Consider the following 57,171-nt stretch of genomic DNA (forward strand, 5'->3'; position numbering starts at 1 on the left):
GGTAAGGCACCCAGGCGCTAGGTTTATAAAAAATGGGATGATTTATTTTTACGCGATCGCCTGTGAAGAGAATGCTAAGAAAATAAAACAGTCCCTTTTGAGCGTATACGCTCAACCGCGATGAACATCATCAAAGTCATCAGCCTTCGGCGTCGCCTGTATGCCTTTAGCTTCTTGAGCGCGGTAGTAAGTTTCGATGCTCAGCGACGGATCAATGCGAGCCTTGATGATGCAGGGCTGTTTTTGCCAAGAGTATTGCTCCAACTGTTGCGTCAGCTGCTTGAGGCCTGTTGCCAGCCAACCCTTTTCCAACTGGTCGCGCCAGCGTCGTGGGTTACGGCCTGTTTTGACGTCGTGGGCGACAGTGACCGGGTCGAGGTGACGACTTTGTTCCAGTACTGGCAGGTCCGGCAACGGTTGCGTGACATCCATATAACGTTGCAGGCAATCCCAGAAGGCCAGTGCATTCACCTGGTCGAGGCCCAAGGCGTGGACCTTGGTGGCCAGACAAATCTTGTTGTCGGTGTAGCGGTGGTGCAGCCACAGGGCATAGTCATGGGAACCATAACCGCTGGGCAGCAGTTGCAACACTGGGTCGAACTCTTCAAAAGGCGCAACGAAGAGACGACGGAAACGGCGTTTGAAGCGAAGCATGCCGTCTATGCGGTTGAATTCGCTGCCGTCGTGGGTGGTGATTTTGCTGTGGAGCCAGAGTAGGGCGTCGAAACCTATGGCTCCCATGAAGTAGAGGAAAGAGCCGGCCCAGAAGGCAGTCTGAATTTCATCGCTACCCCACAGTGAGCCTTTCTGAGAGTAGACAATGACGGCGAAAATACATAAACCAAAAATTTGGATGTGATGAACAATTCTTTTTCCGTTCATGTAAAGGGCAAGCGAAGTAATCATCAGAGCGACGACCAGTGCTGAAGAAAGTAAAACCAGGAATGCATTAACATCTTTGCGTCCAGTTTCAGGAACGAAATTAATTATAATTCCCGCTCCCCATGGAACCCATATGAAGAAGAAACACATGAGTTTGCAAATTAAAAATAAGTGGGGGAATTTGCTCGAGTTTTGAAAGCGCCAGCGTCTGGCATCGCAATATACGTCTTTCTTTTCCCCTAGCTCCTGCTGTCGTTGATAAACCGATTGCTCTTCACCTTGAAGCTGGGTGGTAACCTCCATCGCTGGTTCCAGATTGGCGTAGTGACCAAAGGCGAGATGGGTGTCAAAGCTCCCTGAACGATTGGCATCTTCCGCCCATTTCGGCGGTGGCAAAGGTTGATGACTGTTGCTGCGATAAGCACTGGCAGCGTATGGGGTATCCATTTGTACGGTCATATGGAGAACTCAGTGGTTTCGACTTACAATGGGGTGGGGCGATATCCCGCTGCAGGTTTTTCGATGGCAAACGATGGCTGGCCAAGATAGCGGCGGAACAGCTTTTGGGTCTTGGATGCAAAAGGGGTCGGATTTATTTTTTTGCGCGATCTCTTGCTAGGCGAGTGCTAAGAAAAAAATCTGTCCCTGTTGTGCTCAAAATAAACAGGTCTTCTTAATACTCACGATGACTCCGGCTCTTGCGTTTTTTTGTCGTTTAAATTTACGCTGAAGTACTCCATGAAATCTTTCCCTTGAGAAAAGAATTTTTCGATTTTATCACTCTGATCTTTCAATTCTCTACTCGGTTTTGCCCATTGTTCGGGTGATAAAGGTTTAGACCACTCAGTAATAGATTTAGGTAGAGATTTCATGCTGTAACGATGGTCCCATTCCGCGACCCAATATGGAAGTCTCCACCAAGTGATTATATGAGATAGATACCACAGCCCAACACTTAGCACGGAGCGTTCGTTGTGTCTGTATTCCTCAAGCATGTTTGCTTGCTCTTTATCAAATGTATGACGGCCTTCGTAAGGTGCTTTGCCAGGGCAGTATAACGGCCCCTTCTCCATGTAAAGACGGATTGCTTCCCACTTACCCAAACCATGAGCTGGTGTCGGTACTCCCTGGGTTACCATATGTACTGTATCGGCTTTTTGGTTGTCGAATGCCATGCCAAAGGTGTAAGTGCTAATTATTCCTACGCCATTTACGCCAGTGCTTATAGAGAGCCAGGATACCAACTCTTCCCAAGGTTGGATTACGGGCTCATCAGATCCATCTGCAAAAAAGCAGACCTCGCGGCGTTGCCGATGGAAGCGGATCGGGCGAGAGCGTGTTTTAGTGCGCGTGGTACTGATAACAACATAGAGCCCCAATAGGCCTGTTCCTGCCGCCGCCCAAGCGCCGATGGTTGCACCAGGGAAAAAAAACTCCATGAATACTTGTGAAAATGTTCTGCCGTAGGGATCACCGAAACTCATCAGTCCGGCAATAAAGGGGCCCACTAACAAACTTACAATTAGTATAAGCATACCACTGGCGATCATAACTCTGGTTTGGAAAGCCTTGTTGAAATTACTGCTACCTACATCGAGATACGTTTCATTGACATCCAGAAAACTTCCCCCCAAGTCCATGGGGGTTTGGCCGGTAGGAACAGGCAACGGCGAAAAGAAAACTGCTTCACCAGTGAGAAAACGTCGTAATTCACCAGCGGTAGGGCGCTGATGTTTTAGATTAAACTCATCGTGTTGTGTTGATTTGGATTGCATGAAGTTTAACCTTAAGTGGTGAGCTAGGCTGCTACAGGAAGTCGCTGTTAACCAGCAGCCATGGGGCATCGGTGTTACGCGATTTTAAAACAGAAACCGCTGGAAGCAGCTTGCCATTCTGCGGGTGGTTGTTTATCGACTGCAGGGCTACCACAGGCATCGCTGGCCACTACTTTTCGTGCGTGTCTTGGGTGGCTCCGCCAACGTGGGGTAATGCCTTTTTTGGGAACAAAGAATACTTCGCGACGCTGCCGATTGAAGTGTATAGGAGGTTGATTGCTTACCTGGCGAATTGCAAAGAAAAACACGCATAGGTAGAGAGCAGCAAGCGCCTCCATAAACCCGCAGACGGCAATGCTTCGTCTTATCCATGATCCGAAACCCCTTGTGAAAAATATAAAAATCAGCAGGAACATCACCGCCCCGATTCCGGCTCGAGTCATAAACTCAAAGTTTCCTCGAGATATGGAAAAGTCTAAGATCACGTCATCGGCGTAGTGGTGCAACTGGCGAGCACTGAAAGGTTGCACTCCAGTTGGTACTGGCTTTGGTGATAAATAGATTGTCTCAGTGCCTGATTCTGTCTCGATATCACCTGCGCGGGGAAGCCAGTCGTATCTATTTTCCAAGGGTATTACTCGTCAAGTGGCGGATTCAGACTTTTGAGTCGGTTCGGCAAACTTCACCTTGAAGTAATCCAGCAGGTTTTGGCCTTTGGCAAAGGCCTTCCGTATTTCGGTGCTTTGCCTGATCAGTTCTTCACTAGGCATAGCATGTTGTTCAGAGGGAAGAGATTGTGACCATTTTTGAACTTCTTTGGGGAAGCCCGCCTTGGTGCGCTTATTGACCCAGCTTGAAATGTAGCATGGCAATGTCCAGCCGCTAAGAAACTGTATAGTTAAAAATCCCCAAACGTAACGTACAAAGGAATATTCTGCGCGATAGCTCCGGCGACACAGATGAAAGAACTCCACTGTGCCTTCTTCAAGTTCGTCCGATTCATCGGTTGGAAGGGCAGATATGCCATCCTCCATATAAGCGCGAATTGCCTCCCACTCAGAAATGGCAAGACTTAAATTTCCGCTCGGAATAACAGACCACAATACGCTGCCGGAGTTAGCATCACGTAATCCAATCATCAGCTTGTATTCTGTCGTCGCCGCATATTGGGTAATAAGTGTTCCAGCTGACACGCAGGCAACAACATCTTCCCACTTCGCGTAGAGGGGAGTATCACCTTTTTTTGGTATAAATACGACCTCTCGGCGTTGCCTGTTGAAACGAATGGGAGGATGTATGGATACCTGTCGGGCGGCTTGTGTAAAATAATAAAGATATGTCGTCGCGATGGCAGCAATGATTAACCAGATCACTGGGTTGAAGAAAAAATTTGACCATCCACTTAGGAAGGGCTCAGCGTTACGTCTTAGATAGGAGGCAAATCCAGAAAAAAAGAATAACAAAGTAATAATAAACGTTATTGATCCGATTCCTGTTCTTGCAAGAAATTCAAAATTTCCTTGCCCGATAGAGAAGTCTAAGAATGCTTCATTGGAATGGCGGTGTAACTGGCGAGCACTAATGGGTGGCATGCCTGTAGGTACTGGCTTGGGTGATAAGTATACTATCTCAACACCAGACTCCTTTTCGAAATCTCCAGCGTGCGGTAATCTCTCATATGTATTCTTAGACATGCAGGTTCTCCGGCTTGATGTCGATCCATTTAGGCCTGCCCGAGGATTTACCTTTGATAGGGTTGTTGCATTCCGAAAGGCGTGATGAAATAGTACCAAAAGAGGACGGATTTGTTTTTTGCGATCCCATGCCAAGAGAATGCCAGCGGGGTAGACTAAGTTCTTTATATGCTATAAACGGTTTGGTCTGTCCTCGTTTGCCCTTAGTGTTACGGCGCAGGTGATGAACACTAATAGGGGGTGTTTGTAAGTGCTGGCTTGGAGAAAAGTGCGAAACTTGAAATCCGACTCTCTCTCGGAGTCTCCGGTATGTGGTGATCGTTAGTATCATATCTTGCGACTCATACTTCGCCAAACTTAATTTTGAAGTAGTCTAAAAAATTCTGCCCTTTTGAAAATCCATCTCGGATCTTGATACTTTCCTTAATCAACTCATCACTAGGTAGTGCCTGTTCTTTAATTAGAAGTGGCAGCGACCAGTCCAGCACTTCCCGTGAAAAGCCTGCCTTAGGACGATTATTGATCCATGCGGCGAGATGACAAGGTATCGTCCAGCCACTAAAAAACTGAATTATCACAAATCCCCAGACATACCGAAGAAGTGAGTGATGAGCGCGATACCCGTTTCTACACATGTGAAAGTAGGCGACTGAGCCTGCTTCACATTCATCTGATTGCGCTATAGGCAGGGCTTGCGGTCCATCTTCCATATAGACACGTATTGCCTCCCATTCAGCGATAGCCTGGTTGAAATTTCCACTTGGAACACTGACCCAGAGTATATCTCCATTTTTTGTCTCACGTAGCCCAATCATTAACTTGAATTCAGGGATTACAGCATATTGGGTTATAAGTTTGCTAGTCGATACACTCGCGATTACTTCTTCCCACCTTACGTAACGTGGAGGCATACCTTTTTTTGGAACAAAGACCACTTCGCGACGCTGCCGATTGAAGCGTATAGGAGGTTGATTGCTTACCTGGCGAATTGCAAAGAAAAACACGCATAGGTAGAGAGCGGCAAGCGCCCCCACAAATCCCCATACGGCAATGCTTGTAAAGAAATCAAGCCAACTGCTCCAAAATGGCTCTATATCTCGTCTTATCCATGATCCGAAACCCGTTGTGAAAAATAGAAAAATCAGTAGGAACATTACCGCCCCGATTCCTGCTCGCGCCATAAACTCAAAGCTTCCTCGAGATATGGCGAAGTCTAAGATCACGTCATCGGCGTAGCGGTGCAACTGGCGAGCACTGAAAGGTTGCACTCCAGTTGGTACTGGCTTTGGTGATAAATAGATTGTCTCAGTGCCTGATTCTCTCTCGATATCACCTGCGCGGGGCAGTCGGTCGTATCTATTTTCCAAAAGTATTACTCGTCAAGTGGCGGATTCAGACTTTTGAGTCGGTTCGGCAAACTTCACCTTGAAGTAATCCAGCAGGTTTTGGCCTTTGGCAAAAGCCTCCCGTATTTCGGTGCTTTCCCGGAGCAGTTCTTCACTAGGCATAGCGTGTTGTTCAGTGGGAAGAGATTGTGACCATTTTTGAACTTCTTTGGGGAAACCCGCCTTGGTGCGGTTATTGACCCAGCCGGAAATGTAGCATGGCAATGTCCAACCGCTAAGAAACTGAATCATCAAGAAGCCAGCAACGTAACGGAAAAACGAGTGATCCGAATGATACCCCTTACGACGCATGTGGAAGTAAGCGACCGTACCCTCTTCAAACTCCTCTGGTTGAGGTGGTGGCAGAGCTGAGGGGCCTTCTTCCATATAGCTGCGGATGGCCTCCCATTCGGAGACAGCCTCATCGAGATTTCCACTAGGCACGGAGACCCAAAGTACATCCCCATTGTTGGCATCGCGCAGTCCCATCATAAGCTTGAACTCGGGCATGACTGCGTATTGGGTGATGAGCCTGCCTACGGAGATGCATGCGATGACACTTTCCCAAGCGACATAGCGAGTTTCCGCACCTCTATAAGGTACGTATACAACTTCCCGACGCTGACGATTAAAACGAATTGGAGGATTATTGCTGACCTGCCGGACTGCGTAGAAAAATATGCAAAGGTACATGACGGTTAGAAATCCGAGAAATCCCCAAACCACCGAGCTCATGAAAAGATTACTGAAACCGCTTAAAAAAGGCTGGTGATGTGTGCGTAGCCACGCGCCAAAAACGGAAGCCCAGAAAAAGAAGACCAACATACAAATTACCGAGCCAATGGCTCCCCTTGCCATAAACGCGAAGGCTCCACGAGTTAGGGCAAAGTCGAGATAAACCTCATTCGCGTCACGATGCAATTGTCGACTGCTGAAAGCAGGAAGTCCTGTCGGTAACGGTTTAGGTGATATATAGATAATCTCAGTGCCGGACTTTTTTCAAAGTCTCCAGCATGAGGAAGGCGGTCATGTTTGTCTTTAAGCATCTAAATGGTCCGGCTTAATTTCAGTCCAATTAAAGACAAAAAAGGGGGCGCCAAAAAAAGGCAGATTTTATTTTCGAGTGTAGAAAATAAATTTGCCCCACTTCTTGTATAGTTTGACATAAAATAATATTTCAAACAAATCCACATTTTCCTGTTTTTCTGTGGCTTCTATTCATGTTTCGTTGACGTTTGCTTTGAAATACGACAAGAAATCTTGCCCGTTGGAAAAAGCTTCTTGTATTTTCGAGCTTTGCTCTTTTAGCTCTGTGCTAGGTTTTGACCAGAGTTTTTCGGGCAGTGGCATAGACCATTCGATTATACTTTGCGGAAAAACCTTCATGCTATATTTAAGATCCCACTCTGCTATCCAGTATGGAATTTTCCACCAAGAAACAACATGTGTGAGTAACCACCAGTGTTTTCCAACTAAACCTCGTGTTCCCGCGTCAATTTCGTCCTGTATTTTTTTGCGTTCTTGTTCGAACGTATGCCGGCCTTCATGAACTGTTTTTTCTGGGCAATGCTCAATGCCATTTTCCATGTAGCTCCGTATAGCCTCCCATTGTCCTAATCCATGGAACGGAGACGGAACAGTATCGTTAATGTAATAGGCTACACCATTGGCTTTATCTTCTATAGCTATTCCGAGGGTGTAGGTTTTAATGACTCCGACTCCAGTTGTGCCTGTTCCTGCCGATAGCCAGGCTATCGTCTCTTCCCAAGGACGAATTATTGGTATGTCTGAGTTTTCTGGGAAGTAGCAAACTTCGCGTCGTTGACGATTAAACCGGACAGGCCTCGTTCTGGATTTTTTAAGAGTAGTGCCGGCAACCACGTAGATAGCAATTAAAATGGTTGCTCCTGTTAGGCCAAGTGCAAGATAAAAAACATAATCAAATATGAGTTCTGCTCTAGACCAGAAGGTCACTCCATATGGGTTTCCCCACGCTGTTGTACCTGCTATAAATGGAGCAAATATGAAAAAGAAAAATGAAATAAACATTGTGTTTGCGATCATTATCCGAGCTTGAAACGCTTTTCCGGAATTACTTGTTCCGATGTCGAGATAAGTGTCATTGATTTCTATGAATTTTCCGCCTAAATCCACCGGCAATTGGCCTGTGGGGACTGGTAATGGTGAAAGAAATAATGCCTCTCCCGTGGGCATTATCCTTGTGTCTCCAGCTTTTGGGCGCTGGCTACTTATGTCGATATCAGCATGTTTGTTCTTGAAAAACATAAAATTTTACCAATGGTGGCAGGAGTTCCGTAAAACTTAAAACCCGGGTTAGTTTTTGTCGCGACCCTCCTCAAAGTCCGTAGAAGGCGGAGCAAATTTTTTTGCAATTACCAAGAATTCGTCAATGCTAGCTCTAGGTAAGTGTATCGGTATGTACAGGTAGTTGTCTTCAATACGCATCTCGGGATTGTAACGGCGCTGAACGGCAACTAAGTTGCGTTTTCTGTCTGTAAGCACCAGGTTTGGGCGGTCCCAAGTAAATCTCAAATTTTTTGTAGGGTTTTTCCAATTTAAAAAATGTATTGCACTAACGATTGAAATTCCTGCTGGCCCAGCTAGCAACCATGCTGCTGATGGGTTGTAGGCAATAAAAATAAAAACCGAAACAATAAATGTTCCGGATAGCCATTTAAATATAGTTACGGCAAGTTGGGGGAGATGAGTCTTATACTCGACATCAATTTCTATGTCGGTGATGACATAGTGGTAGATGTTTTTTTGTCGTATGACTAATGTCCAAAAATACAAAGTCATGCACAGGCATATAATTCCGAAGTGGGCACTTAGAAATGTTGAGCGTTGTTGCATGGGGAGATCTAAGTAAAATATTTCATATATGCCATTTGAGAGCGCAGCCAGTCCAACTAAAGTCAGTGCAATCATGCCTATATCCATGATTGAAGTGTTATGAGGTAACGCTTTTATTGTCCAAGACATCTGGACTTCTCCTGCAATAGGCGCTTCTTCGATGGCGTGTTCATTTGGTGTTGAATTGTTCATTTTGTTTCCTTAAAGCGGCAAAGGCTGACTAACATACATATACCGCTGTAATGTATCCCTGAACGCCAACCATTTCTCACGACTCATTCCCAGCGATTGAATCTGGCCTCCAAGAAATATCTCAAAGTCGCTATAGCGATGGTGTAACCAGACGGTCATGCCGCTATTTCCGTGAGGACCTGGTCGCATTTCCATGGTCGCATCGAACTCATAAAACGGTGCCGTGAAGGCAGGGCGAAAGCGGCGAGCTATGTTGACCATACCTGTTTGCCGATTGAATTCGCTTTCGTCATGTTGGAATACTCGTAGGTAGAGACCAAATAAATAGTCCCAGCCGATCAGCCCCATGAAAAAGGTGAGTGCCATGGCCACGCTTCCTATCAAAAGATTTTCACCATACACAGGATTGCCATAGCCAACGACAGAGGCAGTAGCGAATATTCCAATACCCAAAAACATCTGAGCTAAATATTTTCTATATTTCGGAGTGTCAGACCACATGAGCCATGAATTAATCCCGTTATCACAAGGGTAAAGACGGTCTTTTGTCGCGTGATTGTGAGAAACAAAAAAAACATACAATAAGCGATGCAACAAATAGCTATCCATGACTCTAGATTGTCATTGATGCCACCCCACATTCGCCAGGTTACGCCTAGACAAATTAACGTCGGTGTCAGCATCATAATGATGGGGCCAAGGATGATCTCCCGCAAAGGTTGGTTTAAGGAGCGGATAGTCCATTGCATTAGCACGTCATCATCCTGATTGTTGCTATTCACGTCGTCTTCCAGCTAAAGAAAATAAATCTGTCTGCTTTGCGCTCAACCGCGATGAACTTCATCAAAGTCATCGGCCTTAGGCGTCGCCTGGATGCCTTTGGTTTCCTGCGCGCGGTAGTAAGCTTCGATGCTCAGAGAAGGATCAATGCGAGCCTTGATGATGCAGGGCTGTTTTTGCCAAGGGTATTGCTCCAACTGTTGCGTCAGCTGCTTCAGACCTGTAGCCAACCAACTCTTTTCCGACTGGTCGCGCCAGCGTCGCGGGTTACGGCCTGTTTTGGCGTCGTAGGCGACAGTGACCGGGTCGAGGTGACGACTTTGTTCCAGTACTGGCAGGTCCGGCAACGGTTGCGTGACATCCATATAACGTTGCAGGCAATCCCAGAAGGCCAGTGCATTCACCTGGTCGAGGCCCAAGGCGTGGACCTTGGTGGCCAGACAAATCTTGTTCTCGGTATAGCGGTGGTGCAGCCACAGGGCATAGTCATGGGAACCATAACCGCTGGGCAGTAATTGCAGCACGGGGTCGAACTCTTCAAAAGGCGCAACGAAGAGTCGGCGGAAACGACGCTTGAAGCGAAGCATGCCGTCTATACGGTTGAACTCGCTGCCGTCATAGGTGCTGATTTTGCTGTGGAGCCAGAGTAGAGCGTCTGAACCTATTGTCGCCATGAAGTACAGGAAAGTACCGGCCCATAAAGCAATTTGCATACTGTTATTGCCAAACAGAGAACCTTTAAGCCAAAACACAGTACCGGCACTGACAATGAATCCAGAAATTTGTAAATGGTGGACTTTTTTTCTTCCTGTCATATATAAAGTTAAGGAGGTTAGTATGAAAAAAACAGCGGTAAACGCAATTAATAGTGCGAGTCCGGTATCGGGAGCTCCGTATCCAAGTTCAGGCTTTATTGATCCGTATATCCAGACGGTCCAGGGTACCCATATGAAAGAAATGCATACTATCTTAAGTATGAATAGTAGGTGTGGGATTTTACTTGAGTTTTGAAAGCACCAGCGTCTTGCATCGCAGTACACCACCTCCTTTTTTCCTTGCTCCTGCTGTCGTTGACAAACCGACTGCTCTTCACCTTGTAACTGGTTTGTAATCTCCATCGCCGGTTCCAGATTGGCGAAATGACCAAAGGCGAGATGGGTGTCAAAAGGCCCTGAACGATTGGCATCTTCCGCCCATTTCGGAGGTGGCAACGGTGCATTACTGTTACTGCGATAAGCACTGTCAGCGTACGTGGGATCCGTTAGTACGGTCATACCGAGAACTCAGTGGTTTTGGTTTGCGATAGGCTGGGCTGATATCCCGCTGCAAGCTCTCCGAAGGCCAACGGCAGTGGGCTGAGAAAACCGCGGGACGGATTTTTGAGCTTGCGCAAAAGGGGCGGATTTATTCTTGCGCGATTTCCCGCTAGGAGACTTCTTAGGAAATAAAACTGTCCCTTTTGAGTTTTTACGCTCAACCGCGATGAACATCATCAAAGTCATCGGCCTTCGGTGTCGCCTGGATGCCTTTGGTTTCCTGCGCGCGGTAGTAAGCTTCGATGCTCAGAGAAGGATCAATGCGAGCCTTGATGATGCAGGGCTGTTTTTGCCAAGGGTATTGCTCCAACTGTTGCGTCAGCTGCTTCAGACCTGTAGCCAACCAACCCTTTTCCGACTGGTCGCGCCAGCGTCGCGGGTTACGGCCTGTTTTGGCGTCGTAGGCGACAGTGACCGGGTCGAGGTGACGACTTTGTTCCAGTACTGGCAGGTCCGGCAACGGTTGCGTGACATCCATATAACGTTGCAGGCAATCCCAGAAGGCCAGTGCATTCACCTGGTCGAGGCCCAAGGCGTGGACCTTGGTGGCCAGACAAATCTTGTTCTCGGTATAGCGGTGGTGCAGCCACAGGGCATAGTCATGGGAACCATAACCGCTGGGCAGTAATTGCAGCACGGGGTCGAACTCTTCAAAAGGCGCAACGAAGAGTCGGCGGAAACGCCGCTTGAAGCGAAGCATGCCGTCTATGCGGTTGAACTCGCTGCCGTCGTGGGTGGTGATTTTGCTGTGGAGCCAGAGTAGGGCGTCGAAACCTATGGCTCCCATGAAGTAGAGGAAAGAGCCGATCCATAGGGTGATTTGTATTCCATCATTCCCCCAAAGAGAACTTTTCTGCCAATACACGATACCTGCGCAAATGAAAAAACCTACGATATGCATGTGATGGACCATTTTTCTTCCCGTCATGTAAAGCGTTAGTGAGCCAACTATGAGGGCGGCGGAAATCACAAGAAAGAATAGTAATGATAAGTCTTGTAAGTATTTAGCTGCGTCATGGCCTGGAATAAACGATGCCAAAATCCCTGCCCACGCGATCCAGCCAAAAGGAAAGCTAATCAATTTTAGAATGAAAAGTAAGTGCGGGATTTTGCTTGAGTTTTGAAAGCACCAGCGTCTGGCATCGCAGTACATCTCCTCCTTTTTTCCTTGCTCCTGCTGTCGTTGATAAGCCGACTGCTCTTCATCTTGAAGCTGGGTGGTAACCTCCATCGCTGGTTCTAAGTTGCTGTAGTGACCAAAGGCGAGATGGGTGTCAAAGTTCCCTGAGCGGTTGGCATCTTCCGCCCATTTCGGCGATGGCAAGGGGGCATTACTGTTGTTGCGATAAGCATTGATGGCGTACGAGGTATCCATTTGTACGGTCATACAGAGAATTCAGTGGTTTCGATTAGTAAAAGGCTGCGGCGATATCCCACCGCAAACTCTCCGATGGTAAACGACGGTTGACTGAGGTAACGGCTCAACGGATTTTTGGACTTGCGCAAAAGGGGGGATTTATTCTTGCGCGATTTCCTGCTAGAAGCTCAGAAAATAAATCTGTCCCTAATACGCTAGTGCTCTTACTTCGTATGTTTAATTTAACCACGATGAATATTGTCGTAATCGTCTGCCTTCGGCGTTGAGTGAATGCCTTTCGCCTCTTGAGCGCGATAGTAAGCCTCGACGCTAAGTGTGGGATCGATTCTGGCAATTAAAATGCACGCTTGGCTTTGCCAAGGGTACTGCAAGTTTTTCTGCATCATGGCCGGCCGCTCAGTGCGATCCCAAACTTTATATTTAGTGTCACGCCAACGGCGCAGAGGACGTTTGGACAGCTTATCTTGAGCGTCAGTGGTCGGATCAAGATGACGGAATTGTTCAAGGATTGGTAATTCTGGCAATGGCTGACTTACATCCATATACCGCTGTAATGTATCCCAGAACGCCAAGCATTCTTCACGACTCATTCCCAGCGATTGAATCTTGCCTCCAAGAAATACCTCAAAGTCGCTATAGCGATGGTGCAACCAGACGGTCATGCTGCTATTACCGTGAGGACCTGGCCGCATTTCCATGGTCGCATCGAACTCATAAAACGGTGCCGTGAAAGCAGGGCGAAAGCGGCGAGCTACTTTGACCATACCTGTTTGCCGATTGAATTCGCTTCCATCATGTTGGAATACTCGTAGGTAGAGACCAAACAAATAATCCCAGCCGATCAGTCCCATGAAAACGGTGAGCGCCATGGCCACGCTTCCTATCAAAAGATTTTCACCATAAACAGGATTGCCATAGTCAACGACAGAGGCTGTAGCGCATATTCCAATACCCAAAAACATCTGAGCTAAATATTTTTTATATTTCGGGCTGTCAGACCACATGAACCATGAACTAAATCCCATCATCACAAGGGCCAGTAAAGGGATGGTCGAAGCGATCGCCATAGAAAGATAGGTGCTCTGGTTTTTCATTATGCTATCTAGAGGGGCTGAAATTGCCCCTGACATAACCAAAGTCCAGATGATCCAAGGTATAAAGGCAATGCAACTCCACTTTAGAAACGGAATTAGTATTTGAATTTTGTTTGTGGTGTCAAAGCGCCAGCCTTGATTGCTTATGTAAAGGTCTGTGTTGCAATTGGTTGTTGGATCATTATCAACACCCGCTTGTAGTTGTGCACCTATGTCCTGCCAAGGCTCACGATTAGCGTAGTTCCCCCAATGAAGTGCTGTCCGAAATAATCCAGAGCGCCTCGAGTCGTTAGGCCATTTGTGAGAAGGCAAGGTGGGAATAGCGCGACTATTGAAAGCCGCAATACCGTATTGCACTGTTTCAGATGCTAAAGTGTTCATATTTTTGAAAAATCCCTCTGCTCTATCAACCAATAGGGTACTTCATTGGGCCCATCGCTGTCTGTTGGCTGAGGACCTGGGTATGGCACCCATGTGTTGGGCTTCGGTTGCGGCAGAGCGATATTGCGGTATTCAGGAAATGGATCTCCTACGAGGCATTGACGTTGTCCAAGTTCAAATTGGCCATAGACTTTTAGGCTGTACTCACAAGCAGTAAGGAGTCGTCTTGAATCGTTTGCGTCTATTACTAGGTGCTGATTGGCCAGTATGTAAAGTGCGCGTGAACCATCCAGAACCACAGCTCCCAATTTTTCTCGGGTGATTTCCACTGGAGGTTGATAGTGCCATCCGGTGAGGTTTTGTCGCGTTTTTACAATTTCTTTGGCCTTGATATTAAATGTTAGTCCATTTTCGAAATGGCCAAGTAGAGGGGTTTGTAGTTCAACAGCCCAGTCGTATGGGCTAAGTTTTACATTGCTTTCATTAGCTGCGCAGATAACTTTTTCATTATTTTCTTTGGATGCTGTCTGTTGCCAATCATACAGCCGGGTGATCTTAAATCGCGGCGCCCCCAAAATCCCCAACAACTGCTGGTAGGCAATTAATGGGTTATCTAAGTGGGTAAGTCGATTGCTGTCGCCAAACGGCCCCTGTTTCACGACTTGCTCAACTGGGCTATTGGCGAGCAAGGCGCTGCCTATTAACCCCGCCACAAAAAGGACCACGCCTATTCCTAATATCCATGGGCTGGCTAGCAATCCAATTGAATAAAGTGTCCATATGCCAGACCCGAGTGCCGCTAATCCGTAGGCCATGGCTACTTCATTTTCACCTTGCTGGATTGAACGACCCGCATCCCATATAAATAGCGCAGTAGTCGCTGCGACTGCCACGGCTGAGCCGATACGTGTCCAGTTGAGCCATGTGCTTCCTGTTCTTTTAAAGAGGTTTTCTCCAAAACTCCCCTTCCAGTTTTTTGTATCAAATCTACCCTCTTCCCAAAATGCAAGCCAAGGTGAGTTTTTTGCATTCGAGTTAGCTAAGATCTTCAAAGCCACATTGTTAGCGGCTAAACCAAGATCAGCAGAAGCCGCAAGTAAACCCGCTCCAAATCTAGCGCGCTCACCATTGTCATAAAGGGATTTTGCACCCACTGTATTCGCGTATAAACTAAACGCTGCAAAGGCCGTCGCTATTCCAGGTAAGGCAATGTTACCGCTTAATTTTTCGGCTGATGACATACTAGGCATAGCCATGCGCCAGCGCATATATTCCTGAACGACGGGGTCGTTTGCGGGACCAGCCACCACCATTACGTAGCCCAACTCTTTTTTCGCGAAGGCGAGGCGTTCCGCTACCTTGCCGCTAGTTGTCCCAACAACTTTGCCGTTTTTTCCTTCTAAATTTGCGACAAGGAAATTTTTGCGCGTGAACGTAGTTCGTTCATCGGGAGAGATGCCGAAACTCAATCCCGCACCATGGATACCCAAGACGACTAAATCTTTACCCAAGGCTTCGCCTTGAGTGATTAGTTTCAGATTTTTCGCTTTGCTGGTAAGTTTGTTGGCAAACGTAAAACTAGGGCCGAATACTCTGACCATTTCTACTTGGGTAACATTATTGCTTTCGGCTACTTGTTTTGCCACCGTTGCAGTCGCGTGAGCGATGTGGGCGGCCACTTCATCTATTGCGAGTGATACGTTCTGGCCGATATATAAATTGCTAAACAACGATAGTGAACTCAACCCAAGATTTTCTGGGGCTGCGTTTTTGCCACTACTTTGAAATACAGCGAGTCTGTTCGCCGTTGCTGGTAGTTCCCCGTTGGTGGGCGGAAGCAGATCCTTTGTTAAGGCATGAGTGGCAGCAGCCAACTCTTTACTTAACTTGAATACTGCCGCGCTCACCTTGCTATCTTCCGGCTCTATACACCGAGGATCAGATTTTTTTGCAGAGCGACCCAACAACTCCAGCAATTCCACCAATAGAGCATAGGGTTCGAGCAGTCGTTCATCCTTGCTGTAGGTGTAATCATTCCAGATGGGCGGCAAGCTTTTTGTTACCAAATCGAGCATGCGTTCTTGCTGAATATAGATAATCTCGCGAGCTTTTTCGCGCTCTAGATGAAGAGTGGTTTTTTTCAGCCCTTCTTGATCTATGTGCGGGAGTAAGTCTTTCAAACTACCCGCAGGCGACAGTGCTTCTTGATACAAAAGCTCGGCGTAGTGACCAAAGGGTTGGTAGGGCACCAGTGCGTTGAGTGTTTGAAGCAGTTCGACGGCCAGTCTCGACTGAGCAACAGCATGACGGAACGTAAACAAAGGGTCGTCGACTATGAACCCTACCAAGTGAGGGTAATCGCGAATCTGATATTCGTTAAGCAAGTCTTTGCTTTCAGGTAAAGCACCAGGAGGCGAAGGTGGGCTAGTACTGAGATGCCCGGCGAGCTCTTGGTGATATTTTTCCAATAGTTTGATGATTGCTGTTTCTGGCAGAGTCTTCAAATCGGGAGTAAACAGGCTGGGATCTTCCAGCAGGGTTTCTGCGTGCAGTTCACGCGCCCGCAACCCCTTGACCAGACCCTTTACAGGCGTCGCCGGATAAATCAACGAAGCCTTCCAGTGCTGCGTTTCACCCGCAGTCGCCGCCCAGGCTGGCGCCATGTTTTGACTGCGTGCCTTGATCCGTCCCGCGTCCTTTTCGAGCCACTCGATGTATTCCCAGGTCCACGGCAATTCGCTGTAGGCCATGCTCAGTTGGTCGCCAACAAATCGACCCTGTAGAAACATCGGAACCAGAATCAGATATTGTTTGACGCACACTGGTTCGCGTTTGTCTGCATTGCCTTTTTTCTCGGCAATCTTGCGCCAGTGGGCGACGTCGACTTCGAACAGCTGACCTTTACCGTCGGTTTCCAGTTCTCGCCACAGCTTGTTTTTCAGGAACACATAGATGCGGCCAGGGCGCGGTAACGCGCCTTGTAACGTTTCATTGAGTTTGTCATGCCCCGGCAGCCGCGCCAGCGGGGTCACCGCCAACAACGTGTTGTGCTGGTACTTTTCTTCTTCTTGAGTGGTCTTGGCATCGACCATGATTGGAATCTGCAGTTTGCCGCCATCGGTACGTTCTACGTTCAGCGCCAATCGCGACTTCTGCTCATTCTCGTATTCGGTTTTCTTGCGAGTCCCTTCGCTGATGGGCTTGTCGTTAAAACTGCTCATGCCTTGCCCTCCGGGCCCAGTAGTTGCAATTGGCTGCCCAGTTCAGGGTCACCCCAGACATCAACGATAAGAGCCTCTGGGCCTTTTTCGCTTGGGGTTTTTCTCGGTGCGGCATTGTTTACCGGCGCATTGCCCAGCGTCTGTCCGACGGGCGCAGTGTCTGCAGGTTTAGGGGGTACCGGTAGAATCGGTGCCGCTCCCGTGCCGTTCCCCGCGCTGCCGCCAGAGTTCATGTTGATCACCGGCCCGCTCAGCGTTACACCCCCGGCATCGATCTTTATGAAGCTACCGCCGCCAATAAGGGTCAATTCGCTGCCGGCTTCAAGTACAACCTTAATGCCGCTGTCGAGATGAATCTCCTGGCCCGCCTCAATAAACTGCCCAGTACCAATCTTGATGTGCTGGTTAACCCCCACAGTCAAATGATCATTCGCCTGCGTCTCAACCTTCCGGTCCGCATAAACCGTGTGATGTTCCTCTGCCTTGAACTCCGTATAGCTGTTCTTCTCAACAGTATCGTGCCGTTCATTCCCGACCCGAATCTTCTGGTCGTGCTCTACGTTTTCATCCCAATCCCGCTGGGCGTGCAGGAAGATTTGTTCCTGACCTTTCTTATCCTCGATGCGCAGTTCGTTGTAACCGCCACCACCGGGGGAGCTCAGGGTTTTGAAGGTGCTGCGGGTTTTGTTTGCCGGTAACTCGTAGGGGACGACGTTTTCCTTGTGATACAGGCAGCCGCTGATCAGCGGTTGATCCGGGTCGCCTTCAAGGAAGGTCACCAGCACTTCCATACCGATGCGCGGGATGGCGATGCCGCCGTAGTGTGCGCCGGCCCAGGCAGAGGAGACGCGTAGCCAGCAGCTGGTTTTGTCGTCGGCCTGGCCTTCGCGGTCCCAGTGGAACTGGACTTTGACGCGGCCGTATTGGTCGCAGTGGATCTCTTCACCTTTTGGCCCGGTGACGACGGCGCTCTGGCTGCCGAGGATCCGTGGTTTGGGGTGGTTCAGCGGTGGGCGGTTCGGCACGTCCCACGGGGTGGCCTGGAAACGGTTGCGATAGCCTTGATGGAAGTCGTCCTTCAACGCTGTGGTGTTGCTGGTGACCGACTCTTCCAGCACTTGCGGCTGTTTGCCTTCGTGGAGGACTTCGGTCAGTAGCCACAGGTCGTTCCACTTGGCTTTCGGGTGTTGGGTCAGGGCCAGGAAGTGGCCGCTGACGAGAATCGGTTGATCGCTGCGGCCTTCGGCGAGCTGGAAGTCGCTGCGGTGGCGTTCGAGGGCGCGTTTGGCCAGGTGTTTGCCGCGCTCGCGGTCGATGAAGCGACCGGGGTAGTCGTAGTCTTCGAGGTCGGGCAGGGCGTCGCCACGGTTTTCGCTTTCCAGCGTCATGCGCGGTTTTTCGAAGTCGTAGTCGCGGCGGGTGGTGCGGCTGGTGCGGGTTTCCAGGCGCAGGTCGAAGCGCTTGATCACCGGGTCGGTGGCGACCATGCCGGAGTCTTGCTGGTAGGCCACGGGCGCGAGTTTCGGGAACACCGTCTGGTCATCGCCGAACACAAGCTTGTGGGCCGTGGCGCTGTGCTGGAAGTGGTAGTGAATACCTTCTTCCTCGCACAGGCGCTGGATGAATTGCAGGTCCGATTCATCGTACTGAACGCAGTAGATGCGCTCGGGATAAATCGCCCCTACCTTGAATTCGTAGGCGTTGCCTTGGATGCCGTGCTCTTCGAGGACCATGCCGACGATTTTCGGCACTGTAAGGTTCTGGAAGATGCGTTGGTTGATGCGGTGCGCCAGGTAAGACAGTTGCGGGCGCAGGGTTACCGCGTAGCGGGTCAGGCGTTTGCCGGAATCACCCTGGGCTGCGCGATAGATCTGGCCGTGGATGCCGCTGCCGTCAGGCGAGAGCTGCAGGAAGGCCGGTTTGTGCAGCAGGGTTTCGAGGTCCAGAGACGGCTTCTCGCTGACCAGCTCCACCTCAAACACAAAAGGCTGGCTGATGGCTTCCCGACCTTGCAGGGCAAGCACCTGGAGGTCGTTATCCAGACCTTCGATAGTCAGGGCAAAGTGAGTCTGATTGGCCGGCGCGAACATCCCTTGTTCCTCGTGCAGTGCTGCGGCGTAAACCAATACCCGATCAAAGGATCAGCAGACGCGAAATTCTGGAAAGGCGTAAACAACATCGACCAGCAGAGCTGGCCGATGCGTGAAGCGGTCAGCCGCGATTAAGCGACTGGTTGACGCCAGTCATCGGAACCCGAAGTACCGGATACTTCGTGGGTCCAGGTGATTTTACGGTAGGTGAACTGCACTTCTTCCAGGTGGGTGAAGTGGGAGTTCGACGGATCCTGGCAGTTGTGCATTTTGTTGTTGATGGCGACGATGATCGCGTCTTCCAGTTTGGTGGTGTAGTAGTGCTCTTGGGTCCCTTGGGCCGAAGTGCGGTACCACTGGATAACGATTTCGCTCATGCGCTCGCCGGAGGTCAGAGCTGCTTGCAGCAGTGGCGAAGCCTTGTCGTAGACCTTGGTGATCACAACTGGCTTGTGAACGCGCTGACCGGTCGGTTGGCCGGACTGTGGGTCACGCGGGATGATCACGTCGTGGCTGAAAGCCTGAACCATGACTTGGTCTTCGTGACCTTCTTGATAAGTGTTGCCAACCGAGTCGGCGGTGAATGCGCCGGCAGTGATCAGACCTTGTTTCTCGCCAGTTACGGACATGTACGCTGGAGTAGCCATGGATGTGCTCCTTGCTGAAAATTTAGGGTGCCCGGGAGGCGGTATCGCCCGGTGGGTGCCTGACTGTTATCAAGGTCCGTGCCAGAAAAGGTGAAGGCCAGGCAAACCGGGGGGATGGCGGAGGATTTTCAAGCACTTGGACGAACATTGAGTGAAATCCCCTGACAAAGTGCGCAAGAAGTTGCGCAGTACTGCGCAACTTCTTGCGCACTCGGCTGCAGCCCCCGGCAGGTCTGGCGCTTAGCGATATTGGAGCGTCTTTTCGCGGAACAAGTGCGCAACTTCTTGCGCATCAAGGCCATGCGCCATCATTAGAGCCTGGCGCCGATCTGCTCGACAAATTGTGCGATCGCGGTTTCGTTGCGTCGGTAATACGTCCAGGGTCCGATCCGTTGCGAGGTCACCAGGTTGGCCCGTTGCAGGGCGGTGAGGTACAGCGATACGGTGGACTGCGACAGGCCGACCTTTTCCTGAATGATGCTGACGCACACGCCGATTTCTTCCGGGTCGCGTTCCTGGGAGGGGAAGTGCACGCGCGGCGCCTTCAACCACAGCATGATTTGCAGGCGCGTGGGGTTGGAAAGGGCTTTGATGATGTCGTTCAGATCAAGAGTCATGGTCGAGCCTGGGGGCCTGTGTGCTGCGTCGAAATAAGCCGAAACCCTGAGGCCGGCAGATCGGCGCCTTGGGTCAAGGGGCCGATCTGCCGCGCAGTTTACAGACTCGGCTGGTAGCGCGGGTAATCGCTGTAACCGGCGGCGGTTCCACCGTACAGGCTGGACGCATCGAGCTCATTGAGCGGCCACTGATTCAGCAGACGTGCCGGCAAGTCCGGGTTGGCGATAAACCAGCGGCCGAACCCGATCAAGTCGCCCCAATCGGCGTTCAGTACCTTGTCGGCGCGTTCGCTGGAGTACTTGCCGGCATACATCAGTAATCCGCTGAAGGCCTCACGCACAGCTTGGCGGAAGGTGATCGGCAGTTCCGGGGCGTTGTCCCAGTCGGCTTCGGCCAGAGACACGTAGGCAACGCCGATCTGTTCCATCAATCTGACGGCTTCCAGGTAAGTTTCGTGCGGATTCTCTTCCACCAATCCGAGGTATACCCGCGCTTCATCGGTGCTGGCGAACAACGGAGCAAATCGCACACCGACCCGATCCTTGCCGACCACTGCGGCCACGGCTTCCGTGATCTCGCGCAGAAAGCGCAGGCGATTGCTCAACGAGCCGCCATATTCGTCAGTGCGCTGGTTGCTGTGGGCGGAGATGAACTGGTTGACCAGATAACCGTTGGCGCAATGCAATTCAACGCCATCGAAACCGGCCTCCACGGCATTGCGTGCCGCTTGAGCGTAAAGCTGCACGAGTTCCTTGACCTGTTCGGTGCTCAGCGCCTGAGGCATGGACGGCTCGGCCAGGGCACCGGTGCCCGGGCCGGTTTCGATAAACACACTCACCGCCGTCGCCGGGATCGCAGAAGGCGCGACCGGTGCCGCGCCATTCGGCTGCAGCGAGGTGTGGGAGACCCGACCGACATGCCACAACTGGGCAAAAATCGGCTTGCCTTCCAGGTGCACGGCAGTCGTCACGTGTTTCCAGCCGTCAATCTGTTCCTGAGTGTGAATCCCCGGCGTCCAGGCATAGCCCTGGCCGCGCGGTTCGATCTGAATCCCTTCGGTGATCAGCAAACCGGCACTGCTGCGTTGACGGTAATACTCGGCCATCAGGGCATTGGGGATGTTGCCGGGCTGAGTGCTGCGTGAGCGGGTCAACGGCGGCAGCACCAGGCGATTTTGCAGGGTGAACGGGCCTAGACGGATAGGCGTGAAGAGCGTGGAACCGGTCATCGGTAAGTCCTGTAAAGCGGAATGAGTGCGTTCGTGCGCCGTCAGCCGTGGCTGAACCGGGTGCGCTGTGAACGCCTTTATAGAAGTATCACGATATTGCGATATATCAATATCTAAATTTAAACTGCCTCCGTATCATCCGGTCTCACCGCCCATAGATGAGTGAAACGATCCGAGCAACCGGGTGGTCAATCACTCTGTACCCAAGCGCCGTCGAGCGTCCGACTATTCCTGGAATCAAGTGAGAACGACATGAAAATCCTGATGGTTCTAACGTCCCACGATCAATTGGGAAACACGGGTAAGAAAACCGGCTTCTGGCTGGAAGAATTCGCCGCGCCGTATTACACGTTCAAGGACGCCGGCGCTCAGTTGACCCTCGCATCCCCCAAGGGAGGCCAGCCACCGCTGGACCCGAAAAGCGACGAACCGGACGCGCAAACCGCCGCTACCGACCGCTTCCGCAAAGACTCGGCGGCGCAATCTTCATTGTCGTCCACGGTAGTGTTGAGCAGCGTGAAGGCTGAGGATTTCGACGCCGTGTTCTACCCCGGCGGCCATGGTCCGCTCTGGGACTTGGCGGAAGACAAGCATTCCATCGCGTTGATCGAAGCGCTGTACAAGGCCGGCAAACCGGTCGCCACGGTCTGCCATGCACCGGGTGTGTTGCGCCATGTGAAAGATGCGCAAGGTCAGCCGTTGGTCAAAGGCAAACGTGTGACCGGGTTCAGCAACAGTGAAGAAGAGGCGGTGCAGCTGACTGATGTGGTGCCGTTTTTGGTCGAGGATGTGTTGAAGGCCAACGGCGGGATTTATTCGAAGGGCGAGGATTGGGCGAGCTATGTGACGACAGATGGGTTGTTGTTGAGTGGGCAGAATCCGGCCTCTTCGGAGGCGACGGCTGAGGCGTTGTTGGCGAAGTTGTCGTAGTCGCTTTTCTGTGGCGAGGGGGCTTGCCCCCGTTCGGCTGCGAAGCAGTCGCAATTCAGGCAATTGGGTACGTCTGGAAGGACGCTGGGGCCGCTTCGCGACCTAGCGGGGGCAAGCCCCCTCGCCACAATAATAAGTGTCCACTAGATCAGGCCAGATTCGCTAATCCCAATGCCTTGCCGCACTCATCAATCGAGCGCTGCTGCGTCTCGGCATACAACCCCAACTCATCAATCGTCCGACGTCCCAGCGCTTGCTCGAACGCCTGCTGGTTTGAATGCACGCCGTAATGGGTTTGCGCCGCATCCCCCAGGTTCGACTGGAAAATCCCTGCCGCGCTGACCGGCAAGAAGTCCTCATACACCAAGGGCTCAACCCGCACATAGCCGCCGCTGAGCAAGTCGTCCAGCGTCACGCCGTCCAACCCATCAGCGGCCGAGCCTTTTTCCGTCACGAAGTAGCGAAAGTACGCCAGTTCCTGTCGGCGCATGCCCTCAAGCGTGTCAGGGAATTCGCCAAAGTGTTGCGCCATCAACTGGTTGTAACGCGCGGCATTGGCTTCGTTCGGGAAGTCCTTGAGTTCATCGCGAGCGGCATTCAGCAGGCGATCGTAAAGCGCTCGACCTTTGGGCGTGAGTGCTGCGCCGCGTTGTTCGATTTCGCCGAAACGCGCGCTGTGGCTGCCGCGTGTCTGGTCTTGATCGGTGAAGGCAATCGGCTCGTCCAGCGCTTTGAAACTGGTCTGGCGCAGCAGGATCGGGCATTGACGGCGCGGTGGGCCTTCGATCACGGCTTTGGGGGTGATGCCGTGGGCTGGCATTTGTGCCTGGACGATATCGATGTCCAGGGTGCGCGGGGTCAGGTGATTGATGTGCGGGCCTTTGAACGCCACCACGTCGGCGATCAGTCGGTGCTGGGCGCTGAGTTGCTGGTATTGCGCGGCGGTGACGGTGGCGCTGTGGTGCCAGCGAAAGGTTTCCAGCGCCTGCTCGACGAATTCCCAGGCTTGCTTTTCCGTCAGCCCACCCTGGGTTTCGGCTTGTTCGATCAGCGTCAACGCCTCGGGGGTGAAGATCGAGCGTTTATCCAGCACCGATTGAGCGAAGGCGCGCAGATCCAGGTTTTCGATCAGTTCCAGGCGCAGCAATGAGGTGAACACCCGGAACGGGCTGACCTGCAACGCCGATTCGTGCACCGCGCGAAACGCCGTGGAATGCACTGGCACGCCGGCCGGGGTCAGGTCGTAATAACCCACCGGTTGCATGCCCATCACCGCGAACAGCCGGGCGAGGGTCGCCAGTTCTGCGGCGGTGCCGACGCGGATGGCGCCGTGGCGTTCCAGGTCCAGGCGCTGGATTTCGCCGGTGCTTTCGAGCTGCCGGGCGATCTGTGGATCGTTGGCCAATACGTCGCGGTTGGTCTGCTCCACCAGTTCCATCAGCGCGCCGTACAGCGGCACTTCTTCGCGGTACATGTCGGACATCGCTTTGGAGAAGCGTTGGCGGATCAGGTCGGGGCTGACGAAGCTCGGGTGGCTCATGAAAAAAATTCCTGGCGCGGTGACAGAGAGGATGGGGGAAAAGATCGCAGCCTTCAGCGGCGGCGACAAACGAAGATTCCTACGAACTTCATTCTCCCAGCGACTGGTCCACCAGTTCGATCCAGTGCCGCACCTGAGTTCGCCCGGCGCTGGCGAGGTGACTCTGGCAGCCAATGTTCGCGGTGACGATCAATTCAGGCTGGCCGCTTTCCAGGGCGTTGAGCTTGTTGTCTCGCAGTTGCCGGGCCAGTTCCGGTTGGGTCAGGGAGTACGTACCGGCCGAACCACAACATAAATGACTGTCGGGAACCGCCGTCAGGTTGAAGCCCAACCGGGTGAGGACAGCCTCCACCGCTCCGCCGAGTTTCTGTGCGTGCTGCAACGTGCAGGGGCAGTGGAAGGCAATCTTGCGATCCGTCGCGGCGCACACCCGTTCCAGTGGCTCATCGGCCAGCACTTGCACCAGATCCAGCGCCAGTGCGCTGACTCGCTGAGCCTTGGCCGCGTAAAGCGGATCACCCTCCAGCAAATGCGCGTAATCCTTGATGAACGCGCCGCAACCGCTGGCCGTCTGGACGATGGCTTCGGCGCCATTTTCCAGGTGCGGCCACCAGGCGTCGATATTGTGCCGGGCGCGCTCCAGCCCTTTGGCCTGGGCGTCGAGGTGATAATCCAGCGCACCGCAACAACCGGCCTGCGGCGCCGGGATGACGCTGATCCCCAACCGATCCAGCACCCGCGCCGTGGCGGCATTGGTGTTGGGCGACAAACCGGGTTGCACGCAGCCTTCGAGCATCAACACCCGACGCGCATGTCGAGGGGCAGGGCGCTCGCCAGTGTCAGGCAGGTTGTGGGGCAGTTTCGCTTCGACACTGCGCGGCAACAATGGACGGAATGTCGCGCCGATCCGCAGCAGCGACTTGAACAGGTTCGGGTTCGGCGCCAAGGCCCGCAGGCCCTCGCGCAACAAGCGCTGCCCCGCCGGACGCGGCACCGCCTGATCGACCACCGCACGGCCAATGTCGAACAGGTTGTGATAATCGACCCCGGACGGGCAGGTGGTTTCGCAGTTGCGGCACGACAGGCAACGGTCCAGGTGCAGTTGGGTTTTCACTGTGGCAGGCGCACCTTCCAGCACCTGCTTGATCAGATAGATGCGCCCGCGCGGGCCGTCCAGCTCATCCCCCAGCAATTGATAGGTCGGGCAAGTGGCGTTGCAGAATCCGCAATGCACGCAGGTGCGCAGGATCTTTTCCGCTTCCTCGGCTCGAGGCAGTTTGCGTGATTGTTCGCTGAGGGTGGTTTGCATGCTAGAACTCCGCGTACATCCGGCCGGGGTTGAACAGCCCTTGCGGGTCGAGTTGTGCCTTGAGTTGCCGGTGATAGCGCAGCAATGCCGGGGCCAGTGGCTGGAACGGTGTCTCGCTGGCGCCGTGGCTGAAACAGGTGGCATGGCCGCCCAATTCATGGGCCATCGACTGGATGTCAGTGGCCTCGGATTTCAACCAGCGTTGCGCGCCGGCCCAGTCGATCAACTGGTCACCGGGTAACGCCAAAGGCCCGAGATTGTTCGGCAGCGACAGTCGCCACAACGGCATGCCCTCATCGAAAAACCCGAGTCGCTGCTCGTTCAAAGAAGTCCAATATCCGGAATCCAGTGGCTCGCCGCCCAGCCGTTGATGAGCCGCCGTCACCGAACCCTCGCCACCCTCCAGCCGCAGATACAAGCGCTGACCATCATGGCTCGCAGCACTGATCGGCAGCGGCTGCTGGCCCCATTCGGCGAGTTTGCTTAATGCCCGGGCGCTGTCGATTTCCAGGCTGATGCTCAGACATTGCCGGGGTTTTGGCAGCACTTTCAGCGAGACTTCTGTCAGTACGCCGAGGCAACCATAACTGCCCACCAGCAGGCGCGACAGGTCATACCCGGCGACGTTTTTCATCACTTCACCGCCGAACCGCAAGTGTTTGCCCAGGCCAGTGATCACTCGCGTGCCGAGGACAAAATCCCGCACCGAGCCCGACCATGGGCGCCGAGGTCCGGACAGTCCGGCCGCGATCATCCCGCCGACGGTGGCGCCTTCGCCGAAGGACGGCGGTTCGCAGGGCAGCATTTGCCCCTTGGCATCGAGCGCGTCCAAGAGTTCGCTCAGCGGCGTGCCGGCGCGGACGCTCACCACGAGTTCCGTCGGGTCATAGCTGACGATGCCGCGATGGGCGCGGGTGTCGAGCACTTCCCCGGCCACCTCGCGACCGAGAAATGCCTTGCTGTTGCTGCCCTGGATCCGCAGCGGCGTGGCGTTTTCCCGGGCCTGATTGACCTGATCCAGCAACGCCGCGCTGGCATCGAATTCCAGCATCAGAAGCGCTCCAGTTCAGGAAACGGCAATTGCCCAGCGTGGATGTGCATCGCGCCGAATTCCGCGCAGCGGTGCAGGGTCGGGATGTTTTTGCCGGGGTTGAGCAGGCCTTGCGGATCGAACGCGGCTTTTACCGCGTGAAACAGGGTCAACTCGTCGCTGTTGAACTGCGCGCACATCTGATTGATTTTTTCCCGGCCGACACCATGCTCGCCGGTAATGCTGCCGCCGACCTTCACGCACAGTTCGAGAATCTGCCCACCCAAGGCTTCGGCCCGGGCCAGTTCACCGGGTTGATTGGCGTCGAACAGAATCAGCGGATGCATATTGCCGTCGCCGGCATGGAACACGTTGGCGACTCGCAAGCCATATTCGGTGCCGAGGCGGGCGATACCTTGCAGTACGCCGGGCAGTTCGCGGCGCGGGATGGTGCCGTCCATGCAGTAGTAATCCGGCGACAGGCGCCCGATCGCCGGAAAAGCATTTTTGCGCCCGGCCCAGAAGCGCACGCGCTCGGCCTCGTCCTGAGCCTGGCGCACTTCGCTGGCGCCGGCCTGTTGCATCACCTCGCGCACGCGTTGGCAGTCGTCATGGACATCGGCTTCGACGCCGTCCAGTTCGCACAGCAGGATCGCCTCGGCATCCACCGGGTAGCCAGCGTGGATGAAGTCTTCGGCGGCGCGGATGGCGAGGTTGTCCATCATCTCCAGGCCTCCGGGGATGATCCCGGCGGCGATGATATCGGCCACGGCGCGGCCGGCCTTTTCCACCGAATCGAAACTGCCCAGCAAGACCTTGGCGACTTGCGGTTTGGGCAGCAACTTGACCGTGACTTCGGTGATGATTCCGAGCAAACCTTCGGAACCAGTGAACAGTGCGAGCAGGTCGAAACCCGGCGAATCCAGGGCTTCTGAGCCCAGCGTCAGGCGTTCACCTTCGGCCGTGAGCACTTCCAGTTTCAGCAGGTTGTGCACGGTCAGTCCGTACTTGAGGCAATGCACGCCGCCGGCATTTTCCGCGACGTTGCCGCCGATGGAACAGGCGATTTGCGAGGACGGGTCCGGCGCGTAATACAGGCCGAACGGCGCCGCCGCTTGCGAGATCACCAGGTTACGCACGCCGGGTTGGACTCGCGCGGTGCGAGCGGCGGGGTCGATGTGCAGGATGTTGTTGAAGCGAGCCATCACCAGCAACACGCCTTTTTCCAGCGGCAAGGCCCCGCCGGACAACCCCGTCCCGGCCCCGCGCGCCACCACCGGCACCTGTTGCGCGTGGCAAATCTCCAGCAGTTTTTGCACCTGTTCCAGACGCCGGGGCAGGGCCACCAGCATCGGCGTGGTGCGATAAGCCGAGAGGCCGTCGCATTCGTAAGGCTTGAGTTCTTCTTCGCGCCAGAGCAGGTCCAGGTCGGGGATTTGCTGGTGCAGGCGGTTGAGAAGGGCGGCTTTGTCCACATTGGGCAAAGCACCGTCGATGCGTTCGTCGTACAGAATGTTCATCAATCCTGTCCCTTATCTCACTATCACCCTTGTGACGAAGGCTGCGTTCGGCTTGTAGCAGCTGTCGAGCTTGCGAGGCTGCGTTCGTCTGCGAAGCAGTCGTGAAACCTGATCACACAGTCCTCCTGAAACACGGCACAGCCTGATTTCACGACTGCTGCGCAGCCGAACGCAGCCTTCGGCAGCTGCTACAGGATCACGTGCTCGGTTTCCCCAGAAACTCACGATACAACCGCGCCGCCCTCGTGGGTTGCTCAACCATCGGCATATGGCCAATCCCTTCCCAGATATCCACCCGCAAGTTATCAATTCCCTTGCTCCACACCGCCACGCTGCTGACATCAATCAACCGGTCCTTGCGCCCCCACAGCAATAGCGCCGGGCATTTGATGTCGGCGAGTTTCGGCTCCATCGGCGGGCTGGCGCGGAAGTCCTCGAAGATTTCCGCCAGCTCGTCGCGACTTTGTTCGTAGCGCTGGGCGACAGCGTCCAGTACCACCCCGGGTACCCACGGCGGGTTTGCCATGGTCATGGCGTAGAAATGCTGGAATTCTTCTTTGGTGTGAATCAAAAACGGGTTTTGACCCTTTGCCAATTGACGCTCCAGATCACTGACTTCAGGGGCGGTGACGCCTGCCGGATCGATCAGCGCCACCGAGGCAATCCGCTCGGGGTAGGTGGCCGCCAACCACGCCGCGATGTAGCCGCCCATGGAGTTACCGATCACATGCACTTTCTCGACCCCGCACACATCGAGCAACTGGATCAGCCGCTTGGCCTGCACCCCGATGTCATAGCCGCCGCCGGCCTTGAAGCCGGTTTCGCCATGGCCGGCAAGGTCCGGAATAATCACCCTGTAGTCGCCGACGAAATGCCGGGCAAAGCGCAGCCAGAGGTTCTTGTCGGCGCTGTAGCCGTGCAGCATCAATATGCTGCTGGACGCTTCATACGGGCCACCTTGCCAGGTCGAAACGGTCATCTCGCTGATCGGCACGACGATCTTGTGCAGCCGATACAGCTTGGCTTCCAGGGCCATGCTCAAGTCATATATCCAATGACCGACGGCCGGGTAGCTGAGCCAGCTCCAGGCTGCGAAAACCGCGATTGCGACAACCAACACAAGCATCAGGCGTCTTCCTTTTACGTGATCAGGACAGAATGTGGTCGGCGGGCTTCAGCGACCGGGTCAAACGGTGATAGCTGAAACTGAACCCCGGAAACATGGCGATCACATGACCGCTCTTGCTTTGATACCAACTGTGGCAGCCCCCGGACTTCCACACCGTGCGCTCCATTTCCCGGTGGATCATTTCAGTGTAGGTACGTTCCGCTTCGGGGCGCACTTCAATGCTGCGCAAGCCCTGTTCTTTTAGTGTGCGAATGCAACCGAGGATGTAATTCATCTGGGATTCGATGATGAACAGCGCTGAGGTGTGGCCGATGCCGGTGTTGGGTCCGGTGACGATAAACAGGTTGGGAAAGTCCGGCAGGCTGGTGCCCAGATACGCCCGTGGATATTGGGCCCAGACGTCTTTCAGGCGCTTGCCGTGTTTGCCGGTAACCGGGTAGGAAATCACCCCGTCGGTGGCGTCGTAACCGGTAGACCAGACGATCAAGTCGACGTCGATATGCTGGCCGTCGAGGGTGTTGATGCCGGTTTCGTCGAGGGAAGCGATGCCTTGTTCGCGGCTGTGCAACGTGACATTCGGCCGGCCCAGCGCCGGGTACAGCGTGCTGGAAACCACCACGCGCTTGCAGCCGATGGTGAAGTCCGGGGTCAATTTACGCCGCAATTCCGGGTCGGGCACCTGGCGTTTGAGGAAGCGCAGGGCCTGTTGCTGGACCAGGTGAATCGCCGGTTTCGAATATTTGAACGCGATGACCCGGGTTTCGAACAGCCAGTAGATCGTCCAGCGCAGCAGCTTGTAGGCCGGTTTGAGCCCGAGTAACCAGCGCTGGAAACGGCCGAAGGTGCGGTCGGCGCGGGGCAGTACCCAGTGGGCTGTGCGTTGGAATACATGCAGATGCTCGACGTGCGGGGCAATCGCCGGGATCACCTGCGCCGCACTCGCGCCGCTGCCGATGACGGCGACGCGTTTACCGGTGTAGTCGTAGGAATGATCCCAGTTGTTGGTATGAAAGGTTTTGCCCTGGAAGCGATCCTGGCCGTCGAAGTGTGGGACAACCGGTTGGCTCAGCGGCCCTGTCGCGTTGATCAGGAACTGCGCATAGAACGTGCCTTGGCTGTCGGTGTGCACCGCCCAGCGTTTGTTGACGTCATCCCATTCGATGTCTTCGACGTTGGTTTCCAGCTGCACCTTGTCGCGCAAGCCAAAGTGCTCCACTACATATTGGGTGTAGCGATGCAGTTCGGCCTGTTCGGCGAACATCTGCGTCCATTGGTAGGGCGCGAAGGACAGCGAATACAGCGGCGAGGGCACATCGACGGCTGCACCGGGGTAGGTGTTCTGGCACCAGGTGCCACCGAAAAAGTCCCGCCGTTCCAGCAGGCGAAAATCACTGATGCCTGCCTTGAGCAAATTGATCGCCGCACACTGGCCGCCAAAACCGCTGCCGATGATCAACACTTGAAAGGTTTGCATGGGCCTCCTTTTTATTGGTGTTTATCGAACGCTCCCATCATGTATAGCCAAAGTGCACGGGCGCCGCTTCCGCTTTTGCTTTTGTAGGAGCAAGGCTTGCCCGCGAAGAACGATGACGCGGTGTATCAGGCTGACCGCGTTATCGTTCTTCGCGAGCAAGCTTTGCTCCTACAGGTGAATGCGGATGACGCGGTGTATCAGGTTGACCGCGTCATCGTTCTTCGCGAGCAAGCTTTGCTCCTACAGGTGAATGCGGACGCCGCAGTGTTTCAGGTATACCGCGTTATCGTTCTTCGCGGGCGAGACTCGCTCCTGCACATGTCCCGGTATTCACCGCCAGCCGGTGATGGCTATTCGCCGTTGCCCTGATAGACTCCGTTCACACCCGCAACCCCCGGTGTGATCAGATTCCGTTCAGTGGTAGAGGCCTCTATGGCAAAAACGGGAGGAAAGGGACTTTCACTGGCCAGGAGGCTATACACGTCGCGAACCCTGGGGCTGGCCCTGGGATTGATGTGCGTGAGCGCGGCGATGTATCCGCTCGACCCGGCGCCGTGGGTCTGGGTGGTGATGCTGTTTAATGCCCTGGTCTGGCCGCATCTGGCTTACCAATGGGCCCGCCGCGCCACACTTCCTTATCACGCCGAACACCGGAACCTGCTGGTGGACGCCTTTCTCGGCGGCTTCTGGGTCGTGGCCATGCAGTTCAATCCATTGCCCAGCGCCACGACGATTTCCATGATGGCGATGAACAACGTGGCCATCGGCGGCTTGCGTTTTCTCCTGGCCGGCACCGTGGCGCAGATCCTCGGGGTGGGCGTCGGTTTGCTGGTTTTCAGCCCCGCGTTTATTCCGCATACCAGTCCGTTGCAGCTCTACGCCTGTTTACCCTTGTTGTGCCTGTATCCGCTGGCGCTGGGGTGGATCTGCTTTCGCCAGGCCATTACCCTCGGCCGGCAAAAACGCGAACTACTGGCCCTGAGCCGCACCGACAGCCTCACCGGCCTGCTGAACCATGGCGCCTGGAAGGATCAGCTGGAAGTCGAATTCCAGCGCTGTCAGAGGCAAAACCGGGGAGGGGCGATCGCGCTGATCGACATCGACCACTTCAAAAGCATCAACGACACGTACGGCCACGTCGCCGGGGACATTGTCCTGCGTCAACTGAGCAAAATGCTCAAGCAAAACCTGCGCGCGGCGGATGTCGCCGGACGCTACGGCGGCGATGAGTTCTGCGTGATCCTCCCGGACCTACCCCTCAACAGCGCCGCCGCCGCGATGGACGCCTTGCGCGATCGCTTCGCCACCCTCGGCTACGAGCAAAACCCGGCGTTGAAGGTCAGCTTGAGCATTGGTTTGGCGGCGTTTGACCCGGCGCACACCGATGCGACGTTGTGGTTGAACGATGCGGATCAGGCGCTCTATGAAGCCAAGACCACCGGCAGGAATCGTGTCATCTGCTGCAGCGACGGCAAGCCACGGCATGAGTTGCTGGACTCGGTCTAAGCGTCTAAATCCCTCCCCGTAGCAGCTGTCGAGCAACGCGAGGCTGCGTTCGGCGCCGAAGCCGTCGCAAACCCTGCGCACGCGGTCCACCTGATGCACCGTGTTGCCTGATTTCACGACGGCTTCGCCGCCGAACGCAGCCTCGCGGTGCTCGACAGCTGCTACGGGGGATATTGGCTTGTAAAACGAACGGTCGGTGTCGCATCCGGTATAGAGCCTCGCGCCACACTCAGGTAGGGTTCAGGTACCCCCCGACAAGAAACAAGGATCGATTCATGACGTTCAAGCTCACCAGCCTCGCCCTGACCCTCGCCCTCGGCGCCTTCGCCCCTGCAGCCTTCGCCGAACCCCACAAGCAAGTCCTCGCCGATTCCGAGCAGTACAAGGCTGACGCCCTGAAGCTGCTGGAAAAACTGGTCAACATCGACTCCGGTTCCGGCTATGAACCCGGCCTGACCCAAGTCCGCGACATCGCCGTCGACGAGTTGAAAAAGCTCGGCTTCGCCATCGAACTTGTGCCCAACACCCCGGACAAAAGCAGCCACGTGATCGCCACGCTCAAAGGCACCGGCAAGGCGAAAATTCTACTGATGGCGCACATGGACACCGTATTCAAGGAAGGCTCGGCCACTGAGCGTCCATTCCACATCAAGGACGGTCGCGCCTATGGGCCGGGCGTGATGGACGACAAGGGCGGCATTGTCGCCGGGATCTACGCGCTGAAAGTCCTGAAAAACCTCGACTTCAAGGACTACGCCCAAATCACCTTCCTGCTCGATGCCAGTGAAGAAAGCGGCTCGGACGTCGCCACCGACCTGATCAAGAAAACCGCCAAAGCCCACGACGTGACGCTCAACCTAGAACCGGGTCGTCCGGCGGATGGCCTGGTGGTGTGGCGCAAAGGCAGCGCCACGGCGGTGGTTGAGGTGAAGGGCAAAGCGGCTCACGCCGGTGTCGCACCGGAACTGGGGCGTAACGCAGCGATGGAAGCGGCGCACCAGATCCTGCAACTGGGCAAACTCGGTGACGAAGCGAAAAAGACCACCATCAACTTCACCGTACTCAAGGCCGGCGACCGCACCAACGTGATCCCGGACCAGGCCACCGCCAAGGCCGATGTGCGCGCGGCGGTGCCGGAAGAATTCGACCGGATCGAGAAAGACCTGGCGCGGGTTTCCAAGGACAAACTAATCCCGGACACCGAAGTCACCACCACCCTGCAACGCGGCTTGCCGCCAATGCCGCAAACCCCGGAATCCGACCGTTTGATGGCCATGGCCCAGGGGATCTACGGCGAAATTGGCCGCAAATTGACCGAAGAAGGCAGCGGCGGCGCAGCGGATGCGAGCCTCTCGGCGGGCGTGGGCACACCGACGCTGGATGGCTTCGGGATTGTCGGCGGCAATATCCATACGCCGGAGGAATACGCCGAGGTCGAGAGCGTGTCGCCGCGGATTTATCTGCTGTCGCGGATGATTATGGAGTTGGCCAAGCGGTAAGCCACGCCGCTACCGATCGTTCCCACGTTCTGCGTGGGAACGATCATTCACGCAGGTCATTCAGACAAACATCAACCTGTGGCGAGCGAGCTTGCTCGCGCTGGGTTGCGAAGCGACCCTAAAATTTTGTCAGCAGTGCAGATTTTTGTGAGTGCTGCGCACTCAAGCGGGAGCAAGCTCCCTCGCCACAGGGATCTGCGGTGTTCATTGCTGTGCTGAATGTGATCCAGAAGCGGGCGTTGCAGCGGATAAGGCCACGGTTTAGCGGTGTCTTGGCTGACGTCATCGCGAGCAAGCTCGCTCCCACAGTGGATTTTTGTTGAACACAAATCTTGTGATCAACGCCGAACCCCTGTGGGAGCGAGCTTGCTCGCGAAGGCGTCCTGCCGGCTCACGCCCTCACTCCTTGACGCGCATAAACTCTTCCGCCCAACGAATGTAATCCTCAGGCTGCGTGTAGGTATGCGTCAGTTCGGTCGCGCTCAGGTCCGAGGCCTGGGTGAAGATCTGGCGTTGTTCGCGCAAGCTGTCGTACGTCGCCTTGATCGCCGCGAAGTAGGCGCCATGCCCGTCGATGGTCACGCGAACACCCAGTTCTGCCAGGCGCTTGTCGTCGCGCAGGGCCGGGTTGCCGTAGGTGACCAGCATCAGCGGCACGCTCAGGTGCTCGGCTATTTTTTCCAGTTGGTCGAAGTCCTGCACGCCGACCATGCAGATCCCGTCGGCCCCGGCGTTCTGGTATTGCTGGGTGCGGCTGATGATTTCCTGGATCGGCAGGATCCCCGCATTGGTGCGGGCGATGATCGCCATTTCACTGTCGACCCGGGCTTCCAGCGCTGCGCGAATCTTGCCGACGCCTTCGGCCACGCCGATCAGGTCGGTGGACTTGCGGCCGAATTGGGCCGGCAACAGGGTGTCTTCGATGGTCAGCGCGGCGATGCCGGCGCGTTCGAGTTCGACGATGGTGCGCATCACGTTCAATGCGTTGCCGTAACCATGGTCGGCGTCGGCGATCACTGGCAATTGGGCCACGCGGCCGATGCGGGTGGCCTGTTCGGCGAATTCGCTCAGGGTGATCAGCGCGAAGTCTGGCGCGCCCAATACCTGCAACGAGGCGACCGAGCCGCCAAGAATCCCGACTTCAAAACCCAGGTCAGCGGCGATGCGCGCCGACATCGGGTCGAACACGGAAGCGGTGTGATAGCACGTGTCGGAAGCCAGCAATTGGCGAAAGTTACGGCGCAAATCTTGATGGGAAAGCCTGGACATATGAGTTCCACCACTGCATTGGAATGGAAGGGCTTGAGCAAAAGTGTCAACGCCGAAGGAACAAAAGGCTATCACGCGCGCGGGGTCAATAGGATGACGAATTTACAGACGGGTGAATCGATACCGCACCTTGTGGCTAGGGGCTTGCCTTGAAAGTGATAGTGCGGGCGACGAATAACCTGTGGCGAGGGAGCTTGCTTGTGGCGAGGGGGCTTGCCCCCGTTCGGCTGCGGAGCAGTCGCAAATCTGGCGACTCGGTATGACGAAAGATAGAGGTGGACGGTTTTGGGGCCGCTTCGCAGCCCAGCGGGATGGTGCGGCATTCCGACAAGCTCCCTCGCCACAGGGATGTGGGAGGCTTCAGACGCTGATCACGCCGCCACAGCCTGCTGTTCCTGATTCAACAACGTAACCGCCCGCACCGAGTTACCCGGTTGCAGTTGCAGGCGTTTGGCGGTGAGGCGGTCGACGATCAGGCTGTTGCCCACCAGCCGTGCCTTGGCGGTGGTGATGCGGCAATTTTCCATGCGTCGGTTGTGGATCAGCCACACCGGGGCCTGGTCGTCCGGTGTGCCGATGCCCAGCACCAGCGGCTGGCTGTCGCGCACGGTGCGGATTTTCGGGACCTGGGCTTCGATCACCGGGCCGCCGTCGAAGATGTCGATGTAGTCCTTGTGGGCAAAACCCTCGGCGTTGAGGATCTTCAGCGCCGGTTGCGTGTTCGCGTGCGCCTTGCCGATCACGGCCTGGGCTTGTTCGGTGAGCAGGCAGGTGTATAGCGGCTGGCGCGGCATCAGTTCGGCGATGAACGATTTATGGCCCAGCCCCGACAGATGATCGGCGTAGCTGAAATCCATCTGGAAAAAGTGCCGGCCCAGGCTCTCCCAGAACGGTGAACTGCCGTGTTCGTCGGCACTGCCGCGCAGTTCGGCGATGAGTTTCTCGCCGAACAGTTGCGGGTACTCGGCGACGAACAACAACCGCCCCAACGACAGCAACCGGCCATTGTTGCCCTGACGCTGGTCGGGGTGCAGGAACAGCGAGCAGAGTTCGGATTGGCCGGTCATTTCGTTGTTCAGAAACAAGGTCGGGATCTGCTTCTGGATGCCCAGGTCCGGCGACGAACTGACCGTCAACCCGATCCGGTAGTTGTACCAGGGTTCGCGCATGCCCACCGCGCCAGTCAGGGCACTGACCCCGACCACGCGCTGATCGTCATCTTCGAGCACGAACAGGTAATCGGCGTCGGCACGCTCGACCTGTTCGGCGAAGGTGCGCTGGGACCAGCGCACGCGGTGGCCCAGGCGTTCCTCGTTGGCCGGCAGGGTGGTGAACCCGGGGCCGGCCTCTTTGACCAGCGCCAGCAGGGCGGGCAGGTCGGTGACGTGAACCGGACGAACAATCATGATGCAACTCCTGGTGCGCGCATGCTCGGGCGCTGTCGTTGGGCACGGGGCCGGGTGTTGCTCACAGGGCGATCAGCCGGATCGGGCTGCCGTCGCTCACGTTCAGGGCGGCGCACATCTCGGCGCTCAAGCTCACCGGTTGGTCGGCGGTGTAGGCCAGTTCGGCGACGATGGCCCGGAAGTTTCTTAGCGAATCATTGCTCACCAGATAGCAACCACGAGCGTCGATGGCCTCGACAGACTGCGCGGCGCCCGCGTGGCTGCGGGCGATGGAGCGAATGCCGGCGGTGCGTGCATACAGCGTGGGGCCGCCATCGAACAGGTCGATGTAGCTGTTGGTTTCGAAGCCTTCGCGTTCCAGGATGTCGAACGCTTCCTGGCCGTCCGGGTGAATCCGGCCGATGCAGTCCTGCGCGGCCTGGGGCAGCATCGGCACGTAGATCGGGTATTGCGGCATCAGTTCGGCGAGGAAGGTGCGACTCTCCAGGCCACACAGCCTTTCGGCCTCGACATAGGGCAGGTCGAAAAAGTGTTTGCCCACGGCATCCCAAAAGGGCGATTGGCCCTGCTCATCGCTGTAGCCGACGATTTCGGTGATCACCGCGTCGGAAAAACGCGCCGGGTGCGCCGCGATAAACAACAGCCGCGCCCGCGACAGCAACTCGGAAAACGGCGTGCGCACCAGTGCGCTATCAATGTGGAAACCGCGCAGCAAGCTATGGCCGCTGAGGTCGTGGCACAACGACAGCGCCGGCACGCCGTGCTCGATGTTCAGCTCCCGGGAGGCGCTGGTGAAGTGGCGGTTGCGCAGGCTGTAGAACGGCTCGCTGAAACCGGCGGTGGCAAGGACTTCCGAGCACCCGGTCAAACGTCCGGTGCTCAGCTCTTCGAGGACGAAAAAGTAGTTTTCCGGGCCATTGCCCTCAACGTCTTTGTCGAACGAGGCGCAGGAATCGAGAATCTTCTCGCGCAGGCGTTCGCTGTCATCCGGCAGGGACGTGACGCCCACCAGGCTGTCACGGGCCAGTTGTTGCAGTTGAGGCAGGTCGGTTAACTCGACTGGGCGTAAGACCAGCATGGATGCACTCCTGTATCAATGGGTTCGGCGGGTTTGCCGTCGAACCTGACTATCACTGTCGGTTTCCACGCGTGGAAGCAGCGGTCGCCTGATCTATTGTCAGACGCCGCCCTTTTTCTTGTCAGACGTTGCTTGGGTCGGGCAGCGTCGTGCTGGCGCCGAGCTTATTCAGGAAGAACACGTAGACCAGACCCAGGGCAATCCAGATCAGGCCGAGTTTCTGTGCATCGACGCCCATGTTGTACATGATGGCCGCGACGATGATGAAGCCGATCACCGGGCACAGCAGGTGGCGGATCACCTGGCCGGATTTCTGCCGACGCCAGTAGTAGTTGATCACGGTCAGGTGCAGCAGCATGAAACCGCTCAACGCGCCGAAGTTGACCAGCGAGGTGAGAGTGTCCACCGAGTTGATAAACAAGTAGCAGATCACCAGCGACAGCACTGCCACCAGGTAAATGCTGATGTAAGGCGTGTTGTGTTTCGGGTGAACCTTGGCCAGCGCTTTCGGCAGTTTGCCGTCCCGCGCCATGCCGAACAGCAGTCGCGACACAGCCGCTTGCGAAGTGATGGCCACCGCCACGCCCCAGGCCAATGCCGTGGCCACGCCGGTGAGGGTCGCCAGCCAGCTGCCGGCAGCGATTTCGGCGATTTCATAGAACGCTGTGTCGGCGGACTTGAAGCCCATGCCGGCGGCCAGGTCGGTGGCGATCCAGGTTTGCACCACGAAGATCACGCCCATTACCACCAGGGTAATCAGCGCAGCCTTGCCGACGCTGCGGCCCGGGTCGCCCTTGATCTCTTCGGCCAGGGTGGAAATCGCATCAAAACCGAGGAACGACAGCACCGCAATCGACACTGCTTGCATCAGCAGGGCGAAGTTGAAGGTTTCCGGGTTGTACAACGGCGCCAGGGTCAGCTCACCATGACCACCGCCGCTGTGCAGGGCATTCCAGGCGTAGAACAGGAAAATCCCCAGCACCACCAGTTGCGCCAGCAGAAACACGATATTCATCCGCGCGGTGAAGGTGATGCCGCGCAGGTTCACAAACGTCGCGCTGACCAGGAACGCCAGGATGAAACCGACTTTCGGAATGTCCGGGTACAAGTGATTCAGCGCCATGGCCGCGTAGACGTACAGCAGCGGCGGGATCAGCAGGTAATCGAGCAGCATCAGCCAACCGGCGATGAAACCGACGTGTTGATTCAGGCCGCGTTGGGCGTAGGAATAAACCGAGCCGGCAATCGGAAAAGCGCGGGCCATGCTGCCGTAGCTCAGGGCGGTGAACAACATGGCCACCATGCCGATGATGTAGGCCAGCGGCACCATCCCCGGTGCCTCGGCGTTGACGTAGCCATACACACCGAACGGGGCGATGGGGATCATGAAGATCATCCCGTACACCACCAGATCCGTCAGGGTCAGGCTGCGTTTCAACTCCTGCTTGTAGCCGAATGCTTCTATTTCCATGAATGCCGCTCTCCTTGTCATCTCATCGGTCGATTTTTTAGTTTTTATGTCGGTACAACCACAGCGTTCTTACTTTTCCTACAGCAACGGGGCGAGGTAACCGGCCCAGCGTTGAATCGTCTCAGGTGTGCGCAGCAGATCATTGCGCACTTCGATCAACACCGACTCCAGCCCACGGGCATCGCCGTGCACCGGCACGGTCATGTCCCCTAGCGGGTCGATCTTGTACGGCTGGTTGCCGGCCACTTTAAGGGAATGCTGGCTCAGTCCGTCAATGATGCGTTGGGCGTATTGCCGGGATTCGCCGAACAGCACACCGGCCTCCAGCGACCGGGGCTGACCATAATAAATCGGGGTAAAACTGTGAATCCCCACCACACGCACCGCTTGTCCCTGGGCCACGCGCTCGTCGATCAAGGTTTGCAAGCGTGTGTGAAACGGCTTGAACAGCGCCTGCCGACGATGTTCCCGGGTGGCTTCATCGAGTTGCTGGTTGCCCGGCACCTGATAGATCTCGCTTTGGCCCGGAATACTGTCCGGGGCGTGGCGCGGCCTGTTGAGGTCGATCAACAGCCGCGAATAATTCGCCGCCAGCAGGGTCACGCCGAGGATTTCGGACAAGCGCTGCGCCAGCGCCAAAGCGCCGATGTCCCAGGCGATGTGTTGGCGGGCGGCCTCATAGTCCAGGCCCAGGTCATTCAACGCCGGCGGAATAAAACGGCTGGCGTGTTCGCACACCAGAATCAACGGGTGCTCGGAGTCTTCCCGGCTCAGGGAGTACGGGGGCTCGGTGTAGAGCCCCAGTTCAACGGATTCAGTACAAACGGGCATAGTGCTCACAAAGGTCGGCGGGCGAGAGCTGTTCCGTCAGCGTCAGTTCCTCGGTTTTAAGGGCGAAATAAGAGTCGAGCAGTGCCTGGGGCAGGGCTTCGATCAGCGCTTCACTGTTGCGCAGGCAGTCCAGGGCCTGGGGCAGCGAAGCGGGCAGGGCAACAATGCCGCGCGCCTGACGTTGTTCTTCGTTCAAGGCGTCGGGGATTTCATCAGTGATGGCGTTCAGCGCCAGGCGTCGTTCGATGCCCAGCCGCCCGGCGATCAGCAGCGTGGCCATGGCCAGATGCGGCGAGGCCGTGGCGTCCATGGCGCGGAATTCCAGGTTGTACTGCGCCGCCACGGATTTGCTGCCCAGGCTCACGGTCGGGCAGATCCGCAGCGCTGCTTCGCGGTTACGTTGGCCGAGGCAGGCGTAGGAAGCGCTCCAGTGATGGGGCTGCAAACGCTCGTAGGACACCGGTGTCGGCGCGGTAAAGGCGCAGAGGGCCGGCAAGTAATGCAGGATTCCGGCGGCCCAGTGCTGGCCGAGGGTCGAGAGGCCGTTGGTGGTGCCGGCGTCGTACAGCAGCGGTTGCCCGTCCAGGTCTTGCAGGCTGACGTGCAAATGCACGCCGTTGCACATCGCGTGCTCGGAGGTCTTTGGCGCAAAGCTCAGGTCCAGGCCCATTTGCCGGGCGATTTCCCGGGTGATCTCGCGCACGTTCACCGCGCGATCGGCGGCGGCGACACCGAGTGCCGGGCGGCAAGTGATTTCGTATTGATGCTTGCCGTATTCCGGCAGGAACATCTCTGGCTCGACGCCACCCGCACGCAACGCGCTGAGCAGCCAGCCACCGAATTCGGCGCCCTGACGCTGGGCTTCCAGGGAGAACGCGCGACAGTCGACATCGCCGCTGTCCAGATTGAATTCGTGTTCGAACGCGGCGTTGACCTGCACGCCCAGCTCCCGATAGCGCTCCACTTCGTTGCGCAACAGCGTGCGCGGGCAGGTCGCCCACGGACGGCCATCGGTTTCGCAGAGGTCACCGTGGATGAAATCCAGGGCTGGGGCATTGGCGTCCGGGCCGTTATTGACCGTGACCCGGCTGCTCAAGTCCGGAATCAACCTCAAGTCACCGTAGGCGCCCCACGGGCTGGTCGAGGCGATGACGTCTTGCGGGGTCAACGCGCTGTTGGCCGGCACCCAGCCGCAACCGACGGCTTGATAGTGCTCCAGTTCGTCGGTTGGAAAGGAACGGCCGCGGGTCACGCCGATCAGGTCGGTGGTGACGATCGTGGTCATCGGCACTGGCAACAGGCGCGCACTCATGGCTGCATCTCCTGCAAACGGCCGAGCACGGTGTGGGTATCGGTGATCCAGCAATAACCCTTGATCGCGTTGAGGCAGGCCTGATGCCGCTCCGGGGTGTAAGTCGCGCAGGCGTCTTCCACCAGGGTTACCAGGTAGCCGCGGTCGGCGGCGTCACGCACGGCCATGTCCACGCACTGATCGGTGACGATGCCGGCAATCACCAGATGCCGGACCTCAAGGTTGCGCAGCACGTAGTCGATGTTGGTGGAGTTGAAGACTCCCGAGGACGTCTTGGGCAGCACGACTTCGTTTTCCGTCGGCGTCAGGTCGTCGATGATCCGCGCCTGCGGGCTGCCCTTGGGCAGGTGCATGTCCGAGAGTTTGTGGTCCAGCGAACGGTCGCGGCCATCGGCGGTGAGGCTTTCGATCAGGGTGTGCAGCACGTTCTGCCGGGCACCGCGAAAAGCGCTGAGCAACCGCCGCTGATTGGGCACCACCTGCATGTGGGTGCGGGTCAGGAAATACTCGGCATCCGGGTCGTTGAGGTGCGGGTCGAACTGCGGTTCGAGCCAGGCTCGTTGCATGTCGACCAGCAACAGCGCGGTGTGGCCGGTGACAAAGGGCAGGTCACGTGGCGAGCGGTGGGGGAGCGTAAACATCCTTATTTTTCCTCCAGCAGGTGGGTGTCGAAGTCAGAGCGCAGGTTGTCGATGCCTTCCAGGCGATCGGCCAGATCCGGGCTGCGCAGGGTCAGGCAGGCAATCAGTGCTTCAATCTGCGCCAGCGCCGGGACCATGCTGTCGAATGCCGAGACTGACTCTACGGGCGCACTGATGATCAGGTCGGCCATTTCCCGCAGCGGCGAGGCGTAGATGTCAGTGAACAGCACCACTCGCGCATAGCGATTTTTCGCCGCACTGGCGACTCGCAGGGCTTGGGACTGGTAGCGGCGATAGTCGAACACCAGCACCACGTCCTGGCGCTGCACGTCGAACAAGCGGTCCGGCAACTGGGCGTTGTCTTCCAGGGCGAAACACCCGGGGCGCAACAGGCGCAAATGGTTGAGCAAATAGTTGGCGAGGAAGCTGCTGAAGCGTCCGCCGAAGCAATGCACCTGATGGCGCACGTCGAGCAGCCATTCCACCAGTATCCGTACATCTTCGGGTTGGGTCAGGGCCTGGGTTTCGACCAGGGAACGATGGGTTTCCGCCAGATAATGGCTCCACGGATCGTCTTTTTGCAGGTGCGAACGGGGTTGCAACAGGGTGCTGGGGGAGCGCAGGCGATGGTCCATGTCGCTGAGCAGCGCATCCTGGAATTCGGCGTAACCGCCAAAACCGAGTTTTTTCACCAGCCGCACAATGGTCGGATCGCTGACACCGGCATGTTCGGCCAGACGCGACATCGGGCCCAGTCCGTTACGCGGGTACTGGTCCAGCAAGGCGCGGATGACTTTGCGTTCCGACGGCGTAAGGTCCAGGCCGGGATCGGTGATCAGGTCTCTAAGGGGGGGCATCCGGGCTCCTGCTGGATGGGTGTGTCGGTTTTATTTCACAATTCGCTAAAACAGTATTTATGTAACTCACGCTACATGTCTAGTGAATTTTTACACGCAATGGCGAGGTGTTGAAACGGGGCGAAATGCCCGTGTAACAAGGGCTACGCGGATGTCGACAGAGTGTGTAGGACATTGCCCATATCAGTGTCGGAGATCACCCCTTTCCATGCCTGAAATGAAATAAATCCCTGTGGGAGCGGGCTTGCTCGCGAAAGCGGTGTGTCAGGCAGCATCAATACTGACTGACACACCGCTTTCGCGAGCAAGCCCGCTCCCACAGGTTTTGTGCCTTGACCGACTGTCTTGCTGCACAATCGATCACTTGTTTGCGGTGTGTTGCCGCTTGCCTACCCATAAAAAGAGTAATTGCCCGTGCAGGCGACCCGATTGACCCTGATTTGTCACGCCCGAACCGTCGCACAAAAACTGGCGCGTTTTCCTACGGATGAGCCGGTTGAAATGGTTTGGCAATCGGCCAAGTGTTCGCGGAGCGGATCCTCCAAGATCCCGCCGCGCCTGCTCTGTGGCCCCGAAGCCCGCACTCGCCAGACCGCCGAGCTGTTCGGCAGCGATGCGCACATCGTCGACGCTTTGCGCGATTGTGATTTCGGGCGCTGGCAAGGTCAGCGCATCAGTGAGCTGCAAAAAACCGAGCCAGAAGCGCTCCAAGCCTGGCTCGAAGACCCGCATTCCGCGCCCCACGGTGGCGAGTCGGTGGTGCAACTTGGTGAGCGCGCGGCCGCCTGGCTGGCGACTCTGGAGACAACGCCCGGCGACATCATCGCGATTACCCATCCTTATGTTGTTCGCGCGGTATTGACCCACGTACTGCAAAGCACGGCGTTCAACCTGATTGATGTCGAACCGTTATCCGCCATCGAACTGCGGTTCACCGGACGCTGGCGGCTACGCTTGATGAGCACTGACGCTGACGGAGGCTTTTGATGAAAACATTGCTGGTCATCGGCATCGGCGCCGGTAACCCGGACTACATTACGATGCAGGCGGTAAAGGCGTTGAATCGCGCAGACGTGTTTTTCCTCATGGACAAGGGCCAGAGCAAAGACAAACTGATCGACCTGCGCCGGGAAATCTGTGAGCGCTACATCACCGATCACGCCTACCGCTTCGTCGAAGCTCACAGTCCGGAGCGCGAGCGTGGTGATGTGGACTACAAGGCCAGTGTCGATGATCTGAACCTGGCCAAGCAGCAGACCTTCGAGCGGCTGATCAACGAGGAATTGTCCGACGGCCAGTGCGGTGGTTTCCTGGTGTGGGGCGACCCGGCGCTGTACGACAGCACCGTGCGCATCTTGCAGGCGATTCTGGCCTCGGGTCGCTGTGAGTTCGAATTCGAAGTCATCCCCGGCATCACCAGCGTCCAGGCCTTGGCGGCGCAACACAAGGTGCCGCTGAATCGCATCGGTCGCTCGATTGAAATCACCACCGGCCGGCGACTGGCGGCGGGGCAGGTGAGTGATGCCGACAGTCTGGTGGTGATGCTCGATGCGGAAGATTCCTACCATCAAGTGGCGGATCAGGAGATAGAGATTTACTGGGGAGCCTACCTGGGCACGCCGGATGAAATCCTCATCAGCGGCAAGTTGAAAGATGTGGCGGATGAGATCGAGCGAGTGCGCAAGGCCGCGCGGCTGGCTAATGGGTGGATTATGGATACCTATTTGTTGCGTAAGCCTTGAGGTTGGCGGTGTCTGGGCTGACGCCTTCGCGGGCGAGCCTCGCTCCTACAAGGTTAGCGGCGATCCTGTAGGAGCGAGGCTTGCCCGCGAAGGCGCCCGAAAGAACACCTCAAAAACTGGCCTGAACCCCACGCCCAAACCTTTCCCGATACACCGACGGCGGCACCCCCACCACACTGCGAAACGCCACTCGAAAACTCTCCACCGACCGATACCCACAACGCTCGGCAATCTGCTCGGTGTTGTCGCCCGTGCTTTCCAGCAACTCCCGCGCCCGCGCCAGGCGTTGATGTTGTAACCATGTCTTGGGCGACTGGCCGCTGGCTTCGGTGAAACGGCGCAGGAAGGTGCGCTCGCTCATCGCCGCCTCGCTGGCCAGGTCGCGCACTTCCAGCGGTTCGTGCAAACGCTCCCGAGCCCATTGCATGACGCGGGACAAATCGCTGCGGGGCGTCGGACTGACCGGTGTAGGAATAAACTGCGCCTGACCGCCGGTGCGTTGCGGCGACATCACCAGCCGCCGCGCCACCGAGTTGGCCACCTGAGTGCCAAAGTCCCGCGCCACCAGATGCAGGCAGGCATCGATCCCCGCCGCGCTGCCGGCCGAGGTGATCAACTGGCCCGAGTCGACGTAGAGCACGTCCGGGTCCACCAGAATGTTCGGGAAACGCTCGGCCAGTTCATGGGTGTAGCGCCAATGCGTGGTGGCGCGGTGACCGTCGAGCAACCCGGTGGCTGCCAGCACAAACACCCCGGAGCAGATCGACAGCAGCCGCGCGCCTCTCGCGTGGGCCAGCCGTAACGCAGAAAGCAGTGCTTCCGGCACTGGCGTCTGACGGTCGCGCCAACCGGGAACGATGATGGTTCGGGCGCTTTCCAGCAATTCCATGCCGCCGTCGGCCAGCACTTGAATGCCGCCCATGGCGCGCATCGGGCCTGTATCCACGGCGGCGATCTGATGTTCGTACCACGGGAAATCGAACTCCGGTCGGGCCAGGCCGAAGATCTCCACGGCGATGCCAAACTCAAAGGTGCACAGGCCGTCGTAGGCCAGGATCGCGACTAATCCAGGGTTGGTCTGCATTTGGCGGAAAGTTCCCGGTGAGTGTCTTGTGCGCCACTGTAGCGGCAAGCGGCGGGCAGATAAAGTCTGCCTACACCCACCGAGAAAAGGACTACACCCCATGACCAGCCTGGTACGCGCGATTCCCGCAGCCCCGTCGGCCATTGCCCTGATGCATTTCAGCAATCGCCTGACCTTTGAAACCGATTGTTCCGACGTGTTCGGCAGCCAGCAGGCCGGCGAGGTGGATTTTGTTCTGGTGGATACACGCGGCCCGTTGGCCTTTGAGCGGGGGCATGTGCCGGGGGCGATCAATATTCCGGGGCGGTTGATGACCACCGAGACGTTGGCGGCTTATCCCACATCCACGGTGTTCGTGGTCTATTGCGCCGGTCCACACTGCAACGGCGCGAACAAGGCTGCAGTGAAACTGGCGGCGCTGGGTTACCCGGTCAAGGAAATGATCGGCGGGGTGACGGGCTGGCTGGATGAGGGGTTTGAGTTGAGCGTCGAGGCGGCGCGTACGCCTATTGGTTGTGAATGCTGATCCCCAGACACAACTAATCAATTGTGGCGAGGGGGCTTGCCCCCGTTGGGTTGCGCAGCAGCCCCAAAAATCCCAGCTGTTGTCGAAAATTTTTGGGAGCGCTGCGCACTCCAACGGGGGCAAGCCCCCTCGCCACAAAAGCGTTTCACCGTCAGTTCAATGTAACTGCCCACCATTGATCCAGCGTCCCCCGCAGCCACTCAAACACCGCCGCATGCTCGACGCCATCATCCTGCCCGCGCGGCAACGGCGATTCATCACCGAAATGCTCATTCAGCAAAACCACCGATCGCGCATCCCACTCCGGGTGAAACTGTAACCCGACCCGCGTCGGCCCGACCCGATACATCTGCTGCTCGCACGCCTCACTGCTGGCCAGCAACTGCGCCCCCGGCGGCAAGTCGATCGCGTCTTCATGCCACTCCAGCACGTTCAACACCTGGCCATCCGCAAAGCTCACTCGGGTCCAGCCCGTTTCAGGACGCGCCATGCGCCGCACGCTCCCGCCCAGGCTCAAGGCCAACAGCTGCGCCCCCAGGCAAATGGCGAACACCGCCGCGCCTTGCTCCAGGCTGGCGGCCAGCCACTGGCGTTCATCTTCCAGCCATTCAGGCCCGGCATTGGATTCGTAAGGCCCTCCCAGCAGGATCACCGGAGCCGCACTGACTGGCGGCAACTGCCCGAGATCGGCGCGAAAGACATTCAACGAGATCCAGCGCAGCTTCGCCCATTCGGCAATGGCACCGGGACCTTCGGCGGGGTGGTGCTGGATCAGGTTGAGCTCAGGCATCGGGGTTCTCGGATTGGAAGCAGATGGCGCTCAATGTGCAGCAAAACATCGGTCATCGCCAGTGACGCTTGGCGCCGGTTTTCGTTGCGACTCTTCAGTCGGATAAACACCCGAACCCCGTAGGTTTTATCTGAAAACGAGGCTTGTCCTACAGTCTTTGCACCGCTCTGGCGCAAGGGTTTGAACGAGCCAATCGGTCAGTTACTTTTTTATAAGTATTTGTCGCTTAAACATAATTCGCCCTCCTGTAGCCGCTCTAGACTGCCGGCCACTTCGGGGTTCTCCACAAGAGCACCGACCGAAAGCGACCAATCGAAAGCTGCCAATAAAAGCCTCCGCACACAGGAGTTATAAATGAAGAAGCTAGTGATGTTCGGTGCCCTGGCACTGTCGATGTTGTCCCTGACCGCTGTGGCCGAAGACGCCAAGCCGATCCGCATCGGTATCGAAGCCGGTTACCCGCCATTCTCGATGAAAACTCCTGACGGCAAACTCACCGGTTTCGACGTCGATATCGGCGACGCGCTGTGCGAGCAGATGAAAGTGAAGTGCGTGTGGGTCGAGCAAGAGTTCGACGGCCTGATCCCGGCCCTGAAAGTGAAGAAAATCGACGCGATCCTGTCGTCCATGACCATCACTGACGACCGCAAGAAAAACGTCGATTTCACCATCAAGTACTACCACACCCCGGCGCGCTTCGTGATGAAGGAAGGCACCGACGTCAAGGACCCGCTGACCGAACTCAAGGGCAAGAAAGTCGGTGTACTGCGCGCCAGTACCCACGACCGCTTCGCCACTGAAGTGCTGCAACCGGCCGGGATTATCCTGGTGCGCTACGGTTCCCAGCAGGAAGCCAACCTGGACATGGTCTCCGGCCGCCTCGACGCGATGCTGGCTGACTCGGTCAACCTGGACGACGGTTTCCTGAAAACCGACGCCGGTAAAGGTTTCGCTTTCGTTGGCCCGACCTACGAAGACGCCAAGTACTTCGGCGGCGGCGCCGGTATCGCGGTGCGCAAGGGTGACAAGGCGCTGGCAGACCAATTCAGCACCGCCATCACCGAGATCCGCGCCAACGGCAAGTACAAGCAAGTGCAGGACAAATACTTCAATTTTGATGTGTACGGCGGCGAGTAATCCAGCCGTGTGAAAAAGTGGCTACCGTTGACGCGGTGGCCATTTTTTTTGTGTCCTTTTTAATTGGAATGAGATCCCCTGTGGGAGCGAGCTTGCTCGCGATGGCGGTTTGTCAGGCAACATCAATGTTGGCCGACAGGGCCTCATCGCGAGCAAGCTCGCTCCCACAGGGGACCTCACTACCCTGATATTCAGGAGTTACCCATGCAACGCATCGACCACCCACTGCCCTGGAGCCACCTCGGCACCGAGCGCACCCTCAGTGTGTTTCGTTATGGCGCCGGCACTCGCAAGGTCTACATTCAGGCCAGCCTGCACGCCGACGAATTGCCCGGCATGCGCACCGCATGGGAACTGAAAAAACGCCTGGCCGAACTCGAAACCCAAGGCCAGTTGCAAGGCGTAATCGAACTGGTGCCAGTGGCCAACCCGATCGGACTCGATCAGCACCTGCAAGGTGCGCACATGGGACGGTTCGAGCTGGGCAGCGGCAAGAACTTTAACCGTGCGTTTGTCGAGCTGAGTGAGCCGGTCGCCGCGTTGATCGGTGGCCAATTGGGTGATGACGCCGAGGCCAATATCGCGCTGATCCGTCAGACCATGGGCCAGGTGCTCGACGGTCTGCCGGCCCCGGCTTCGCAACTGGAAGCCATGCACCGCTTGCTGTTGCGCCACGCCTGCGACGCCGACGTCACCCTCGATTTGCATTGCGACTTCGACGCGGCGATTCATGTGTATGCGTTGCCGCAGCACTGGCCGCAGTGGCAGTCCCTGGCGGCACGCTTGAAGGCGGGTGTGGCATTGCTCTGTGAAGACTCCGGCGGCAGCTCGTTCGACGAATCCTGCTCGACGCCGTGGTTGCGTCTGGCGCGGACCTTCCCGGAAGCGGCGATTCCGCCAGCGAACCTCGCCACCACTGTGGAGCTGGGCAGCATGGGCGACACCCGGGTCGATCAGGCTCAAGCCAATTGCGAGGCGATTCTGGGCTTTCTCGCAGAACAGGGTTTTATCAGCGGCACCTGGCCGGCGGCGCCGAGCGAGTGCTGCGAAGGCATGCCGTTCGCCGGCACGGAATACCTGTTCGCCCCGCACCATGGCGTGGTCAGTTTTCTGCGCGAGGCGGGCGAATGGGTGGAGCAGGGCGATGCGTTGTTTGAAGTGGTCGATCCGTTGAACGATCGGGTCACGACCGTGCGGGCCGGGACCAGTGGCGTGCTGTTTGCGATTGATCGCGGGCGCTATACCCAGCCGGGGACGTGGCAGGCGAAAGTGGCGGGGCGGGTGCCGTTTCGGGTTGGGAAGTTGACCAACGATTGATCCTGGATCTTCGTTGGCTGTCGGGGCCTCTTCGCGGGCAAGCCTCGCTCCTACATTGGAATGCGGTCAAAAATGTAGGAGCGAGGCTTGCCCGCGAAGGCGGCATCCGCCACACCAAAAATATTTGTGGTGTTAGGGTATCCCCCGAATCCTGCCCCCCTGTGAAGGAAGGTTTATGCTGAAGTTTTTCGCGCTGTTCATGCTCCTGGCGTCTGCCACGGTCCACGCTCAAACCCCGCTGAACACTGATCTGCCGCTCAAATACCTCGAGCAGGCCAACCCCGATTCGCACAACCAGCCACTGGTGATTTTCCTCCACGGTTATGGCAGTAACGAGCGGGACCTGTTCGGGATCAAGGACGAACTGCCAGCGCAATACAATTACCTGTCGGTGCAGGCGCCGGTGGCGCTGGATGCGGACAGTTACCAGTGGTTTCGCAAGAAAGGCGAAGGCGCCTACAACGGTGAAACCGATGATCTGAAGACCAGCGGCAAGGTGTTGCTGGATTTCATCGGTCAGGCGGCGAAGAAATATCACACCGACGCCAGCAAGGTGTTTCTGGTGGGGTTCAGCCAGGGCGCGATCATGTCCTACGAGGTCGGCTTGCGTCATCCCGAAGCCATGGGCGGGATTGCCGCGTTGAGCGGGCGGATTCTGCCGGTGCTCAAATCGGAGCTGAAACCGGATGAAAAACGCCAGTCGCTGGCGATTTTCATCGGGCATGGCACCGAGGACAAACGCTTGCCGGTAGTCGATGGCACGGCGGCCAACAGCTTGTTGCAGAAACTCTCACTCAAGCCGGAGTTTCATACCTACGCAGGCCTGGGCCACAGCATCAGCGCCGCCGAAATCCAGGACTTGAACACCTGGCTTCAGCGGCTGAATCCCTGAGCATTTACTTGCCGGTGATCTGCTTGACCAGCGTGTCGTGGCCAGCCTTGTCGCTCGGGCGCGAGATGATCTGAATCACCGCCATCCGGTTGCCGGAACCGGCCATCAGCGTGGTGTTGAGGGTCTTGCCGCCGCCCTGGGTGGCGGTGCTGTCCACCTGGCGCAGGCCCAGGCCGGTGCCTTTCATCGTCAGGCTTTTTTCGCTGAGTTTGTTGAAGTCCGGCAGATTCTTGTGTTCAGCCACGTCGAAGTCGGCGGCGGTGGTGTCGAGGAATTCGCCGTCGTTATCTTTGACGTTGACGCCCGGCGCCAGGTTGTTTTCCGCGGCGATCACTACGGTTTTGGTTGTCTCGTTGGCGTACATGGTGCCCGTTGCGCCAGTCGCACCAGGCGGCAGCGGGTTGGCGACGAAGCCCTTGGGCAAGGTGAAGGTGAACTTGCCGCTGAGCATCGAAACTTTGATCGGCGCGCCATCGCTGGTCTTGGCTTTGGCGGCGTAAGCATTCAACGCCCCCAGGCTGGCAACCGCCGTCAGCAACAGGACAACGGCTTTTTTACTGAACAATGACATTGAAACTCTCCGGGGATAATCGCGCTAGGGGGCGATCATCCCACGGAATGCCCCCCCGTAGCAGCTGTCGAGCCCCAGCGAGGCTGCGTTCGGCGGCGAAGCCGTCGTAAACCCGGCATGCACGGTCATCCTGAAACACCGCGGTGCCGGATTTCACGACGGCTTCGCCGCCGAACGCAGTCTCGCTGGGGCTCGACAGCTGCTACGGGTTGCCGTTATGACGCCTGATTCTGCGGAAACAGGTTACGACGGGTTTCTTCGTCGAATTCTGCCTTGAGCACCAGTTGCTCTTTCAAGCCGTGAGCACGCTGGGCCGCCGGCCGCGCGCTGATTTCGTCGAACAGGCGCTTGACGTTCGGATACGCCGCCAGACCGTTTTCGCCGAGGATGTACGGCGCATAGTTGGCCCAGCCCCAGAGCGCCATGTCGGCGATGCTGTAGGTGTCGCCGGCCAGGTATTGATGTTCGGCCAGGCGCTGGTCGAGCACGCGATAGTGGCGTTCAACTTCTTTCAAGTAACGGTTTTTCGCATAAGCCAGGTCTTCCGGTGCGTGGTGCAGGAAGTGCACGGCTTGGCCGGAAAACGGCGACAGGCCGGTGGCGATGAACATCAGCCAGGACAGCAACTCAGCCTGACCGGCAACGCTGGTCGGCAGGAAACGCTGATGCTTTTGCGCCAGGTGCAGCAGGATCGCCTGGGAGTCGAACACCGTGGCATCGCCGTCAACCAGGGCCGGGACCTTGGCGTTCGGGTTGATCGCCAGGAACGCCAGCAAGTGTTGCTCGCCTTTGAAGGTATCGACGCCGATCAGCTCGTAAGGCGTTTGCAGCTCTTCAAGCAACAGGGCGACTTTCATCGGGTTCGGCGAAGGGTGGAAAAAGAATTTCATGGGGAAGGCCTCAGTCAGTGGGTTTGAACTGAGGCTGATGTTGAGCGAAACCCGTTCGATTGACGTACGAGGTTGTTGGTCTACTCGTTCGAAGTGATCGAACGAGTTGTCGGTGCCGGTTTCGCCAGTAAACGTCGGGTTACCCCGAGCATGCCCACGGACACCGCCACGCCGAGGCCGAACGCCGGTAGGCCGAGGCTGGGCAAGGTCAGCGCCAGCACCAGGCAGAACGCCGCGAACGAATACATGCCGGTGGCGGTGGCGCGCAACAATGCGGCGGTGAAGGCGGGGCCACGGGTTTGCTGGGAAAACACCGCCATCACGCTGCCGAGTACCGGGAAAACCGCGAGCAAGCCGCTCCAGCGCTCGCCCACGGTGCTGGCCAACAGCGTCACGGCCAACGTCAGCAGCGCGCCGGCGACCATGCGTAGCAGCAGTTTGTCGGACTTGGGCTTGGGGCCGGAAACAATCGGTTGCACCGACGGAAACAGGTACGGCGCGGCCAGCAGCGCAGTAGCGGCCGCGATCACCGAAAACGTCAGGGACGGCGGAATCACCGACAGCACCACGGCGGTGCCGGCCCACACCAACAGGGAAACCGCCAGCGCCGATGGCCAGCCAGCGCGTTGCGCCACTTGGGCGTAGGTCACGCAGAACGCAATCATCGCGAACATTGCAGACAGTGCGGCCGTCGCGGATTGGGCGGCGAACACTTGGCCTTGCTCGATGGCGAGGAAAAACAGAATCGGCCCGACCACCACCGGCAACCCCGACAACCAACCGGCCACGCTTGGTCCCCAGCGTTTGCCCGCCAGGGAAATCAGCAGCAGGAACCCGGGAATCACCAGCAATTTGAGCATCAGCACGCACGCACCTCCGACCTGTGTGAGGCGGCAACGTTAGCACTGTGGGCGATGGATTGCTCTATAAATGGCTGAATCCTGTATACAAAAACACCGGCCAGAAAATTGTACAGAATCCCTATTTGCGTATAAGTTTTATCAAGGGTTTCAGCGTACATCGAGCGGCCATGAACAGATCCTTTCTACGACACAGTCTTTGGCTGTTGGCCTTGCTTGGCGCCCAGGCACTGGCCAATTGGCAGGATGGCGTGCCCGGCGCGCGGATCATCGGTGCCGGTGAATTCAAAGTATTCGGCTTCGATGTCTACAACGCGCGGCTCTGGAGCGCGGCGCGACCGCTGGCGCCGGACCAGCCGTTTGCCTTGGAGCTGATCTACCAGCGCAGCATTTCCCGGGAGGATCTGGTGCAGGCCAGCGTCGACGAGATCAAGCGCTTGTCCGGCGCCTCGGTCAGCGCCGCGCAACTGGCCGGCTGGCAGGCGCAGATGCAACAGTCGTTCGTCGATGTTGAGGCGGGTACGCGCATCACCGGGGTGTATTTGCCAGGGCAGGGCGCGCGATTTTTTGTCGGCCAGCAGTTACAACACGAAGTGAAAGACCCGCAATTCGCCCGAGCCTTTTTCGACATCTGGCTCGATCCCCGCACCCGTAACCCCGAGTTGCGCCAGCAGTTGTTGGGTACCGCCAAGCCTTGAGGGCGTCGTCATGTTGAAGAAACTGTTGCTGGTGCTGTTCGTTTGTCTGGCCGGTTGCAGCGGCGTCGATGTACAGCGCTACAGCGAGCAAAACCCCAAGCTCGATTTGCCGGGGTTCTTTGTCGGCCGGGTGGATGGCTGGGGGATGTTCCAGAAGCGTTCGGGGGAGGTGGTCAAGCGCTTTCATGTGCTGATCGACAGCCGCATGGACGGGCCGAATCTGATCATGCACGAGGACTTTACCTACAGCGACGGCACGAAACAGACTCGAGTCTGGACCCTGCACCCGGACGGTCCTGGCCGTTGGCGCGGTACGGCCGGCGATGTGGTCGGCGAGTCGAGCGGCGAGGTGGCCGGAAACGCGTTGCACTGGCGCTACATTCTCAGCCTGCCGGTGGACGACAAGGTCTACCAGGTGCATTTCGATGACTGGATGTACCTGCTCGACGAAAACACCATGGCCAATCGCTCGGCGATGACCAAGCTCGGCTTCGAACTGGGTCAGGTGACGCTGTTCTTCCGCCGGCACGGGGCCTCGTAGAAGCTGCTTGGTGTGTAGCCTCAAGAGGCTCGAACCGTCTAAGCTGCGCCTTTCCAATTGTTTCTGGATGTTTGCGTGAAATTCAGCTTTTTGCCCAAAATCGCCACGGCGCCGTTTTGCCCGCCGGAAGTGGTTGGCAGCGTTGCCGTTGACCCGAATGCGACGTTCTTCAAGCGCATGCTGCGTTTTGCCGGGCCCGGTTTGCTGGTGTCGATCGGCTACATGGACCCGGGCAATTGGGCCACGGCCATCGAGGCCGGTTCGCGGTTTGGCTACAGCTTGTTGTTTGTGGTGTTGCTGGCGAGCCTGGCGGGGATGGTGGTGCAGTGTTTGTGCTCGCGATTGGGCATCGCCACCGGACGTGACCTGGCGCAACTGTCGCGCGAGCGCTACAGCACTCGCACCGCGCGGACCCAGTGGGTGCTGGCGGAAATCTCGATCATCGCCACGGATCTTGCCGAAGTGCTTGGCTGCGCCCTGGCGTTCCATTTGCTGCTGGGCTGTTCGCTGACCTTCGGCATCGCCCTGACTGCGTTTGACACGCTGCTGGTGCTGGCCTTGCAGAGCCGTGGTTTCCGTCGTCTTGAGGCGATCATGCTGGTGCTGGTCGGCACCATCGGCGCGTGTTTCTTCGTCGAGTTGTTGCTGATCAAACCTTATTGGCCGGACGTCGCCCGTGGCTTCACCCCGTCACTGTCGGCCATCGGCGACGCGGCGCCGCTGTACATCGCCATCGGTATTCTCGGGGCCACGGTGATGCCGCATAACTTGTATTTGCACACCTCGATCGTGCAGACCCGGATGATCGGCAAGGACCTGGCCAGCAAACAGGACGCGGTCAAACTGGCGCGCATCGACACCATCGGCTCGCTGGCCCTGGCGTTGCTGGTCAACGCGGCGATTCTGATTCTGGCGGCCGCCGCGTTCCATACCACCGGGCACAGCGACGTGGTGGACATCCAGGACGCCTATCATTTGCTCGATCCGCTGGTGGGCGGGGCATTGGCCAGTGTGCTGTTTGGCGTCGCGCTGCTGGCTTCGGGGCAGAGCTCGACGTTCACCGGCACCATCGCCGGGCAAGTGATCATGGAGGGTTACCTGAACCTGCGGATTCCTTGCTATCAGCGGCGATTGATTACGCGCGGACTGGCGCTGATCCCGGCGTTCATCGGCGTGTGGCTGATGGGCGACAACGCGATTGGCAAGCTGTTGGTGATGAGTCAGGTGGTGTTGAGCTTGCAGTTGCCGTTTGCGCTGTACCCGTTGATCAGCATGACCAACGACCAGAAGCTGATGGGACCGTTTGTGAATCGGCTGCCGACGCGGGTGTTGGCGTGGGGGCTGTTTACGGTGATCAGCGCGGCGAATGCGTGGTTGATTTTGCAATTGGTGGTTTGAGTCCAGGAGGTATGTTGTCTGGGCTGGCCTCTTCGCGAGCAAGCCCGCTCCCACAGTTGATTTGTAGTGAACTCAAGATCTATGTGCACATCAATTTAATGTGGGAGCGAGCCTGCTCGCGAAGAACGATAACGCGGTCATCCGCCAAACGCTTCCATCACAAAATCAATAAACACCCTGGTCTTGGCTGGCATCAGCGTGCGGCTAGGGTAGTACAGCGAGATCGGCCCCGCGTCGGCATGCCAGTCCGGCAGCAGGCGCACCAGTTCACCGCGCTGGATTTGTGTGACCACGTCCGGCAACACCAGCAGCGTCACACCCAGACCCAAAAGCGCAGCTTCGCGCATGGCGGCCGGGTCGTTGAGGACGATGTTTTCATTCAGCGCAGCACTCACTTCCTGGCCCGCACCATCGCGCATCACCCACTGACGAATCCGCCCGGTGCGAATGCCGCGCATCACGATGCCGGTGTGGCCGAGCAAGTCCGCCGGGGTGACGGGCAGGGTGCGTCCGGCCAGGTAAGCCGGTGACGCCACGGCGACGATATCCGCCGCCGCCAACCGCCGCGAGATGACTCCGGGCGTCAGCTCAAAACCACCACCGATGGCCGCGTCATAGCCTTCGGCAATCAAATCGACCTGACGATTCTCGAAATGCCACTCTGGCCGAATCAACGGATAACGCGCCAGAAACGTCGGCAGCAACGGCAGCACATGCCCGATCCCAAAGGTCGGCGCCAGGCTGACTTTGAGCACACCCGCCGGCTCACTGCGATCACTGCTCACGGCACTGATCGCTGCCTGCAACGCCTCCAGGTTGCCGCCGATGCTCGCCAGAAAACGCTCCCCGGCTTCAGTCAGGGACAGTTTGCGGGTCGAGCGTTGGAACAGCCGCACACCGAGGTTGCGTTCCAGCATCGCCACGTTGCGGCTGACCGCAGCCGGTGTCAGCGCCAGCAAACGCGCGGCGGCGGAAAAGCTGCCGGTTTCGGCGCTGCGCACAAAGGATTCGAGGTTGGCGAGGGTTTCCATAGCGGGCACCTGATAGCAATGCTTGAAGATCATTCAAATCATTACCGGCTAATCAAGCGCTAATGGCAAGCGCAGTATTCACTCCAACGACAACCTGTATCGGAGTGAAGAACCATGAGCACTATCGGAATCATCGGCGCTGGCGCCATCGGCTCAGCCTTTGCCCGGGCCCTGTCCCGGAAAGGGATTGAATTGGTCATCGCCAACAGCCGCGGGCCGCAAACTTTGGCGTCGCTGGTAGAAGAACTCGGGCCAACCGCCCGTGCCGGCAGCCGTGAAGAAGCGGCTGCGCAAGACATCGTGCTGATCGCGGTCAACTGGTCGAAATTGCCGACAGCGTTGGCAGGGTTGCCGGACTTTGGCGGAAGGATTGTTATCGATGCCAACAACTCGATCGAGGCGCCAGCGTTCAAGGCTGTGGATTTGCAGGGCCGTACGTCCAGCGAAGTGTTCGCCGAATGGGTGCCGGGGGCGCGAGTGGTGAAGGCGTTCAATCACCTGGCGGCGCGGTTGCTGGAAAGTGATCCGGCGGCGGAGGGCGGCAAGCGGGTGCTGTTTCTTTCGGGGGATGATGCCGGGGCGAAAGGGCAGGTCAGTGCGCTGATCGAGCAGTTGGGGTTCTGCGGGATTGATCTTGGCGAGCTGAGTGTCGGGGCGCGGTTGGCGCAGTTCCCGGGTGGGCCGTTGCCGATTCTGAATCTGGTGAAGTTTGGCTGAGAGCCAGGCAAAAAGAACCCGGTGCATCTGAACTGCTGAGTAGCTTTTGTGGCGAGGGAGCTTGCTCCCGCTGGGTTGCGAAGCAGCCCCAAAATCTCGGCAATTGTCGAAGATTTTGCGAGCGCTTCGCACTCGAGCGGGAGCAAGCTCCCTCGCCACAGTTAGTCAGCGTCGGCACAGGCCGAGCACATTCAGACACGCCGGGGTGTTGCCAGACAGCGAACGGATATTCGTGGGTCCCCGCGCTGTCTGTTGAACGCTTTAAGCCCGTTCGATCGCCAGTGCCACGCCTTGACCACCACCGATGCACAGGGTGGCGAGGCCTTTTTTGGCGTCGCGCTTGATCATTTCATGCAGCAGGGTCACCAACACACGGCAACCCGAGGCACCGATCGGGTGGCCCAAGGCGATGGCGCCGCCATTGACGTTGACCTTGTCCAGATCCCATTCCAGGTCCTTGGCGACTGCCAAAGACTGCGCGGCGAACGCTTCGTTGGCTTCGATCAGGTCCAGTTGGTCGATCGACCAGCCAGCCTTGCTCAGGCAGCGGCGAGTCGCGGATACCGGGCCGATGCCCATGATCGCAGGGTCCACGCCTGCGTTGGCGTAAGCGGCGATTT

At 56.9% G+C, this 57,171-nt stretch carries 52 protein-coding genes and 1 pseudogene (1 of these 53 cut by a window edge); 15 read left to right on the forward strand and 38 right to left on the reverse strand.

What is annotated here, in order from left to right:
• Positions 1–111: 111 nt before the first annotated feature.
• From ACIOYV_RS01090 to ACIOYV_RS01170, 17 genes are all read right to left on the reverse strand, one after another.
• Complete coding sequence (locus tag ACIOYV_RS01090; protein ID WP_401322541.1) at positions 112–741, reverse strand: hypothetical protein; 630 nt, start codon at positions 739–741, stop codon at positions 112–114.
• A gap of 821 nt (positions 742–1,562) precedes the next feature.
• The gene (locus ACIOYV_RS01095; protein WP_401320086.1) at positions 1,563–2,657 is read right to left on the reverse strand and encodes a hypothetical protein; all 1,095 of its coding nucleotides are present in this window, start codon (positions 2,655–2,657) and stop codon (positions 1,563–1,565) included.
• A gap of 74 nt (positions 2,658–2,731) precedes the next feature.
• Complete coding sequence (locus tag ACIOYV_RS01100) at positions 2,732–3,286, reverse strand: hypothetical protein (RefSeq protein WP_401320088.1); 555 nt, start codon at positions 3,284–3,286, stop codon at positions 2,732–2,734.
• Between the two features lie 12 nt (positions 3,287–3,298).
• Positions 3,299–4,351: a DUF6708 domain-containing protein gene (locus tag ACIOYV_RS01105; RefSeq protein WP_401320091.1), complete on the reverse strand. Its 1,053-nt coding sequence runs from the start codon at positions 4,349–4,351 to the stop codon at positions 3,299–3,301.
• Positions 4,352–4,692: 341 nt separating this feature from the next.
• Positions 4,693–5,718 carry a hypothetical protein gene (locus tag ACIOYV_RS01110; protein ID WP_401320093.1) on the reverse strand — a complete coding sequence of 342 codons (1,026 nt, stop codon included), beginning with the start codon at positions 5,716–5,718 and terminating at the stop codon, positions 4,693–4,695.
• 12 nt (positions 5,719–5,730) lie between these two features.
• Positions 5,731–6,561 carry a DUF6708 domain-containing protein gene (locus tag ACIOYV_RS01115; protein ID WP_401320096.1) on the reverse strand — a complete coding sequence of 277 codons (831 nt, stop codon included), beginning with the start codon at positions 6,559–6,561 and terminating at the stop codon, positions 5,731–5,733.
• A gap of 393 nt (positions 6,562–6,954) precedes the next feature.
• Positions 6,955–8,022, reverse strand: coding sequence for a DUF6708 domain-containing protein (locus ACIOYV_RS01120; protein ID WP_401320099.1), 1,068 nt, complete (start codon positions 8,020–8,022; stop codon positions 6,955–6,957).
• Between the two features lie 48 nt (positions 8,023–8,070).
• Complete coding sequence (locus tag ACIOYV_RS01125) at positions 8,071–8,802, reverse strand: hypothetical protein (protein WP_401320101.1); 732 nt, start codon at positions 8,800–8,802, stop codon at positions 8,071–8,073.
• A 9-nt stretch (positions 8,803–8,811) separates the two neighbouring features.
• Positions 8,812–9,411, reverse strand: coding sequence for a hypothetical protein (locus ACIOYV_RS01130; RefSeq protein WP_401320103.1), 600 nt, complete (start codon positions 9,409–9,411; stop codon positions 8,812–8,814).
• A 215-nt stretch (positions 9,412–9,626) separates the two neighbouring features.
• Positions 9,627–10,256, reverse strand: coding sequence for a hypothetical protein (locus ACIOYV_RS01135; protein WP_401322544.1), 630 nt, complete (start codon positions 10,254–10,256; stop codon positions 9,627–9,629).
• A 799-nt stretch (positions 10,257–11,055) separates the two neighbouring features.
• Positions 11,056–11,685 (reverse strand): hypothetical protein, encoded by a 630-nt coding sequence (locus tag ACIOYV_RS01140; RefSeq protein WP_401322546.1) that lies wholly within the window; start codon positions 11,683–11,685, stop codon positions 11,056–11,058.
• A gap of 812 nt (positions 11,686–12,497) precedes the next feature.
• On the reverse strand, positions 12,498–13,751 hold the full coding sequence (locus ACIOYV_RS01145; protein WP_401320105.1) for a hypothetical protein: 1,254 nt from the start codon (positions 13,749–13,751) through the stop codon (positions 12,498–12,500).
• Positions 13,748–16,972, reverse strand: a complete 3,225-nt coding sequence (locus tag ACIOYV_RS01150) for a hypothetical protein (RefSeq protein WP_401320107.1) — start codon at positions 16,970–16,972, stop codon at positions 13,748–13,750. The genes ACIOYV_RS01145 and ACIOYV_RS01150 overlap by 4 nt, the downstream gene beginning before the upstream one ends.
• Positions 16,969–19,062, reverse strand: coding sequence for a type VI secretion system tip protein TssI/VgrG (tssI, locus tag ACIOYV_RS01155; RefSeq protein ID WP_401320109.1), 2,094 nt, complete (start codon positions 19,060–19,062; stop codon positions 16,969–16,971). Before tssI ends, ACIOYV_RS01150 begins: the two co-directional genes overlap by 4 nt.
• 131 nt (positions 19,063–19,193) lie before the next feature.
• Positions 19,194–19,709, reverse strand: a complete 516-nt coding sequence (locus ACIOYV_RS01160) for an Hcp family type VI secretion system effector (RefSeq protein WP_054051032.1) — start codon at positions 19,707–19,709, stop codon at positions 19,194–19,196.
• Between the two features lie 311 nt (positions 19,710–20,020).
• Positions 20,021–20,326, reverse strand: coding sequence for an ArsR/SmtB family transcription factor (locus tag ACIOYV_RS01165; protein ID WP_401320111.1), 306 nt, complete (start codon positions 20,324–20,326; stop codon positions 20,021–20,023).
• Between the two features lie 98 nt (positions 20,327–20,424).
• Entirely contained in the window at positions 20,425–21,555 is a 1,131-nt protein-coding gene (locus tag ACIOYV_RS01170; RefSeq protein ID WP_401320113.1) for an alkene reductase, read from the reverse strand.
• Between the two features lie 252 nt (positions 21,556–21,807).
• On the opposite strand from ACIOYV_RS01170, the gene ACIOYV_RS01175 reads away from it, so the two are divergent.
• Positions 21,808–22,485 (forward strand): type 1 glutamine amidotransferase domain-containing protein, encoded by a 678-nt coding sequence (locus ACIOYV_RS01175; RefSeq protein ID WP_401320116.1) that lies wholly within the window; start codon positions 21,808–21,810, stop codon positions 22,483–22,485.
• 148 nt (positions 22,486–22,633) lie between these two features.
• Here the strand turns inward: ACIOYV_RS01175 and ACIOYV_RS01180 are convergent, their stop codons facing one another.
• The 6 genes from ACIOYV_RS01180 to ACIOYV_RS01205 all read right to left on the reverse strand — a co-directional run bounded on the left by ACIOYV_RS01180 (position 22,634) and on the right by ACIOYV_RS01205 (position 30,487).
• A complete protein-coding gene (locus ACIOYV_RS01180; RefSeq protein WP_401320118.1) occupies positions 22,634–24,025 on the reverse strand; it encodes a VOC family protein in 1,392 nt (463 codons plus the stop codon).
• Between the two features lie 88 nt (positions 24,026–24,113).
• Positions 24,114–25,334: a glycolate oxidase subunit GlcF gene (gene glcF, locus ACIOYV_RS01185; RefSeq protein ID WP_401320121.1), complete on the reverse strand. Its 1,221-nt coding sequence runs from the start codon at positions 25,332–25,334 to the stop codon at positions 24,114–24,116.
• 1 nt (position 25,335) lies between these two features.
• Positions 25,336–26,385 carry a glycolate oxidase subunit GlcE gene (glcE, locus tag ACIOYV_RS01190; RefSeq protein WP_401320122.1) on the reverse strand — a complete coding sequence of 350 codons (1,050 nt, stop codon included), beginning with the start codon at positions 26,383–26,385 and terminating at the stop codon, positions 25,336–25,338.
• A complete protein-coding gene (gene glcD, locus ACIOYV_RS01195; RefSeq protein ID WP_401320124.1) occupies positions 26,385–27,884 on the reverse strand; it encodes a glycolate oxidase subunit GlcD in 1,500 nt (499 codons plus the stop codon). The genes glcE and glcD overlap by 1 nt, the downstream gene beginning before the upstream one ends.
• Before the next feature lie 196 nt (positions 27,885–28,080).
• Positions 28,081–29,010: an alpha/beta fold hydrolase gene (locus tag ACIOYV_RS01200; RefSeq protein WP_401320126.1), complete on the reverse strand. Its 930-nt coding sequence runs from the start codon at positions 29,008–29,010 to the stop codon at positions 28,081–28,083.
• 22 nt (positions 29,011–29,032) lie between these two features.
• Positions 29,033–30,487 (reverse strand): flavin-containing monooxygenase, encoded by a 1,455-nt coding sequence (locus ACIOYV_RS01205; protein ID WP_401320127.1) that lies wholly within the window; start codon positions 30,485–30,487, stop codon positions 29,033–29,035.
• 96 nt (positions 30,488–30,583) lie between these two features.
• Here ACIOYV_RS01205 and ACIOYV_RS01210 point away from each other — a divergent pair, with 96 nt between their 5' ends.
• The 3 genes from ACIOYV_RS01210 to ACIOYV_RS01220 all read left to right on the forward strand — a co-directional run bounded on the left by ACIOYV_RS01210 (position 30,584) and on the right by ACIOYV_RS01220 (position 33,492).
• Positions 30,584–30,856 (forward strand): hypothetical protein, encoded by a 273-nt coding sequence (locus ACIOYV_RS01210; protein WP_401320129.1) that lies wholly within the window; start codon positions 30,584–30,586, stop codon positions 30,854–30,856.
• A gap of 63 nt (positions 30,857–30,919) precedes the next feature.
• Positions 30,920–31,993, forward strand: a complete 1,074-nt coding sequence (locus ACIOYV_RS01215) for a diguanylate cyclase (protein WP_401320131.1) — start codon at positions 30,920–30,922, stop codon at positions 31,991–31,993.
• A 275-nt stretch (positions 31,994–32,268) separates the two neighbouring features.
• The gene (locus ACIOYV_RS01220) at positions 32,269–33,492 is read left to right on the forward strand and encodes a M20/M25/M40 family metallo-hydrolase (RefSeq protein WP_401320134.1); all 1,224 of its coding nucleotides are present in this window, start codon (positions 32,269–32,271) and stop codon (positions 33,490–33,492) included.
• Between the two features lie 399 nt (positions 33,493–33,891).
• On the opposite strand, the gene ACIOYV_RS01225 is transcribed toward ACIOYV_RS01220, so the two are convergent.
• The 8 genes from ACIOYV_RS01225 to ACIOYV_RS01260 form a co-directional block, all read right to left on the reverse strand.
• Entirely contained in the window at positions 33,892–34,761 is an 870-nt protein-coding gene (locus tag ACIOYV_RS01225) for an oxaloacetate decarboxylase (protein ID WP_054051056.1), read from the reverse strand.
• A gap of 371 nt (positions 34,762–35,132) precedes the next feature.
• A complete protein-coding gene (gene astA, locus ACIOYV_RS01230) occupies positions 35,133–36,167 on the reverse strand; it encodes an arginine N-succinyltransferase (protein ID WP_054051058.1) in 1,035 nt (344 codons plus the stop codon).
• A 61-nt stretch (positions 36,168–36,228) separates the two neighbouring features.
• Positions 36,229–37,245 carry an arginine N-succinyltransferase gene (locus ACIOYV_RS01235; RefSeq protein WP_401320137.1) on the reverse strand — a complete coding sequence of 339 codons (1,017 nt, stop codon included), beginning with the start codon at positions 37,243–37,245 and terminating at the stop codon, positions 36,229–36,231.
• Positions 37,246–37,366: 121 nt separating this feature from the next.
• Positions 37,367–38,716 carry an APC family permease gene (locus tag ACIOYV_RS01240; RefSeq protein WP_401320138.1) on the reverse strand — a complete coding sequence of 450 codons (1,350 nt, stop codon included), beginning with the start codon at positions 38,714–38,716 and terminating at the stop codon, positions 37,367–37,369.
• Positions 38,717–38,794: 78 nt separating this feature from the next.
• Entirely contained in the window at positions 38,795–39,547 is a 753-nt protein-coding gene (locus ACIOYV_RS01245) for an N-formylglutamate amidohydrolase (RefSeq protein WP_401320140.1), read from the reverse strand.
• Positions 39,531–40,859: a glutamine synthetase family protein gene (locus ACIOYV_RS01250; RefSeq protein WP_401320142.1), complete on the reverse strand. Its 1,329-nt coding sequence runs from the start codon at positions 40,857–40,859 to the stop codon at positions 39,531–39,533. Before ACIOYV_RS01250 ends, ACIOYV_RS01245 begins: the two co-directional genes overlap by 17 nt.
• Complete coding sequence (locus ACIOYV_RS01255; RefSeq protein ID WP_054051069.1) at positions 40,856–41,500, reverse strand: cysteine hydrolase family protein; 645 nt, start codon at positions 41,498–41,500, stop codon at positions 40,856–40,858. The genes ACIOYV_RS01250 and ACIOYV_RS01255 overlap by 4 nt, the downstream gene beginning before the upstream one ends.
• Positions 41,501–41,502: 2 nt before the next feature.
• Positions 41,503–42,357 (reverse strand): MurR/RpiR family transcriptional regulator, encoded by an 855-nt coding sequence (locus ACIOYV_RS01260; protein ID WP_054051072.1) that lies wholly within the window; start codon positions 42,355–42,357, stop codon positions 41,503–41,505.
• 226 nt (positions 42,358–42,583) lie between these two features.
• Here ACIOYV_RS01260 and ACIOYV_RS01265 point away from each other — a divergent pair.
• From ACIOYV_RS01265 to cobF, 3 genes and pseudogenes are all read left to right on the forward strand, one after another.
• Positions 42,584–42,682: pseudogene (locus ACIOYV_RS01265) on the forward strand (metal ABC transporter ATP-binding protein); the annotation flags it as partial.
• A gap of 89 nt (positions 42,683–42,771) precedes the next feature.
• Positions 42,772–43,344, forward strand: a complete 573-nt coding sequence (locus tag ACIOYV_RS01270) for a histidine phosphatase family protein (RefSeq protein ID WP_265039226.1) — start codon at positions 42,772–42,774, stop codon at positions 43,342–43,344.
• A complete protein-coding gene (gene cobF / locus ACIOYV_RS01275; protein WP_401320144.1) occupies positions 43,344–44,099 on the forward strand; it encodes a precorrin-6A synthase (deacetylating) in 756 nt (251 codons plus the stop codon). The genes ACIOYV_RS01270 and cobF overlap by 1 nt, the downstream gene beginning before the upstream one ends.
• 109 nt (positions 44,100–44,208) lie before the next feature.
• Here the strand turns inward: cobF and ftrA are convergent, their stop codons facing one another.
• The gene (gene ftrA / locus ACIOYV_RS01280) at positions 44,209–45,183 is read right to left on the reverse strand and encodes a transcriptional regulator FtrA (RefSeq protein WP_401320145.1); all 975 of its coding nucleotides are present in this window, start codon (positions 45,181–45,183) and stop codon (positions 44,209–44,211) included.
• A gap of 100 nt (positions 45,184–45,283) precedes the next feature.
• On the opposite strand from ftrA, the gene ACIOYV_RS01285 reads away from it, so the two are divergent.
• On the forward strand, positions 45,284–45,709 hold the full coding sequence (locus ACIOYV_RS01285) for a rhodanese-like domain-containing protein (RefSeq protein WP_401320147.1): 426 nt from the start codon (positions 45,284–45,286) through the stop codon (positions 45,707–45,709).
• A gap of 151 nt (positions 45,710–45,860) precedes the next feature.
• On the opposite strand, the gene ACIOYV_RS01290 is transcribed toward ACIOYV_RS01285, so the two are convergent.
• Entirely contained in the window at positions 45,861–46,499 is a 639-nt protein-coding gene (locus tag ACIOYV_RS01290) for a type 1 glutamine amidotransferase (RefSeq protein ID WP_401320148.1), read from the reverse strand.
• Positions 46,500–46,853: 354 nt separating this feature from the next.
• Here ACIOYV_RS01290 and ACIOYV_RS01295 point away from each other — a divergent pair, with 354 nt between their 5' ends.
• From ACIOYV_RS01295 to ACIOYV_RS01305, 3 genes are all read left to right on the forward strand, one after another.
• On the forward strand, positions 46,854–47,636 hold the full coding sequence (locus ACIOYV_RS01295) for an ABC transporter substrate-binding protein (RefSeq protein ID WP_163914122.1): 783 nt from the start codon (positions 46,854–46,856) through the stop codon (positions 47,634–47,636).
• A 204-nt stretch (positions 47,637–47,840) separates the two neighbouring features.
• Complete coding sequence (locus tag ACIOYV_RS01300) at positions 47,841–48,953, forward strand: M14 family metallopeptidase (protein ID WP_163914124.1); 1,113 nt, start codon at positions 47,841–47,843, stop codon at positions 48,951–48,953.
• A gap of 175 nt (positions 48,954–49,128) precedes the next feature.
• Entirely contained in the window at positions 49,129–49,845 is a 717-nt protein-coding gene (locus ACIOYV_RS01305; protein WP_401320152.1) for an alpha/beta hydrolase, read from the forward strand.
• A gap of 4 nt (positions 49,846–49,849) precedes the next feature.
• Here ACIOYV_RS01305 and ACIOYV_RS01310 read toward each other — a convergent pair whose 3' ends face one another.
• From ACIOYV_RS01310 to ACIOYV_RS01320, 3 genes are all read right to left on the reverse strand, one after another.
• Positions 49,850–50,416 carry a hypothetical protein gene (locus tag ACIOYV_RS01310; protein WP_290029597.1) on the reverse strand — a complete coding sequence of 189 codons (567 nt, stop codon included), beginning with the start codon at positions 50,414–50,416 and terminating at the stop codon, positions 49,850–49,852.
• Positions 50,417–50,631: 215 nt separating this feature from the next.
• The gene (locus ACIOYV_RS01315; protein WP_401320154.1) at positions 50,632–51,306 is read right to left on the reverse strand and encodes a glutathione S-transferase family protein; all 675 of its coding nucleotides are present in this window, start codon (positions 51,304–51,306) and stop codon (positions 50,632–50,634) included.
• A gap of 80 nt (positions 51,307–51,386) precedes the next feature.
• Entirely contained in the window at positions 51,387–52,172 is a 786-nt protein-coding gene (locus ACIOYV_RS01320; RefSeq protein ID WP_401320156.1) for a hypothetical protein, read from the reverse strand.
• Positions 52,173–52,336: 164 nt separating this feature from the next.
• On the opposite strand from ACIOYV_RS01320, the gene ACIOYV_RS01325 reads away from it, so the two are divergent.
• The 3 genes from ACIOYV_RS01325 (at position 52,337) to ACIOYV_RS01335 (ending at position 54,803) form a co-directional block, all read left to right on the forward strand.
• The gene (locus tag ACIOYV_RS01325; RefSeq protein ID WP_401320159.1) at positions 52,337–52,864 is read left to right on the forward strand and encodes a chalcone isomerase family protein; all 528 of its coding nucleotides are present in this window, start codon (positions 52,337–52,339) and stop codon (positions 52,862–52,864) included.
• A gap of 10 nt (positions 52,865–52,874) precedes the next feature.
• The gene (locus ACIOYV_RS01330) at positions 52,875–53,405 is read left to right on the forward strand and encodes a DUF3833 domain-containing protein (RefSeq protein ID WP_401320162.1); all 531 of its coding nucleotides are present in this window, start codon (positions 52,875–52,877) and stop codon (positions 53,403–53,405) included.
• A gap of 75 nt (positions 53,406–53,480) precedes the next feature.
• Positions 53,481–54,803: an Nramp family divalent metal transporter gene (locus ACIOYV_RS01335; RefSeq protein ID WP_401320165.1), complete on the forward strand. Its 1,323-nt coding sequence runs from the start codon at positions 53,481–53,483 to the stop codon at positions 54,801–54,803.
• A gap of 137 nt (positions 54,804–54,940) precedes the next feature.
• On the opposite strand, the gene ACIOYV_RS01340 is transcribed toward ACIOYV_RS01335, so the two are convergent.
• Complete coding sequence (locus tag ACIOYV_RS01340; RefSeq protein ID WP_401320167.1) at positions 54,941–55,834, reverse strand: LysR substrate-binding domain-containing protein; 894 nt, start codon at positions 55,832–55,834, stop codon at positions 54,941–54,943.
• A gap of 114 nt (positions 55,835–55,948) precedes the next feature.
• Here ACIOYV_RS01340 and ACIOYV_RS01345 point away from each other — a divergent pair, with 114 nt between their 5' ends.
• Positions 55,949–56,551: an NADPH-dependent F420 reductase gene (locus ACIOYV_RS01345; RefSeq protein ID WP_401320169.1), complete on the forward strand. Its 603-nt coding sequence runs from the start codon at positions 55,949–55,951 to the stop codon at positions 56,549–56,551.
• 261 nt (positions 56,552–56,812) lie between these two features.
• Here the strand turns inward: ACIOYV_RS01345 and ACIOYV_RS01350 are convergent, their stop codons facing one another.
• Positions 56,813–57,171, reverse strand: partial view of an acetyl-CoA C-acetyltransferase gene (locus ACIOYV_RS01350; RefSeq protein WP_401320171.1) — the 3' end only. Its footprint extends 823 nt past the window's final position; the window shows 359 of its 1,182 coding nt (coding positions 824–1,182); the start codon falls outside the window, past its right edge; its stop codon occupies positions 56,813–56,815.

Source organism: Pseudomonas sp. NPDC087342, from assembly GCF_044744265.1.
In the GTDB taxonomy this organism is placed as follows: domain Bacteria; phylum Pseudomonadota; class Gammaproteobacteria; order Pseudomonadales; family Pseudomonadaceae; genus Aquipseudomonas; species Aquipseudomonas nunensis.

Excerpts from the sequence above, each read along its gene's own strand:
- ACIOYV_RS01200 (WP_401320126.1), bottom strand. The coding sequence starts at position 29,010 with ATGCTTGTGTTGGTTGTCGCAATCGCGGTTTTCGCAGCCTGGAGCTGG.
- ACIOYV_RS01220 (WP_401320134.1), top strand. The coding sequence starts at position 32,269 with ATGACGTTCAAGCTCACCAGCCTCGCCCTGACCCTCGCCCTCGGCGCC.
- ACIOYV_RS01095 (WP_401320086.1), bottom strand. The coding sequence starts at position 2,657 with ATGCAATCCAAATCAACACAACACGATGAGTTTAATCTAAAACATCAG.
- ACIOYV_RS01310 (WP_290029597.1), bottom strand. The coding sequence starts at position 50,416 with ATGTCATTGTTCAGTAAAAAAGCCGTTGTCCTGTTGCTGACGGCGGTT.
- ACIOYV_RS01160 (WP_054051032.1), bottom strand. The coding sequence starts at position 19,709 with ATGGCTACTCCAGCGTACATGTCCGTAACTGGCGAGAAACAAGGTCTG.
- ACIOYV_RS01300 (WP_163914124.1), top strand. The coding sequence starts at position 47,841 with ATGCAACGCATCGACCACCCACTGCCCTGGAGCCACCTCGGCACCGAG.
- ACIOYV_RS01325 (WP_401320159.1), top strand. The coding sequence starts at position 52,337 with ATGAACAGATCCTTTCTACGACACAGTCTTTGGCTGTTGGCCTTGCTT.
- glcF (WP_401320121.1), bottom strand. The coding sequence starts at position 25,334 with ATGCAAACCACCCTCAGCGAACAATCACGCAAACTGCCTCGAGCCGAG.
- ACIOYV_RS01330 (WP_401320162.1), top strand. The coding sequence starts at position 52,875 with ATGTTGAAGAAACTGTTGCTGGTGCTGTTCGTTTGTCTGGCCGGTTGC.
- glcD (WP_401320124.1), bottom strand. The coding sequence starts at position 27,884 with ATGAACATTCTGTACGACGAACGCATCGACGGTGCTTTGCCCAATGTG.
- ftrA (WP_401320145.1), bottom strand. The coding sequence starts at position 45,183 with ATGCAGACCAACCCTGGATTAGTCGCGATCCTGGCCTACGACGGCCTG.
- ACIOYV_RS01145 (WP_401320105.1), bottom strand. The coding sequence starts at position 13,751 with ATGAACACTTTAGCATCTGAAACAGTGCAATACGGTATTGCGGCTTTC.
- ACIOYV_RS01135 (WP_401322544.1), bottom strand. The coding sequence starts at position 10,256 with ATGGCGACAATAGGTTCAGACGCTCTACTCTGGCTCCACAGCAAAATC.
- ACIOYV_RS01150 (WP_401320107.1), bottom strand. The coding sequence starts at position 16,972 with ATGAGCAGTTTTAACGACAAGCCCATCAGCGAAGGGACTCGCAAGAAA.
- ACIOYV_RS01290 (WP_401320148.1), bottom strand. The coding sequence starts at position 46,499 with ATGCCTGAGCTCAACCTGATCCAGCACCACCCCGCCGAAGGTCCCGGT.
- ACIOYV_RS01255 (WP_054051069.1), bottom strand. The coding sequence starts at position 41,500 with ATGTTTACGCTCCCCCACCGCTCGCCACGTGACCTGCCCTTTGTCACC.
- tssI (WP_401320109.1), bottom strand. The coding sequence starts at position 19,062 with ATGTTCGCGCCGGCCAATCAGACTCACTTTGCCCTGACTATCGAAGGT.
- cobF (WP_401320144.1), top strand. The coding sequence starts at position 43,344 with ATGAAAACATTGCTGGTCATCGGCATCGGCGCCGGTAACCCGGACTAC.
- ACIOYV_RS01115 (WP_401320096.1), bottom strand. The coding sequence starts at position 6,561 with ATGTTGGTCTTCTTTTTCTGGGCTTCCGTTTTTGGCGCGTGGCTACGC.
- ACIOYV_RS01340 (WP_401320167.1), bottom strand. The coding sequence starts at position 55,834 with ATGGAAACCCTCGCCAACCTCGAATCCTTTGTGCGCAGCGCCGAAACC.
- ACIOYV_RS01140 (WP_401322546.1), bottom strand. The coding sequence starts at position 11,685 with ATGGGAGCCATAGGTTTCGACGCCCTACTCTGGCTCCACAGCAAAATC.
- astA (WP_054051058.1), bottom strand. The coding sequence starts at position 36,167 with ATGATTGTTCGTCCGGTTCACGTCACCGACCTGCCCGCCCTGCTGGCG.
- ACIOYV_RS01130 (WP_401320103.1), bottom strand. The coding sequence starts at position 9,411 with ATGGATAGCTATTTGTTGCATCGCTTATTGTATGTTTTTTTTGTTTCT.
- ACIOYV_RS01315 (WP_401320154.1), bottom strand. The coding sequence starts at position 51,306 with ATGAAATTCTTTTTCCACCCTTCGCCGAACCCGATGAAAGTCGCCCTG.
- ACIOYV_RS01165 (WP_401320111.1), bottom strand. The coding sequence starts at position 20,326 with ATGACTCTTGATCTGAACGACATCATCAAAGCCCTTTCCAACCCCACG.
- ACIOYV_RS01215 (WP_401320131.1), top strand. The coding sequence starts at position 30,920 with ATGGCAAAAACGGGAGGAAAGGGACTTTCACTGGCCAGGAGGCTATAC.
- glcE (WP_401320122.1), bottom strand. The coding sequence starts at position 26,385 with ATGCTGGAATTCGATGCCAGCGCGGCGTTGCTGGATCAGGTCAATCAG.
- ACIOYV_RS01235 (WP_401320137.1), bottom strand. The coding sequence starts at position 37,245 with ATGCTGGTCTTACGCCCAGTCGAGTTAACCGACCTGCCTCAACTGCAA.
- ACIOYV_RS01260 (WP_054051072.1), bottom strand. The coding sequence starts at position 42,357 with ATGCCCCCCCTTAGAGACCTGATCACCGATCCCGGCCTGGACCTTACG.
- ACIOYV_RS01125 (WP_401320101.1), bottom strand. The coding sequence starts at position 8,802 with ATGAACAATTCAACACCAAATGAACACGCCATCGAAGAAGCGCCTATT.
- ACIOYV_RS01225 (WP_054051056.1), bottom strand. The coding sequence starts at position 34,761 with ATGTCCAGGCTTTCCCATCAAGATTTGCGCCGTAACTTTCGCCAATTG.
- ACIOYV_RS01305 (WP_401320152.1), top strand. The coding sequence starts at position 49,129 with ATGCTGAAGTTTTTCGCGCTGTTCATGCTCCTGGCGTCTGCCACGGTC.
- ACIOYV_RS01345 (WP_401320169.1), top strand. The coding sequence starts at position 55,949 with ATGAGCACTATCGGAATCATCGGCGCTGGCGCCATCGGCTCAGCCTTT.
- ACIOYV_RS01295 (WP_163914122.1), top strand. The coding sequence starts at position 46,854 with ATGAAGAAGCTAGTGATGTTCGGTGCCCTGGCACTGTCGATGTTGTCC.
- ACIOYV_RS01205 (WP_401320127.1), bottom strand. The coding sequence starts at position 30,487 with ATGCAAACCTTTCAAGTGTTGATCATCGGCAGCGGTTTTGGCGGCCAG.
- ACIOYV_RS01240 (WP_401320138.1), bottom strand. The coding sequence starts at position 38,716 with ATGGAAATAGAAGCATTCGGCTACAAGCAGGAGTTGAAACGCAGCCTG.
- ACIOYV_RS01285 (WP_401320147.1), top strand. The coding sequence starts at position 45,284 with ATGACCAGCCTGGTACGCGCGATTCCCGCAGCCCCGTCGGCCATTGCC.
- ACIOYV_RS01245 (WP_401320140.1), bottom strand. The coding sequence starts at position 39,547 with ATGCCCGTTTGTACTGAATCCGTTGAACTGGGGCTCTACACCGAGCCC.
- ACIOYV_RS01170 (WP_401320113.1), bottom strand. The coding sequence starts at position 21,555 with ATGACCGGTTCCACGCTCTTCACGCCTATCCGTCTAGGCCCGTTCACC.
- ACIOYV_RS01105 (WP_401320091.1), bottom strand. The coding sequence starts at position 4,351 with ATGTCTAAGAATACATATGAGAGATTACCGCACGCTGGAGATTTCGAA.
- ACIOYV_RS01180 (WP_401320118.1), bottom strand. The coding sequence starts at position 24,025 with ATGAGCCACCCGAGCTTCGTCAGCCCCGACCTGATCCGCCAACGCTTC.
- ACIOYV_RS01090 (WP_401322541.1), bottom strand. The coding sequence starts at position 741 with ATGGGAGCCATAGGTTTCGACGCCCTACTCTGGCTCCACAGCAAAATC.
- ACIOYV_RS01120 (WP_401320099.1), bottom strand. The coding sequence starts at position 8,022 with ATGTTTTTCAAGAACAAACATGCTGATATCGACATAAGTAGCCAGCGC.
- ACIOYV_RS01250 (WP_401320142.1), bottom strand. The coding sequence starts at position 40,859 with ATGAGTGCGCGCCTGTTGCCAGTGCCGATGACCACGATCGTCACCACC.
- ACIOYV_RS01175 (WP_401320116.1), top strand. The coding sequence starts at position 21,808 with ATGAAAATCCTGATGGTTCTAACGTCCCACGATCAATTGGGAAACACG.